Origin of the sequence: Priestia megaterium (genome assembly GCF_041941685.1) — a bacterium.
GTDB lineage: Bacteria > Bacillota > Bacilli > Bacillales > Bacillaceae_H > Priestia > Priestia megaterium_C.
In genome coordinates this window covers 1,214,731-1,272,401 of the sequence record NZ_CP130958.1, presented here as the reverse complement: position 1 = coordinate 1,272,401, position 57,671 = coordinate 1,214,731, and the positions used below count along the sequence as shown (strand labels likewise).

Here is a 57,671-nt window from a genome sequence, read left to right as displayed (position 1 = left end):
ATTTGAACCCCCAAAATCTCTTTTGTTTCAGGATGATAAACAAGTTTTATCACAATCTTTTCAGCTCCTGGATAGTAAGAAGCATGACTCGGAGCCTCTGCTGTAATGGCTTTGTATAAAAGAGAATTTTCTCTTGCTTCTCTTTCTGAAATGCCGGTTTTTCCAATTTCATAGTCCATCACTTTGACAATGCTTGTACCTACAACACCCGGAAATTCTCTATTTTCTCCCCCTAATCGGTAACCTAGAACTCTTCCTTGCTTATTAGCAATGGTTCCAAGAGCAATATGAACATCTTTTTTTAATACGCGGTGATAGCTCGTTGCACAATCTCCTGCTGCGTAGATATGAGGCACGTTGGTTTCCAACTTCTCGTTTACTAAAATAGCTCCATTTTCAAGCATCCTTAGTCCGTTTCTTTCTAAAAATTGCGTATTCGGACGAACTCCTACATTTACAATCACTAAATCTGTTTGATATGTTTGACGGTTTGTTTGAACGTGAGTGACGGAACCATCTGAATGCAGCAATGCTTCGACTTCTTCTTCGAAATGAAATAAAATGTCGTCATCTAGCTGTTTTTGCAAATGCTCTGCCATTTCTTGATCTAAAATAGATAGAATCTGCTTTCCCTGTTCAATGATGCGTACTTCTTTTCCCAAAGCCTTCATTGCTTCAGCTACTTCCATTCCGACATATCCTCCGCCGATAATGGTGACTTTCTCTACGGAGTGAGCCTGCAGATATGTATAGATTCTTTCGCTGTCTTCTAATGACTTTAATGTGCATACATTCGGCATGTTGTTGCTCATAAAATTAGGTTTAACAGCCGATGTTCCAGTTGCAATGATGAGTTCATCGTATGTTACCTCTTTTTCAGCGTGCGTTTTTAGATCCTGTGCTACTATGTATTTTTTTGTATGATTTACTTCTTTTACTTCGTGAAAAAGATGGACGGAGATGTTTCGCTCCTCAAACTCTTGTTTCGTCCGAGCAATCAAATCGTCTTTTTCTTTTACAACACCTGACAGATAGTAAGGCATACCACATGCGCTGTAAGAGATATCTCCACCTTTTTCAAACACAAAGATTTCCACTTCTTCTTTTTCTTTCATCCGGCGAAGCTGTGAAGCTGCGCTCATTCCGGCGGCTACTCCTCCTATAATGACGACACGTTTCATCTATACTCCCTCTTTCTACATAAATAATAGGCTATACTATTGTTTTTCCTTATTCTTCCCGATTTCAAACGAAAAAAAACGGCTGTTTACACAGCCGTGGATGTTTGTTTTGAGCGGTAATACGTTAAAGCCAAGGCTCCTGCTAATACAGCCCCTTTAATAATGTCTTGCATATAATACGGAACATTTAGCATCGTTAATCCGTTTAACAGCACACCAATTAAAATAGAGCCAATCAGCGTCCCGAATACATTCGGTTTCCCTGCTCCAAATACGGAAAAGCCAATGTATGTAGCAGCTACGGCATCCATTAAAAATGGTGAGCCGGCGTTCACTTCTCCTACTCCAATACGGGCAGCTAAAACGACTCCTCCAATTCCAGCAAGCAAACCTGAAAACATATAGGCATACATGCGATAACGGTTAACCGGTACACCCGAAAGTCTTGCTGCTTCTATGTTCCCTCCTGTTACGTAGAAAAAACGCCCAAACTTCGTATAGGAAAAAACGATATGAACAAGCAGCACAGTCAGCAGCATAATGATAACAGGGACAGGAATACCTAGTAAATGACCTTGCCCCAGTGCAAGGAAAGATGGAATGAAAATTCCCGGAGCTCTGTCTCCGCTTGATAAAGGCATATTGGTATAAATAGCTGAGCCTTTTGTATACGTTAATAAAATTCCTTGTACGATGAACATCATTGAAAGAGTGGCTAAAATATCAGGAATCTTTACTTTCACTACTAAAAAAGCATTTACTAACCCGATAAGAAGCGATGCAATAATCGGAACAATGATAGCGACTGCAATTTCTTGTCTGTGTAAAACAAGCATAGAAGCTGATAAAATAGTGGCTAACCCAGCCGTAGACCCTACAGATAAATCGAGTCCGTTGACGGTTAACGATATCGTTACACCAAGCGCGATTAAGGTAACAATGGAAATAGAGCGCAGGATATCACTAATGTTTTCTCCTGTTAAAAAGTTAGGTGTGGCAATGAAAAAAATAATCATAATAACAAAAATCATTAAGACTGTCCCATATTTATAAAAAAAGTCGAAAACGCTTATTTTTCTCTTTGGTTTCGCTACAGGTTCTGTTACATACTCCGCACTCATGCTTTTACTCCTCCTGCTGTATAATAAAATAATTTTTCACTAGTTGCTTCTTCTTTGGATAATTCTTTTACGATTTTTCCGTTGTACATAACATAAATTCGATCCGCTACCCCTAGCAGCTCCTCGAATTCACAGGTTGCATAAACAACGCCTTTTTGCTGTGACACAAGATTTGTAATTAAGTCGAATATTTCTCGTTTAGAGCCCACATCGACCCCTTTAGTTGGCTCATCGAACAATAGTACGTCAGAATCCGTAACAAGCCATTTTCCGATTGCTACTTTCTGCTGATTTCCACCGCTTAACGTTCCAACTGACTGCTCGATAGAATGAGACTTTACGCCAACTTGCCCAGTCGTTTTCTGCGCTTTTTCTTTGATCTTTCCTCGCCTTAGAAACGAATAATTTGTAAAGCGGGACAGACTTGGCAAAACTAAGTTATCGGCAATCGATTCATGAACAAAAATTCCTTCTTTTCTTCGTTCTTCAGGAACAAGAGAAAGGCCTTGTGAAATATAATAATACGGCTGCTTATTCAACTTTAATTTCTTGTCTTTTAACCGAACGCTGCCGCTCACATATTGCTCTAAACCAAATAGACTTCGGCAAAGCTCCGTTTTCCCCGCTCCTACAAGCCCTGCAATACCGACTACTTCTCCTTCTTTTACATGAAAAGAGATATTAGAAAGGTGCCCTGGAAGAGATAATGCTTCTACATGTAAAAGTACGTTTCCAATTTCTACTGACTTTTTGACCCACTGCTTTACAGAAGAAGTTCCTAACATGAGCGTAATCACGTCTTCAATTGATGTATGTGAAGTTTCTTTTGTAGCTACATAGCGTCCGTCCTTTAAAACCGTTAAGCGGTCGCAAATATCAACCACTTCTTGAAGGCGATGTGAAATGTAAATAATGCCTACTCCGCTTTTCTTCAGCTCTCTCATCACAGAAAACAATTGTTTCGTCTCTTCCACACTAAGAGGTGCGGTTGGTTCATCCAAAATTAAATAATCAACATTCTGTACAATTGCACGTGCAATAAGCACCTGCTGTTTTTCTGATAGAGTTAAATCAACAACATTTTTTCTGACGGATAGAGAAGAACCAAGTAAAGAAAGAGCTTCTTCCGCCTTCTTATAAATAGATTTCCAGTTTACAAATGTCTTACTTTCATTAGAAGCCTGCACGTCTAACACAATGTTTTCAGCTACTGACAGCGAAGGAATCAGCGCTACATCTACTTCTTGATGTACAATGCCGATGCCGTGGCGCTTAGCTTCTTTAGGAGAAGAAATGGAGATTTCTCCTCCGTTTTTGAAGATTTTTCCTTTGTACTCATCGTAAGCTCCGCACAATATTTTCATCAGCGTACTTTTACCGGCACCATTGGCTCCCAATAAAGCATGGATTTCCCCTTTTTGAACAGTAAAATCAACTTTGTTCAGCGCTTGAAAAGAACCAAAGTTTTTTGTTATGTTCTTCATTGAAAGCTCATTCGTCATATCTGTCCCTCCACTTCTATTCTTTTTTACCCCATTCTTCTACGTACTGACTAAGCTGATCCATATTAATCGTTTGATTAGGCAAGTCTGTTTGTTTGACTAAAACCGGATCAAAGGAATAATAACGAGGGATCTCTTGACCGGAAATCTTTTTAAGAAGCAGATCAACTTGCTTTTCTCCTACTGAAGCTGGATTTACGGCAGCTGACGCTTTCCACGGGCTGTTTTTTTCCTGCATCATTTGCAGATCTTCATCAGATAAGTCTACTCCGTACACTTTAATCTCGTCTCGTCCTGCTTCTTTAATCGCTCTTGTTACTCCTTTTGCAAATTCGTCCCAAGGTGCCCAAACAGCCGCAATGTCTCCTTTATTTGGATACTGCTTCAACACAGCTGCCATTTTATTTTGTGTGTCTAATGAGGTGTTGTCCGTTGCGCTTCCAAACGTAGCAATTTGTTTTACATCTGGATAGCGATTCATCATAATTTTATAAATGCTGTCGCGCTTTTCCATCGGCGCAAAGCCTCCAACAAACGCATATACAATGTTTCCTTTTCCATTAATGTCCTGCATCATTTGTTTCAGTCCCTGGAGCGCAAGCATATAATCGTCTTGATCGATGATTGTAACGCCTTCTACTTTTAATTCTACGTCTGTTGCAATAACGGGAATTCCTTTTGCGATCGCGCGCTTCACGCCAGGTTCAAGGGTTTCAGCTCGGCCGTGGTCAATCATAATACCGTCAACATTTTGGTTAATAGCCGTGTCTAAATAAGCAGCCATTTTAGATTGATCATTGTTTGAATCAGAAACGGATAGCTGTACTCCTGCTTTTTTAGCCGCTTTTGTCACACCTGTTATGTACTGAGCAGCGTGAGTGCCTGACGTAAATTCAGAAATAAGCGCAATTTTTGTATCTTTCGTAACCCTTTTTCCTTCTTGCTGTACAGGCTTAGCAGAAGCCGCTTGCTGCGCTGGAGCTGCCTGTGCTTTCTCGTTTAGACTTGGCTGTTCTTTCGTACAGGCAGCCAGTGCAAAGACTAGAAGCACGAGCATAGTAAGTGGCCACAGCATTTTTTTACCTTTTTTCATGGTGTTCCTCCTATTAAACTTATTATTCACATAAAAATAGTTAGTTTTATATTAATCCAAAGAATACCCCGCTTTTAGATGTAAAAGCGGGGTGATGATGACCTATGCTTTACAAGTAATTGTTATGCGTAAATAGGTACCCATCCTTCAGTTGTCACGAAAATTCGGAGAGCGACTACTTTACGATCTTCCATTAGTGTAAAGTAATGAAGAATGTTTTCTGGTACTGAAATTAAATCGCCCGGCTCTAATTCCACATCAAAAAATTCGCCGTCTTTTCCTTGAATAACAAAGATTCCATGACCGCTTACAATAAAGCGAACTTCGTCATCTGTATGAATATGCTTGCGCTGAAAGTTTTTTAACAATTCATCAATATTTGGTGTAGATTCCGATAACGAGATAACATCTTGAGCTTTATAGCCGCGGCGTTCAGAAATATCTTTAATATCCTCACCAAAAGCGTTTAAAATTTCTGTTTTTTCTTCATCAGTTAAATCATATTTTTCACGAAGATTTTCTGGAAGTTTTGTAATGTCCCAGTTTTCATAAATAACTTCATTGTTTGCCAGAAAAGCTGATACTTCCTCTTGGGTTTCAATCCTTTTATTGTTTGCATGTAAGCGAATTTGCGCCATTGTTGTTTCCTCCTTTTATAAATGCACCTTTGGCTTAATGCCTTTAAGTGACAGTAATTTGACATGGTAGCTAAATAGAAATTCATAGGCTTCTAGCGCTTTTTTTGTTTCAAATGCATTTCTCCCCCATACCGTAATCCCGTGGTTACGAATCAAAATCGCGCCTTGATCGCCTTTTATATGATAAGAAAACTCTTCTGCTAGTGTCGGAATATCTGCGTAATTCGGAATAATCGGAACAGTAATTTCCGCATTTTCTTCCCAAATACCTAGCGCCTTAATAATTTCTTGACCTTTGAATGAAATAACGCCTTCATCTCCGTACAGTTCAGAGATTACGTTGTTGTCGATTGTATGTACATGAAGACTGCACCCAGCATTCGTTAAATCGTAAATCTTAACGTGTAAAAGCGTTTCAGCAGAAGGCTTTAAATGCGTTTCTTCTGCAGGCTTTCCGTATTGATCAACTAATAAAAAATCTTCATTTGTACGTTTTCTTTTGTCTTTTCCACTTGCTGATACAAAGAAAGTTGTCGGATTTTGGTCCACTTTAATTGCTAAGTTTCCGCTTGTACCGAAGAACCAATCGCGCTCTGCCAACTCGTCTTTTATATCCGCAAGCTCATGCAACCTTTGCTGAGCCATGATACTCATGCTTTCACCTCTTCTGTTAATTCTTGTAAATGATGAATTACATCATAAAAAGTAGAAAAAGGACGATACGGTAGAGATAGCTCTTCGCATTTTTTAATTAAAAAGTCACGTGCAATGACCGTATCAGCTAATTTGGCAGCCTGTAAATCCGTAATTGAATCGCCAATAACAACCGTATGATCTCTTTCATCTGCAAGATGGCGAATAATCGTTGGCTTACAGCAGCCGCAGTCATTTGTACACTGTTTATCACATGTATGAGGCCACGTAATGGAAATATGCTCACCGGAAAAGTCAGATCCGTTGCAGTAGAGCATTTCCTCCGCAACTCGATTTCCCAAAAGTGGTTTTACAAAAAAGTCAATTCCTCCGCTTACAATATAAAGCGGAATATGGTGCTCTTTTGTATAGGCAATAAAATCATCAAATCCATCTCGAATAGCAGACGTCTCTAAAATATAAGAAATAATATCTTCCTTTAATTCCACGGGGAGCAAGGCAAACATTTGCCCTACTCCTTCTTGAATGGAGACGCGCTGTGCCAACACGTCGTCTTTAATACTTTCCCACTCCGGAGGAGCAAATTGTTTCATAATAGCAATAATGTTATCGCTATTTGTGATTGTTCCATCAAAGTCACAAAAGATTTTTAACGATGTCATGCTTTCACCTCTACTGTTCCCCATAGTTGCAAAGCTTTTTGCAACTCTTTTGATTCTTCAGCTTTTTCGGCTAGTGTTTGATGAGAGAGTACTGCATCTATCGCCGCACGGAATGCTTTTCCTCCTCCGATAGCTCCGTCTGGATGACCGTGAACTCCGCCTCCTGCATTAATGATACTGTCGATTCCAAAGTCCTTCACAAGCTGTGGTACCATTCCAGGATGAATTCCTGCAGAAGGAACTGGGAAAGACTGCTTATATTTGTATACAGGACGCGTTAATTCGTAGGCAATGCCTGTCGTATCTTCAAGAGAAAGCGCTACGCTTCCGTATGGTGATGGAAACAGTGAGAAATCTGCTCCGGCTAAACGCAATAGCTTTCCAAGCAGTAATGAATTTGAAAAACCGTAAAATTCTGATGGCGTAAGCGCTCCGCTAACAGCTGGGTGTGCCATAATCGGCAAGTTAATTTCATCATCTTCTCGAAGTGCCTGCAGTACGTCTAACCCGTAAGCAAATACGTTGAATAAAAGAGCCTCGGCTCCTAGCTCAGCTGCTTTTCTCGCTTTTTCTTTTAATTCAAACGTTCGTCCCGTTAAATTAATCGCATACAGCGTGCGGTGTCCCGTTTTTTCGTATACTTCATGCAGTACTTTTTTTCCTTCTGTAACACGAGCTTCAAAAGGTGTTCGTTCACTATCAAACAAAATCTCGTCGTCTTTAACCAAATCCACTCCGCCAAGCGCTTGCTCACGCAGCTGAGTTGTTAAGTACGTCATGTCTCTTCCAATCACGCCTTTAAAAATACTCATCACAAGCGGACGGTCATAAACGCCTAGTTTCTCTCGGATACCTTCTATTCCAAAGCGCGGTCCTGGGAATTCAGCTAATAATTCATCAGGAAAATCCAAGTCTAATAATTTCACTTTTCCATCAAGTGATAGTTTTCCGAAAACCGTAACTAAAATAGCCGGTAAATCGCTTGAAAAGTTGGCAGTTGGATAAGCAATTTTGACAATAGCCTGCTTAATTTCTCCGCCTAAATATCCGTTTACACGTTCGCAATCTTGAAGCTCAGTTACGGACACGACACGCCCTTTATGCTTTTGAAGCTGCTGTTGATCTAAAAGCGGCAGATCTGTCCATGAGCCGACGGTTAGTCCTAAAGCGATTCCTTCCGCTTTTTTATGAAAATTCCCTTTATTATCATGTAGTAAGTAGCTTGCAACGATTTCGCTCATTATGCTAAAAACTCCCTTGCTGTTTAATATCGTTAATAAAAAAACCTCTTCTGTAATTAAGAAGAGGCTTTCGTTGCTCTTCTTATCTCTCAGCTGCTGCTGCAAGAATTAGCACCGTGCTTAACATGCGTTAAGTCGGTTGCCGGGCTTCATCGGGCTAGTCCCTCCACCTACTCTTAATAAGAAAGTTGCTATTTATTTAAATTGAATTCGTAGATTATATACTAAATAAAAAATACCGCTAGGATTTATCGGTTATTAATCTCGTTAACTTCTTACATATTAAGCCAACTCAAAAAGGATTGTCAATGCGTTTTTAAAATAAATTTAATTTTTTTATTCGAGATACAGCTTCTCTCATGCGCTCTTCATCTGTCAGCAGTCCTACGCGCACATAGCCTTCACCATATGTTCCAAAGCCTACACCAGGCGCAACTACAACGTGGGCTTTTTCAAGAAGTAAATCTGAAAACTGTTCGGAAGTATATCCTTTAGGAACTTTTAGCCATGCAAAAAAGGAGCCTGCTGGAGATGTAACATCCCAACCAATTTCTCGAAGCCCTTGAATAAAGGTATTGCGTCTAGATTCATAGCGCTTAACTAAATCATTCACACATTGTTGAGATTCCAACAGAGCTGCGGCTGCTGCCTCTTGAACCGCCCCAAAGAGACTGACATACATATGATCTTGAAGAAGATTAATAGCTTCTACTACACTTTCATTTCCTACAGCAAATCCAACTCGCCATCCCGCCATGTTATACGTTTTAGAAAGAGTATAAATTTCAATTCCCGTCTCTTTTGCACCAGGAGTCTGTAAAAAGCTGATTGGCTTTTTACCATCAAATCCAATTGCTCCGTAGGCAAAGTCGTGTACCACACAAATATCGTGTTTGGCAGCAAACGCCACGGTGTCTTCAAAAAATTCTGCCGTTGCCACTGCACCAGTAGGATTATTCGGATAGTTTAAAAACATGAGCTTTGCCTGTTCTTTAGCACGTTCACTTATCTCTTCGTATACGGGTAGAAAATGATTTTCAGCCGTGAGCGGCATCACTTCCATCTTTGCTTTTGCAAGCTCTACTCCAGACCAGTAATCAGGATATCCAGGATCCGGAACCAGCACCGTATCTCCAGGGTTTAATAAGCACTGCGGGATTTCAACAAGTCCACCCTTTCCGCCAAATAAAATAGCTACTTCTTTTTCAGGATCCACATCAACGCCATATTCTCGCTTATAAAAAGTCGCAACAGCCTCTTTTAAAAACTTATGCCCCCGAAATGGAGAATATTTATGATGCATAGGATTAGCACTTGCTTTTTGCAGTGTTTCTACAATATGTGAAGGAGTAGGCTGATCAGGATTTCCCTGCCCTAAGTTAATAACATCGTGCCCTTGGGCCATTACTTTTCCTACCTTGCCTACAAGTGATGCAAAAAATTGTTTTGGTAAACTTTTTAATAGTTCCGATTGCTCAAATTGTTTCATCGTCGCACACCTTCTCAAAAAATTCTTGAAATTCTAGTCACAAATAATATATTGTAATACTCAACTTGTAAAGTCATTTTTTTCAACTACTAAAAAAAGGACGGATGATAAAGTGAGTGTAAAAATTACGTGTTTGCAGCTTGATATTGCGTTTGGAAACCCAACTAAAAACCGAAAATATATCGAACAAAAAATGACGGAAGCCCTGAAAGAAAACCCTGATATCCTTGTGCTTCCTGAGCTATGGGATACAGCTTATGATTTGACGCGGCTAGATGAAATTGCAGATGATGAAGGACAGCAAGCCAAGCAATTAATCTCTCAGTTTGCTAAAACGAACGAAGTAAATATTGTGGCAGGTTCGATCGCGAAAAAAACAGAGCAAGGCGTCACGAATACGATGTATATTTTTGACCGAAAAGGTCGTGAAGTATCACAATACAGTAAACTGCACTTATTTAAATTAATGGATGAACACCTGTATTTAGAAGCAGGAACAGCAAAAAATCTTTTTACACTTGAACACTCACTGTGCGCAGGCGTTATTTGTTACGATATTCGTTTTCCAGAATGGATTCGGGTTCATACTAGCAGCGGAGCAGAAGTCTTGTTTGTTGTCGCTCAGTGGCCGGCTCCAAGACTTGCCCACTGGAAAGCACTGCTCATTAGCCGTGCAATCGAGAATCAATGCTATGTAATCGCATGTAATCGTGTAGGCCAAGATCCTAATAACACATTTGCCGGACATTCCTTAGTCATCGATCCGTGGGGAGAAATAATCGCTGAAGCTGGCGATAGCGAAGAACTTTTAAGTGCTGACGTTAACCTGGAACTTGTAAAAGAAATTCGTAAACAAATTCCTGTCTTTACAGATCGCCGCACAGAATTTTATTAATTATGTATTGACAGCCTTTTTTTTGCATGATACGATTTTCACCAGATATCATAAAATATTCAAACAAATCAAAATTGAATAAGTAATCGTACTCTTATCAAGAGTTGGCTGAGGGATTTGGCCCTGTGAAGCCCAGCAACCGACCGTCATTCCATCCTAAGGTGGATCACACCCGTAAAACATGTTTTACAAAGGCACGGTGCTAATTCCAACAGAAAGTAATTCTTTCTGGCAGATAAGAGGTTTGAACACTACAATCAAGCCTCTTTCCAACGAAAGAGGCTTTTATATTTTCTAAAATTATAAAAGCCTCCATATATTCTTAAACCTATTAACTTAGTAAACAAATCAGTTTAATAAACTATGGAGGGATTCCGATGTCAACAACAAAAACAGAGAAGTATCAGCCTTTAACAGAAATTTCAGCAATCAAACTTGTGAAAAAGCTAGGTCTTTTTGATGCCACAGAAGCACTGACTGCCCGTGAAATCGGTGACGGCAACTTAAATCTCGTCTTTCACATCATAAATGATCAAACGAATAAATCCATTATTGTCAAACAAGCGCTTCCCTATGCAAAAGTTGTAGGCGAAAGCTGGCCTCTATCCTTGAACCGTGCCACAATTGAAAGCAATGCGCTCAAGCAATTCGGTGCATTTACGCCAGAACTTGTACCCGCTGTTTATTACCACGATGAAACGCTTGCTGTTACGGTCATGGAAGATCTGTCTCATTTAACAATTTCTCGCGCCGGACTTATTCAAGGTGAAAGTTATCCTCTGCTCTCACAGCATATCGGTTCTTTTTTAGGACATATTGCGTTCAAAACGTCTGATTTCGCCTTAAAACCTCAGGATAAAAAAGAAGAAGTTGTTAAGTACAGCAACCCGGACTTATGCAATATTACGGAAGATTTAGTTTTTACAGATCCTTTTTTTGATATTGATACAAATGAATTTGAAAAAGCGCTGCGTCCTGATGTAGAAGAATTGTGGAATGATAGTGATGTAAAGCTACAAGCAGCAAAATTAAAATATAAATTTTTAACAAATGCACAAACGTTAATCCACGGTGATTTACATACAGGCAGCATCTTTGCTAGCAGTCAAGAAACGAAAGTGATTGATCCAGAGTTTGCTTTTTACGGTCCGTTTGGATTTGATTTAGGGCAATTTGTTGCGAATTTATTTTTAAATGCTCTTTCTCGAGAAACAAATCGCGAACCGTTATTTGCACACATTACGAACACATGGAACGTATTCAAAGATACCTTTACTGCGCTTTGGCATTCTGAAAACACTGAACCTTTCGCTAAAGATGAGCGCTTATTACATGAAATTTTAACACAAACGTGGCAAGATGCTGTTGGATATGCAGGATGTGAAATCATTCGACGTACGATTGGCTTAGCTCACGTAGCGGACTTAGACGAAATTTCTTCAGAGGAAAGAAAAATTAACGCTAAACGTACTGCGTTAAAAATTGGACGCTATTTGCTTCTGCACCAACAAGACGTTTCACCAAATGAATTTGAACATTTACTTCGATAACGAATAATGTACACAATGAAAGGATCGGTATCAGCATGACAAATACACTATCACTTCCGCGCTCAGTGGAATGGAATGAATCATATATTACTTTATTAGATCAGCAGCAGCTTCCTGGCAAAGTTGAATATATTAAGCTGCAAACCATTAAAGACGTATGGGATGCTATCACTACCTTGAAAGTACGCGGAGCCCCTGCAATTGGCATTACGGCGGCTTTTGGCCTTGCTCTTTCTGCGCTTAGCTATGACACAGATTCAGTCAAGGAATTTAACAAAAAGCTAGCTCTTGATCAACAGTATTTAGCTAGTTCACGCCCTACTGCCGTCAATTTATTTTGGGCATTGGAGCGCGTAGCGAAAAGCGCTGAATCCGCTTCGTCCGTTAATGAAGCTAAAACAAAAGTTGTTCATGAAGCTATTCAAATTCAAGTAGAAGATGAAGAAACGTGCTACCGAATTGGAGATCATGCTCTTTCTTTATTTAAAAAGAAAGATAAAATCATGACAATATGTAATGCTGGTTCAATTGCTACAGCTTATTATGGAACAGCCTTAGCACCTTTTCACTTGTCTAAGCAGCGTGATATTCCGCTTGAAGTATTTGCCTGTGAAACAAGACCCGTTCTTCAAGGTTCTCGCTTAACAGCCTGGGAACTTCAGCAGTCGGGAGTGGACGTTACGCTGATTACGGATAATATGGCCGCCCATACCATTAAAACAAAAGGAATTAATGGGATTATTGTAGGTGCTGACCGCATTGCAGCAAATGGCGATACGGCTAACAAAATTGGAACATATGGACTTGCTCTTTTAGCCAAAGCATTCAGTATTCCATTTTACGTAGCAGCGCCACAGTCCACATTTGATTTATCTATTCAAGACGGAAGCAGCATCCCTATTGAAGAACGTTCACCTAAAGAAGTAACGCACATTGGAGATACACAAATTGCTCCAGACGGAATCTCTGTGTACAATCCAGCTTTTGATGTGACGCCAAGCGAACTGATTACGGCCATTATTACAGAGCATGGAATTATCCATTCCCCGTCTTTTGAATCCATTCAAAAAGTTTTGCTGCAATCCGCCCAATAAAAAAAGCCGCTGCTATGCGGCTTTTTTTGTTGAGCACTGGTTTTCAACTGCATTTGTAACATAATTGTAACAGTACTCTCTTCTTTTTCTACATATATTATAGGGATTCTTTTTAAATAAGGGGGAGTAAATATGAGTTCAGAGCAAAAAACGGATAAAAACAAAGCGCTGAATCGTAAGCAGCACTATCAGCTATTCGATTTATCCAAAGATGAAGAACTAAATTCCCTCCCTTCTCCTCAGCAAATTGACGGTGTTTTTGTGCAGGGAGAAGGCTGGAAATTAGACGGTGAATAGTTATTTTAACTACAGAGCGCCTTTTGCTACATTTCTTTCAAGCATTAATAGTTTCTCTTTTATATGAGTTTGGGAGCCTGCATAACCTGTTAAAGCTCCATTTTTTCCAATCACACGGTGACAAGGTAAAATAATAGGCAGTGGATTTCGACGATTCGCTTGTCCCACAGCCCTTACGGCTTTAGAGCGGTTAACAGACTCCGCTACATCACTATAAGACCACGTTTGTCCATAAGGTATACCTTTAAGCGTTAACCACACTTCTTTTTGGAAGTCTGTTCCTTTTATATCCAAAGGCAAATCAAATGTTAGCGTGCGCCCTTCAGCATAATCCTGCAGCTGTCGCTTCGCTTCTTTCACATGGTGATAATTCTCGTCATGAACAAGTTTTTTAAGCTGCTCATTATGATCATCGCTATCAAACCAAATATGTTGAACCCCTTTTTCCGAGGCTACAATATAAATTTTCAAATCAGAAAATAAATTCATTTCTCCGTAGTACATATTTTTTATCCTTTCTAATTAAGCTGGAAGAATAACATGAAAAGCTGTTCCTTCTCCTATTTTGCTTTCCACTTCGATTCTCCCTTTATGTTCTTCTATAATTTTATATGATACCATCAAACCGAGTCCTGTTCCTTTTTCTTTTGTCGTATAAAATGGTTCGCCTAAGCGCTTGATGCGCTCTTCTGGCATACCGTCTCCTTGATCTCGAATGGAAACCGTTACGTAGCGCGGCTCTGTAAAGTAGACTTCAACAAAAATTCTTCCCCCGTTTGACGTGACTTCAATTGCATTTTTAATTACATTTATTAGTACTTGTTTAATTTGGTTCGGCTCGCAGTACACCATTGGCAGCTGAGGGGAAACAGTCAGTTCAAACTGAATATTTTCCAAAAGCGCTTGAGCATTTAATAAATCAATCGTTTCTTTAACAACCTCAGCTAGGTTTTTCTTTTCAAACTTTACGGCCTGTGGCTTAGCAAGTACTAGAAACTCTGTAATAATGGTTTCAATTCTCTTTAATTCGGATTTAATAATATCAAAATAAAGAGAATGGTCTTCTTGAATGCTGCTTTCTAACAGCTGAACAAACCCTTTTAAAGCCGTCATCGGGTTGCGGATTTCATGCGCAATCCCAGCTGCTAACTGTCCGACTACTTGAAGCGTATCCGATTTCCGAATCTGCTCCTGCATTTGATTTCGTTCCGTTACGTCTCTTAAAAGCGTCATATATAGACCTGGCAAGATATCTTTTTTCGTAGAGAATTCGATATTTTTAACTTTTTCGTTCTCCGTAACGTACGTAATCTCTCCTTCTGCTTCCCCTTTTTGCTCAATCGTTTCTTTATGCTCAATGACCGCATCTAAATTCGCTGAAGAAATAAAATCCTCCATGGAGTGCGCACAAATCTCCTCTTTGCTGAGTTCTAGAATATCACAAAGAGAAGAATTCACATCAATAATATTTCGCTTGCCGTCCCATAAAACTAACCCATCGATCGAACCATTAAAAATCTGTCTGAATTTCTCTTCGTTATTCCGAAGCTCCTGTTCGATTTTTGTACGTTCACTGATGTTTCGAAAAATCGTTAAATGGTCTCCTTCTATAATGCCTTTTTTCCCTGTGAATTCCAACTGTTTGATTTCTCCATTTGGCATGTAAAAAGGAAGCTGATTGCGAATTTCTCCTTTTGTTTGAAACGTTTGGAGCATCTTTAACGCACTAAAGCTTTTTGTATCGATAAACGTATACAAATTGCTTCCAATTAGTTTGTTTAACGGCAGCTCAAATGTACGCGAAGAAGCAAGATTAGCGTTCAAGATTTCACCATCGTCTCTCCAAATCAAGATCGCTTCAATCGCATTTTCAAAAATAGCCCTGAAATTTTTTTCGCTTCTCAACAGTTGCTGCTCCATCAGCCGTTTTTCCGTCACGTCTCTCATAATGGACATATAGTATTGACTGTATATATTAGCCGTTGTGGTAAATTCAAAGAAAGTCACGTCTCCATTTTCGAGCCTGATAGGCAGCTCTCCGCTTGTCTTTCCTTCTTGATGCAGAGTTCTCCATAATTTTTTCACCTTATAATGATAAGTAGGTTCTACAAGCTCTTCTAATGTTTTGGTTAGAAGCTGTGCTCTTGTATAATTTAATCGTTCGCAAAATGAAGGGTTCGCGTCGATAAGCTGACCAGTTCGATCAAAAATGACAATTCCATCTACCGCTTCGTTAAATACATCCATAAACATATGATGACTAATAAACCGTTCATTTTCCATCATCTTGTGCTGCGTAATATCTCGAAATGTACACACAATAATGCCCGACATGTGACTATATTTGTGTGAAGTAAATTCAACATGTTTCATCATGCCGCTTCGAAGCGTCATCGCGCCTTCATATTTGAAATAGCTTTCTTCTAAAAGTGCTGGATAATACGCTTCAATCATGTCATACGGAAAATACATCAGAAAATCTTTCATTTGATACGTTAATAGCTCATCCTTTGTTTTTTCAAACAGCCCGCAGGCTGATTCGTTTGCATTTATAACTTGAAAATACTCATCGAATACGACAATGGCATCTAATACGTCATTAAAAATAGCTCGTAGCTGCTGTAATTCACCTCGCTGATTTTGCTCAGCTTCAGATGTTAATTCTCTTTGTGGTGACATGCTCATTGCTCCTTTCTTTTGCACTTCCCATTTCCCCACCTTTTATCTATAGACTTAATATTCTACAAGATTTGCTTTTTACCTTTTTAAAATTAGTCACGTTTATTCAAAATGCGACATTTCTTCACATTATCCCGCTATTTAGAAAGAATGCATGAATAAAAAGAGATTGAGACATAACTACATCAATCCAATTTAAAGACGAACAAATTGGATAAGCGCCCTAGTATGGATCAATTTTTACACCGCCGTTGATTTCCGTGCAAGGCTTTGCTTTCCGCAGGAGTCTTCGCCTTGCCCTCCAATCAACTGCTAGAAGGAACGAAACAGATAAAACCTACGCTCACCCTAACAAAGAAAACGAACCATTAATCCAACACGTTGATTAATGGTTCGTTTTTCACTTGAGCTAATATACTTTTGTCCCAGCCTCATCGATCATTCACTACAATATAAGTTGCTTGAATAGGTCCATGCACACCAACTACTAAATTCATTTCAATATCAGCTGAATTGCTCGGTCCCGTAATAAAGTTAATGCAAGAAGCAATCGTTTCTCCTCGCTCTACTTTTTCATGAATCATTTCAGCGGCTTGTGTCATGCGAGGGACAATTGAGCTTTGAGGTATGATTGCAATATAAGTGGCGGGCAGCAAGCTTACCGCTCGTCCCTTTGCAGCACTGCTGAACAAAACAACTGTTCCAGATTCCGCTAGCGTCAAATCACTGAACGTGATGCCGACGTTTGCTTGTTCAGCTAGTTTAACATTCTCATCGCCTTTTACTGAATTCCATACGTGAAGGTTACGGTTTGTTTCCCATTTCTCCATCAGCGGATTCAATCCATATTCGGAAAACCTAGGATCATTCCACGTGCAGACAAGACCATTTCCATAGTTCGCTACGGCTTCCTCAAGGGCAGCTGGTAAGTGTTGTGATGAGGTTTCTACATAGCGAGTATGAATACGTTCGCAATGGTTTTCAAGCTCTTTCTTTAATTGATCCGGCGAATAGTTGCGGTAGACCTCATGCTGAGGAGCATGCTTCCATTGTGGCTTTACTACACCGCCTGTTCGCCTGCTTCGCTTAAGATTAGCAGCAATATTGTCTAAAAAACTGTCTCTATTTTGAATGCTTCCGTTCATCACCATCACTCCTTTTATCAAACCAATCTCGTAAGCGCTCTTTTGTAGGCGCTGGAAACTCTCTGCTTTCCGTCCACGCTTTTAACGGACCGGGCCCTTTAGAAATACTGCTTCCTGACATAAAAGGAGTAAGCGCTGACGGTGCTACTTTAGCGCCCACTGTATATAGAGAAGAAGAAGCTGCTCCCAAGCCAAATGCTTTCATCGCGAGCTTTTCCGAAATAGGTGCTTTTCCTTCTTTTTCGACAATTCGCTGACGGTGCTTGTGTAATAACTCATGCAGCGGAATTTTGACTGGACAGGCATCTGTACAGGCTGCGCATAGCGTTGAGGCATATGGAAGCTCTTTGTAGTCTTCATAACCTCCAAGCAAAGGAGATAATACAGCTCCAATCGGACCTGAATAAATAGATCCATATGAATGTCCTCCAATATGGCGATACACGGGACATACATTCACACATGCCGCACAGCGAATACACTGTAAAACAGATTGAAACTCAGTTCCTAAAATCGCAGATCGTCCGTTATCTACAATCACTAGGTGAAATTCTTCCGGTCCGTCTACTTCTCCTGGAAGTCTAGGTCCCGTAAGTGCCGTTACGTAGCTTGTAAGCCGCTGACCTACTGCACTTCTAGTTAACAGACTTACCAACACTTCAAACTCTTCAAATGTTGGCACAATTCGTTCCATTCCCATAACCGTAATTTGCGTTTTAGGCAGGGCGGTCGTTAGCCTTGCATTTCCTTCATTGGTAACAAGTGAAATAGATCCAGATTCTGCAATCGCAAAATTACATCCTGTGATGCCAATATCTGCTGATAAAAATTCTTTTCTCAGCATTTCCCGGGCATGAAGAGCTAGTTCTTCAGGTTTTTCTGTTTTTTTATAAGAAAGCTTTTCCTGAAATACATCTCTAATTTGTTCTTTATTTTTATGAAGCGCAGGAGCTACGATATGAGAAGGCGGATCGTGATCATCTACTTGCAGGATATATTCTCCTAAGTCGGTTTCAATAACTTCACAGCCTAGTTCTTCTAAAGCAGCATTCATATGAATTTCTTCTGTAACCATTGACTTGGATTTAACCACTTTCTTTGCCTGTTTTTTCCTCGCTACATCTTTTATGTACTCATTCGCTTCTTCAGCTGTTTGAGCGAAAAAAACGTGGCCTCCGCGTTTAGCTACATTATCGGTGAGCTGCTCTAAATAGTAATCTAGATTTTCAAGCGTATGCTGACGAATTTCTTCGCCAAGCGCTCTCCATTCTTCCCAGTTTCCTAACTCTTCTGCTGCATCTAATCTACGGCTTCTTAAGCGCTCTTGAGCACTTGAAACCGCAAAGCGCATAAACGCATTATTGACTCCATCATCGACGCGTTTTTTAAAATGATCTTTTCCTATTTTCATAGACATTCGGCATTCTCCTTTCTTTACATCCTGCTATTTAATACTTCAGCAATATGCATCACTTTTACAGGCTGTCCTTTTCGTTCAATTCTTCCTCCAATATTCATAAGACAGCCACAATCAGCTCCAATTAAATACTCCGCGTTTGTCTTAGCTATACAGCCTACTTTTTCATCTACCATTTGTTCAGAAATCTGTCCCATCTTAACCGAAAACGTCCCGCCAAATCCGCAGCAGTTATGACTGTTTTCAAGGTTCTCCATTTCAAGACCCTTTACATTGTTTAATAGTGTAAAAGGTTCTTGCTTTACGTTTAGCAAACGCGTCATATGACAGGAAGAGTGATAAGTGGCTTTTCCGTTTAAGCTGGCTCCCACGTCCTCAACTTTTAAAACGTTTACAATAAAGTCCGTTAGCTCATACGTTTTATTAGCAAGCTTCGCGGCAGGTTCATACCATGCAGCATCATCTTTAAAAAGATGGGGATACTCTTTGAACATTGTTACACATGAGCCAGACGGAGATACAACGTACTCTGCATGCTCAAACGCTTTTATCATGTTTTTCATCGCTTCTTTTGATTCTTTTACGTAACCGCTGTTATACGCAGGCTGCCCGCAGCAAACTTGACTCTTTGGAAAATCCACTTCGCATCCTAATCGTTCTAACAATTCTACCGTCGCTTTTCCTACATTTGTTTGAAACATATCAATCAAACATGTGGCAAATAAAGATACTTTCATCATTTGCTCCCTCCAAGCTGATCATTTACTTCTTTTAGTTAACAGGTCATCAGATGACTTAATGCTATTATACTCCTATGTTTTTCTAATTTCACTAGTTTTTCAAAAATACCTTTCTTTGTTTGCTATCTTTTTTTCATAAAAAATAGGAAATTGAGACATAACTAAATCATTTCAATCTAAAAACGAACAAATTGGATAAATGACTTAATGTGGATTACTTGTTACACCGGGGTTGATTTCCATGCAAGACTTCGCTTTCCGCGGGCGGCCGATGAGCCTCCTCGTCGCTTCTGCTTCTGCGGGGTCTCATCTATTCCGCTTTTCCCGCAGGAGTCTTCGCCTTGCCCTCCAATCAACTGCTAGAAGAAACGAAACACGTGAAACCTACGTTTGCCATAACATTAAAAAGATCCGAACGGTGAAGATTCTCTATCAAGAATCTTCACCGTTCGGATCTTCCTTTAACTAAACTACTTTTGTCTTAGCTTCTTACTTATTTATTTCCAAAAATCATCAAATACTGTGATTGGCAATTGGCGTTTATGCTGCGTTTTTAAGAAGTGACCTTCAATGACGTTACTTGCATATTCACCTACATCTTTGCCTTCTAAATAATCGTCGATTTGCTCATACGTTACGCCGAGCGCTTCTTCATCCGGAAGCTGTGGACGATCTTCTTCCAAATCAGCCGTTGGTTTTTTCATATATAAATGCTCGGGACAGCCTAATTCTTTTAGCATTTGTTTTCCTTGTCGCTTGTTCAGACGGAAGATAGGTACTAAGTCAGCTCCTCCGTCACCGAATTTTGTATAAAATCCTGTAACAGCTTCAGCAGAGTGATCCGTTCCGAGTACGACTCCACTGTACATGCCCGCTACCGTATATTGCGCAATCATTCGTTCACGTGCTTTTACATTTCCTTTGTTGAAGTCGGAAACTTTATCATCTGCCGCTTCTTCAACAGCAGAAAGCATCGCGTCTACTGCTGGTTTTACGTTAATAGAAATAGATTTTGTTGGTTGAATAAAAGCAAGTGCATCTTGACAGTCTGCTTCATCTGCCTGTACACCGTAAGGAAGACGAACAGCAATAAATTGATAGCGTTCTTCTCCAGCCTCTTCATTTAACTCATTAACCGCTAGCTGTGCCAGCTTTCCAGTTAAAGTTGAATCTTGTCCGCCGGAAATACCTAGTACAAACGAACGTAAAAAAGGATATTTGTTCATGTAGGATTTCAGAAAATCAACGCTGCGGCGAATTTCTTCCACGGGATTAATTTCTTTTTGTACGTTCATTTCTTCAATAATTTGCTTTTGTAGCTCTTTCATAAAAAAATCTCCTCTCATTGCTAGCTGATGGGATCTACACAAGCACCGTATCAGATAGTAGCTTGCTTCTAGTCTCTTCGATATTTTGCATTTTGTTATCCCAGCAGTTTGTGCTCAAGTCTACAGGATACTCTGTAGGACGGAATACATCTTCATTCGATTTTGTAATGACTTTGTAGTCATCCCATAGATGCTTCAAGTTTTGTAAGCAGTAGGCTCTCATTTCTTCAATTGTAGGCTGCTCATACACAAGCTTTCCCTGTGCAAAGATTGGCTGGTGAATTTTACGTGCGTTAAAGTTCGTTACAAACTTGCTGACGTGCGTATGAATAGGATGAAACATTTTTAAATGCTGCTCTTCGTTCGGCACTTCGTCTTGCATCGTAATATAATCGCCTTCCCATTTGTGGTTCACTTGATTTACAATTCGATATACTTCTTTTAGACCAGGAGTTGAAATTTTCTCTGGATTTTCTGACAGCTTAATCGTATCCACCATGTTTCCATGATCATCTTCAATAGAAACCAGCTTGTACACAGCTCCTAGCGCAGGCTGATCAAAAGAGGTCATGAGCTTTGTTCCAACTCCCCATCCATCAATTTTGGCACCTTGCGCTTTCAAATCTAGAATGCTGTACTCATCAAGGTCATTCGAAGCGAAAATTTTCACATCATGATAGCCAGCTTCATCAAGCATCTTTCTTGCTTCTTGAGAAAGATATGGAAGTCTTCCGCTGTCTAATCGAATACCGATAAAATTAATGCGTTCTCCCATTTCTTTTGCTACTTTAATAGCATTTGGAATACCTGATTTTAACGTATTATATGTGTCTACTAAAAAGATACAGTTACGGTGTGATTCCGCATACTTTTTAAACGCACTATATTCGTCACGATAGACTTGAACAAGCGCATGAGCGTGAGTACCAGACACGGGAATTCCAAATACTTTTCCCGCTCTTACATTACTGGTCGCGTCAAAGCCTCCGATATAAGCAGCTCTTGCCCCGTAGAAAGCAGCGTCCAGCTCATGTGCTCTTCTTGAGCCAAATTCCATAAGCTGATTTGTACCCGTATGCTCGTATAAATTATCTTCTCCCGCCGCCAAGCGAATACGCGAGGCTTTTGTCGCAATCAGCGGATGGAAATTTAAAATATTTAAAAGCGGCGTTTCAATAAGCTGCGCTTCTGCTAAAGGAGCGTCAATTTGCAGAATTGGTTCGTTAGCAAAAATCATTTCGCCTTCTACGACCGAACGAATATTACCGCTAAATCGAACTTGTTTTAAATAGTCGATAAACTCCGCTTCATAATGCAATTCTTCATATAAATAATCTAAATCTGTTTCGCTAAACCTAAAATTAGCAATAAAATCAATTACTCTTTCCAGCCCAGCAAACACCGCATAACCGCTTTCAAACGGCATCCGACGAAAGTAAGCTTCAAATACAGAACGACGGTTATGAATGTGGTCTTTAAAATACGTATGCGCCATATTCAGTTCGTATAGATCTGTATGCAAAGCTAAACTATCATCTCTATATTGCTTTTTCATACTTTGTAACCCTCCATTTGACAATCCTAGTTTCTATTATGTAAATCTTTTCACAATAGAGCAAGCATAAATTATCAGAAGGCGCTTGAATTTTAGTTTTTCTGTTGTTTAGGGCGCACTTTTCTACCTGAAATGGCGTTATTTTTCTTCCGGTATGTATTTCATTAATACGTGTTCAACATTGTCAAGATGACTCATCATAAAATGCTGAGCATCTTCTGCATGCTGAGAGAGAATAGCCTCATAAATTTGCTGATGCTCTTTATAAATCCGTTCAGCCGTTTTTTCTTCTGCATAAAGCCAGATGCGTCTTGTCTCTTTCATCGTTTCAATCATCATTTCTGATACGTTATTCATCAGCTTCACTAAAAGAGGGTTTTGCGAGGCTTTGGCAATGGTTAAATGAAAAGCAAAATCTGCTTTCTCTCCCAGTTCCTCATTGCCAAACGCTCCTTTCATTTGTTCCAAACTATCGGACAGCTGTTCAAGATCCGCATCTGTTCTCTTTTGAGCTGCCGCTCGAACAGCTCCAATTTCTAATACTTTTCTCACTTCAAGCAAATGTTCAATATCATTTTTATTCATTAATACAGCGCTAGTTACAGGCAAAGACAGCATATCTGAGTTGAATTCCCGTACAAATGTGCCTTCTCCTTGCTTCATCTCCAGCAGCCCCATCGCTCGCAAAGCACTAAGAGCTTCACGAATAGCTGAGCGCCCTACCTGAAAGTTTTCCGCCAGCTGCTGCACTGAATCCAAACGGTCTCCAGGCTTCAAGCTGCCTTCTTTTATATTGTCAAGAAGCGTTTCGGCTACTTCTTCGTATATTTTTTTTGGCTTAATTCGCTTATATTCCACGTTTTCCACCTCATTTTTTTCGTTCACCAAGGTTCACATTAACAGAGACTCTTTCTTCTTTTACGTTTCTGTTACATTTTACCGAAATCTTTTCCCCTCCACAACAAAAGTGCAAAGGTATTTATACTTTATTTCTCAAATGTGCTAAAATAGTAAATTGATTTCATATTACGAGTTAAAAGGAGCTTTTTGAATGAACATTGTTGTCAGTACATTGAATGCGAAGTATATTCACACTTCTTTAGCCCTTCGATGTTTAAAAGCCTATGCCGAGCCTGACTATAAAGTGGATATGGCCGAATATACGATTAAAGATCCTGCTATGAACATTGTCACTGATTTATATAAACGCAACCCAGATATTATTGGTTTCAGCTGTTACATTTGGAATATTGAAGAAACGATTAAAGTCGCACAAATGCTTAAAAAGATCAATCCCGAGCTCATCATTATATTCGGTGGACCAGAAGTAACCTATGATGTAACTCACTGGCTAGAGCGTATTCCTGAAGCTGACTTTATCGCTATTGGTGAAGGAGAAGAAACATTTAAGCAGCTGTTGGACGAACTTCACGGAGAGCGTCAGTTTGAAAACGTAAGCGGCGTGGCTTTCCGAAAAGAAGGAAAGCCAGTTGTTAATCCACAGCGCAATAAAATTGATCTGCGCGAAATGCCTTCTCCTTTCCGTTTTGAAGAAGACCGCCAAGAACTTTCAAAACGCGTTGTGTATATTGAAACAAGCCGCGGCTGTCCGTTTAGCTGTCAGTTCTGTCTCTCTTCTATTGAAGTAGGCGTTCGTTATTTCGATAGAGAAAAGGTAAAAGAAGATATTCGCTATTTGATGGATAACGGAGCGCGCACGATTAAGTTCGTAGACCGCACGTTCAACATCAGCCGCAGCTACGCCATGGAAATGTTCCAATTTTTAATTGATGAACATCGTGAAGGTACCGTATTTCAATTTGAAATTACTGCCGATATTATGCGTCCAGAAGTTATTCAGTTCTTAAATGAAAATGCTCCAAAAGGATTATTCCGCTTTGAAATTGGTGTTCAATCTACAAATGATGCTGTCAATGAACTAGTCAAACGCAAACAAAACTTTAAAAAATTAACGCGTACCGTAACAATGGTAAAAGAAGGCGGAAAGATAGACCAGCATTTAGATTTAATCGCGGGACTGCCAGACGAAGATTATAACTCATTTAAAAATACGTTTAATGATGTATTTGCACTTCGCCCTGAAGAGCTTCAGCTAGGCTTTTTAAAAATGCTTCGCGGCACCGGCTTACGCTTAAGTGCGCCTCGCTATAATTATCAATACATGGATCAATCGCCTTATGAAATTTTAAGCAATAACGTCTTGCCGTTTTCAGATGTCGTGCGTATCAAACATGTAGAAGATATTTTAGAAAAGTTTTGGAATGACCATCGAATGGATGAAACAATAGAATTTTTAGTAGAGCACTGCTATGATACACCTTTTGATTTCTTCCAAAACTTCGGTACGTATTGGGATGAAATGGGCTGGGTTCGAATCGGCCATCAGCTTGAAGATTTATTCAGACGCCTTAAACAGTATATTGAAACAGAGAGTTTTTCAAATGAAGAAATGATTGAAGGGTTTATGAAAATTGATTATTTACAAAACCAAAAGCATAAGCCTCGTAAACCTTGGTGGGACGATAAAGTAGAAAAACAAGTCCGCTCTCATTACTATCAGCAAATGCTTGCTAATCCTTCTATCATGGGACAGGCTTTTGAAGCTGAACAGCTTGCTGAAAAAGAATTATACAAGCACACTGTTTTAGAGATTCTTCCATTTGACTATATGTATTATAAACAAACGGGAAAAATAAATGAACAACCATCTGTTCTTGTTGCTTATTATGATCAAAAAGCAAATGATACAAAACTTTATTCAGCACCTGTAGAAGCATTTGGCCTTCCAGTTGTAAGCTAAAACCTCGGATATCCGAGGTTTTTTTCTTTAACATTCTTTTTTCTTTTCATGTTCTTTATCAGACTTTGTCTTTCCTAGGGATTCATATATTTTAGCTGCGTTGGGATCGCCCATTTCCGCTCCGAACTCTTCTTGCAGTAATTGCTTTTGCTTTGCTTCGGTGCTTGCGATGTGCTTATTTTGTTGTTTATGTTTGCTCATCGTTACTTACCTTGCTTTCCTTTTTTTGAATTGCGATTCGCGCCTTTAGCCGGCTCTTCGCCGCCAGCATATTCAGCAGCAAATTCTGCATCTGAAAGGCTCTCTTTTGGTGTATTATTGTTAGTCAGTGCTGATTTATACCCTACTTTACGCTTTGCCATCATATATCCCTCCTATGCTTGGAAGTCCATTGAACTTCCTTTTCTTAGAATGCACTTTTTGCTAAGCAATATAAGCAGAAAAAGCTGTAAAAAAGCGGTTGAAACATAACGAAATCACTTTACCCTAAATACGAACAAATGAGATAAATAAGTTGAACCGCTTGTGACACCGCGGTTGATTTCCGTGCAAAGCTTCGCTTTCCGCGGGCGGTCGATGAGCCTCCTCGCCGCTTACGCCCGGGTCTCATCTGTTCTGCTTTCCCCGCAGGAGTCTTCGCCTTGCCCTCCAATCAACAGCTGGAAGCAGCTGCATGAAACCTGTGTTCACTATAATAATAAAAAATCCGAACGAGTTTGATTCTTAATCAAGAAACAAACTCTTTCAGATCTTCCTTCAACTAACATATTTTTGTCCAGTTTCTTTTATCCAATAATAATACGTTCTTTCGGATAGTGATAATCTGGTCCAGACGTTGGACGGCGAAGCATTAAAATAAATGAAAACATGCCGATTCGGCCAATGAACATTAAAATCATAATAACGCATTTACCGATATCAGAAAGCCCTCCTGTAATTCCCATTGATAAACCTGTTGTTCCAAAAGCTGAACACACTTCAAAAATAAGCTCAATGAGAGAAAAATGTTCTGTAACACTTAAAATAAGAAGCGAAATCGAGCAAATGATTACAGCTAACATCGATACAGCTACTGACTTAATAATGTCATCTTCATGAATTTCGCGGCGAAAGATTTTAATTGTCTTATTTCCTCTTACGTAATAGAACAGGAAAAGAATATTTAATGCAAACGTCGTCGTACGAATTCCTCCCCCTACTGAACTCGGTGAAGCACCGATAAACATCATCGCGCTCATCATAATTAACGTAGGAAGTGAAAACTCATTAATATTCATGGTCGCCACTCCTCCGCTCCTTGTGGCAGCGGATTGGAAAAACGCATAAAAAAACGATTCATCCCAAGACTTATCTGCTAGAAATCCTGAATGCTCTAGCACAAGAATCAAGATTGTTCCCCCTGCTAACAGCAGAAAAAACATAATGGTCGTTAGCTTTGTAAATAGCGAAAATTGAAATTTACGCTTATCTTTAAATGTTAAAAAATAGTGCTTGATTTCAATTAATACAGGGAATCCAATCGCTCCAAGCGTAATTAAAATAACGGTTACCACTTGTACGAAATAATCATGGGCATACGGAATAAATGAAGATCCTGTAATATCGAAGCCAGCATTTGTTGTAGCGCTGACAGAAGCAAAGAAACCATGCAGAAACGCATCTGTCCAGCTCGAATAATAACGGAGAAAATGTAATCCTAAAATAATGGCACCAACTAGTTCAATGGCAAAAATAATAAATAAAATATTTCTCATCAAGTCAACTAATCCTGATAAGCGGGATTGGTTATGGTCTGTCATAATGAGCTGACGTTCCTTTAAACCTATTTTTTTACCCAAAATCATCCAAATAAATGTACTGAGTGTCATTACACCAATACCACCGATTTGAAAGATAAAAGCGAGCAAAAAATAGCCCGTCGTACTAAATGTATCCGGAGTAGAGACAGGTGTCAGCCCTGTTACACTTACCGCACTAACGGCAATAAATAAGCGATCAATAAATGCTAACTTTACTCCTGGCCTTAAAGCTTCTGGAATACTAAGTAATAGAAAACCAAGCGTAACAGCCACTATGTAAAATGTAACAATAATTTGAGCTGAAGACATCTGCCTCACTCGTCGTTTCCATGGTTGTGGCATAATCTGACATTCCTTTTTCATTATAATACTAATAGTTTTCTTCTTTCTTCTCAAAGCATACTCATTGTTACGTGAATAGCTATATCCATGTAAAAAATCCCATGTTTAAGAAGGTGACTACATTAGTATAAAAGAAGTCACCTCACTTGTCATTAGATATCATAAATCCCATCAGTCCAGATAAAGAATCATCACTCGCTATTGTCTGTTTATACAAAAAAACAAGGTTGAGACATAATTAAATGAATCCAATCTAAAGACAAACAAATGGGATACATGAGCTGAACCGCTTGTGACACCGCTGTTGATTTCCGTGCAAGCCTTTGCTTTCCGCGGGCGGCCGGTGAGCCTCCTCATCGCTTACGTGCCTGCGGGTCTCACCTGTTCCGCTTTTCCCCCAGGAGTCTTCGCCTTGCCCTCCAATCAACAGCTAGAAGCAACTACATACTTGAAACCTACGTTCACCATAACAAAAAAACGAACCACTGATATTAGTGGTTCGTTTTTCACTTCGGCTAAAATACTTTTGTCTCAGCCTCGTCTTTATTTTATTTAGAGCGTTTTTCTAGCCAATCGCCGATTGAAGGATATGTTTCCTTCACTGCTTTTGGACCAAATACAACAGATACGTGACCTGTTTGCAACAATTTATACTCTTTATCTTCACTTGAAACAGCGTCCATTAAAGCTGCCACTTGATGCGGCATCGCAATATGATCACGGCTAGCAGCAATGTTTAAAATATTAGCTTTAATATTTTTTAAATCTACTTTGCGTCCGCGAACTTCAAGTTCACCATTGATTAGTTTGTTTTGTTGATAGAAGTCACGAATCCACTGACGATAAGCTTCGCCAGCAAATGGGATTCCGTCAGCAACCCACTTTTGCATTAGCTTCCAGCTTTCAACAAACCGCTGATTTTCCGAACGGTCCACCAACGTTACATACGGGCCGTAGAAATTCGTGATTGGCTTTAACATCTTGTTTCCAAAGTCAATCATCTCTGGAGGGATGTTTCCGAATGTATCTACTGCTTTATCTAAATTAAAGTAGCGATCATCTAGGAATGCTCCGTATAAACCTGTATCCGAAAAATCAAATGGACTTGTCATAAAAATTAAGTTTTTAATCGGCAAGTCTTCATTTAATGCAGCAAAAATAGATGTCATAGTTCCGCCCATGCAGTAACCAAGAACAGACAAATCAGGAGATTTAGAAGTGCGCAGCACCTTTTTCGCCGCTTTTGGAATATAATCTACAATATAATCATCTAGCTTCATATTGCTGTCTTCAAGCCCAGGAGTTCCCCAGTCAAGCAAATACACGTCAAAACCGCGGTTTAATAAGTATTCAACAAGGCTGTTTCCAGGTGTTAAATCCAAAATATACGGTTTATTGATCAATGCATATACGAGTAAGATTGGTGTTTTATGCAGGTTATCTTTTACTGGCGTATAGCGATATAATTTCGCTTTGTTCTTTTTCCAAATAACCTCTTTTGGTGTTAATCCAACTTCCGGTTCCGCTTCTGTTGTCATAATTTCATATGCACGCTTAAAACGTCTTGCAGAACTTTTATATTCACTTGGCATTGATTTGATTAATTTTTCCCACTCTTGCACGTAAGGAATTGCCACGAATATACACACCCTTTCATTCCATTAGTAGTTAGTTAACAAGCACAGCCCCGACAAAAGTCAGGGCCAGCATTTATTACATGTATAAGCCGCCGTTAATGTTTAACTGTTGTCCTGTAATGTACGCGCCGTCTTTTGCTAAGTAAACAACTCCACGTGCAATTTCTTCAGCGTGGCCTAAGCGACGAGTTGGAATTTTCGCAACAATTTTTGCACGAACATCTTCAGGAATTGCCATCACCATTTCCGTTTCAATAAATCCTGGGCAAATTGCATTAACCGTTACGCCTGTCTTAGCTAGTTCAAGAGCTAATGATTTAGTGAATCCTAGCATACCTGCTTTAGCAGCTGAGTAGTTTGTTTGACCAAATCCGCCCGCTTGACCAATAATTGATGAAATATTGATAACACGACCACCTTCAGATTCTAAAAGGTGCGTTAGCGCAGCTGATGTTGTGTTGTATACGCTATGTAAGTTTACATCAATTACTTTTTTCCAATCTTCTTCACCTAACTTCTTGAATGAACGGTCGCGCGTAATTCCAGCATTGTTTACTAGAATGTCTAATTGACCAAACGCAGCTTTTGTTTCTTCGATTAGGTGTTTTGCTTGATCTACATAAGACACGTCAGCTTGAACCGCAATAGCTTCTCCGCCGTTGTCTTTAATTTCTTTTACAATTGCTTCTGCAGATTCTTTACTGCTGTTATAGTTTACTGCTACTTTTACTCCATTAGAAGCAAGCTCACGTGTAATTGCTGCCCCGATACCTTTAGATCCGCCTGTTACGATTGCTACTTTACCTTGTAATGTTGTCATGAAAAATTTCCCCCTTGCTTCTTCAGCTATGATTTTTACTGTAAATACAGCAGTTTATGTTGTTATAAAATCCCCGATACCTTACTTGCGAGCCGGCTGCTCAGTTTTTTGAGCGTTTGATGGTTTTGCTTCAGATTTAGCTTCTGCCTTTGGCTTTTCAGCTAATTTTTCTTGTTTTTCTAACAGCTGAGCCTGAAGCTGCTCACCTTGAGTTTTAATTTGTTGTTGAATCGTTTCTTTTAACTCGTCTTGTGTTTTTTGCTGCCCTTCAAGAAGAGACAAAACTTTGTCGAGTTTTTTGTCTAACGATTTGACATCAGATTTCAGCTTAGTTACATCTTTTTTCAAAGCAGATGCACTTTCTTGCTGTGCTTCTAATTCATCAAAACGAGCGTCAAATTGTTCTTCTAATAATTCTACTTTTTCTTCCACATTGATGACTAATGACGCAACGTTTGCTACATCTTCTTTTGTTGGTACATTTACTTGGTGCAGATAGCGCCCCGTTACTTCATTTACTGCTTGTTGATATTGAAGGTTCATATTTAGCACATTTCCCATGAGCTGGGAAAATTCTTCACGATTCATATTGTCCCCAATAACTTTACCCCAGTAAGATTCGGTTTTGTCATATACGTCTTTCCATGCTTGAAACGGATCAAATACTTTTTGCTGTTCCAAAACTCCATCTCCTTTCTTGTGTACGTTAAAAGTGATGGCTTTCAATATGGACACTTAATGTGACAAGCGACATATTAGAAGCTCTAAGTAAACGCAACCAATTTTGCGTTTATTTATTGGATAATGTAAATCTTTTCACAATTCACTTACCAACAAATTATAAATGTTATAAAAATTACCTACATGTACTATTATAAATTCGTTTTCCAAAATAAACAATTCTAAATCTTTGTTTATTTTGGAATTTTTTTGACGCTTTTTGTCGAAATCCAAAAAATCGTTCTTTTTTCCTGTATTTGAAAGACCTGTTTTAAAGTGTTGACAATTTTTTCATCTAGGTGTAAATTACACATATAGAAAACAAATTCTCTTTTTTCGAAGGGGTGATTACCTTGGGATCAAGTGAAAAAGATAACACCTCTAATTCAAACAACTTAGAAAAATCGATTAGCGGTGCACCAAAAAACTTGATGGTTCCTTTTCTTCTTTTAAGTTTAAGAGGTTGGAATCTACATGGTTACAAGCTCATTCAGCAACTAATGAGCTTTGGATTCACATCAGTTGATCAAGGAAACGTCTACCGCACGCTGAGACAGCTTGAAAAAGACAACTTGATTACATCGCAATGGGATACGTCAGCTGAAGGACCTGCACGCCGGATTTATTCATTAACAGATGCCGGTGAACAATATTTAAGCATGTGGGCTAATTCACTTGAACAGTATCAAAACATGTTAGATTCATTTTTTCACATGTATACCGACATGTTGTTCCCTTTTAGCTCTTCTTCTTCTAAAAAGTCAAAAGAATCAAAAGAGGAAGAAAACGATTAAAGGGATTCACGCAGTACATCTGCGTTTCCTAATATAATGTTAAATTTCACGGTCAGCCAGCGAGCGCGGAATGTTAGGTTTATTACACAACTACGAATTTCTTCTTTAACGTTTTGTTCATTACGATAACTGTTCGCCAGACCAAATTATTCAAGGAGGAATTTGATTATGTCAACAGTAAAGTATGATACAGTAATTGATGCAATGTGGGAACAATGGACAAAGGGGTTACAAAACATTGCAGACGGAAACAAACAAATTGAGCAATGGACGTTAAAAGCACTTGAGCAACAGCAAGAATTTGTAACAAAAGCAGTTGAACAACTTCAAGCAACAGACAAACAATGGAAAGCTGAATTAGAAGATCTTCAACAAAAAACAGTTGAAAACTTACGTAAAACAGCTGGAAACGCTGTTGCCGATTCTTATGAAGAATGGACAAACCGCACGCATGAAGCATTAAATAAATTACAAGAGCTTTCTCTTAACCAAAGCAAATCAAGCTATTCTTTAGTAAAGCAAGCTCAAGAACAATATCATCAAGTAGTAACACAATTAGTAGAAGAGCAAAAGAAAACGCGCCAAGAATTCCAACACGTATCTGATGCATACGTAGAACAAGTAAAATCTCTTCAAAAGTCATTTGCTCAGTCTCTTGAGCAATATGCAGTTGTAAAATAATATATAAAAAAGCCCAGCTTCTTTGAAAGCTGGGCTTTTTTATACTTTCTTGCAAACCATTACCAGTATGCAAAATAGGAAACAACAAATAATACAGGTACAGCAGTGAACTGCTGTACCACTAAAAAAGGAGATGACTAATCATGGCTAGAACAAATAAACTATTAACACCAGGAGTAGAACAATTTTTAGATCAATATAAATATGAAATCGCTCAAGAATTTGGGGTAACTCTAGGTTCTGACACTGCTGCACGCAGCAACGGTTCAGTAGGCGGAGAAATCACAAAACGCTTGGTGCAACAAGCTCAAGCTCACTTAAGCGGCAGCACACAAAAATAAAACATAACTTCATAACATGGCTAAAAAAAGGCACCTGCGTGTGCCTTTTTCTTACATAATATAGTCTTTTAAATACACGTAGTCCCCCGCTAATATAATAACCATCGCGATAATATATTTACGGTTTCTTTCAATTGTTTTCCGGCTCACTTTGACATGTTTTTCAATCAAGCGAATAGGAAGCTGCCGCTTTAAAAACAGCTTATCTTTTAGTTCTTTTTCATTGACGATAAAAGATGCAACTTCCACTGCATTTCCCCTTGCATCCTTATGTTTAGGAGACGTGTTAATAATGTCTTCAAGAGTTAATTTAAACAATTTTAACGTCTGACAAAAATAAGTCATTTCCTCTTGAATATATGAAGTTTCACTTTGCCTTTTATAGTTAGAAAGCGATATATCCCTTTCTACCTTACCTTGAATAAAACCTTCATTTTCAATTCGGTTATAGAGCAGCGTTTGATTTCTCTTTTCTTTTCGAATATAGTCGATTACTCTTCTTTTAATAATAAGTTCCGCAAATGCAAGAAGAGATCGTCCTTTTTGGATTGTGTAATTTTCAATGGCTTCATTAAATGCAATCAGACCAATGCTAAATTCATCGTCAGCTTCACTTATATAACGTTTACATACAGCTGAAACAACTTTAGCAATAAACGGTTTATATTGTTGAATCATTTCATTATGTAATTGTTTATCCCCTTGCTGAATCGTCAGTACAAGCGTTTCAAGCGATGGAGGCGTTTGAACTTTTGTGAGCATTGGCTTCACCTCTTTTACTATACTCAGTTGCTTTATACCATGTTAATATCCATTCTTTTGATGACGAACAGGGTTGAGAAGCGCTCTGCTCCTTTTAATTTCCCTTTATTATAACCCATAATAGCTCAATTTTACCAATTAACATACATTTGAAATATATGTTTATAAACTGAAATAAACTTCATTGAACTGAATTACTCACGGCTCTGTTCTCTACAGAATATGAACAAAAAAGCAAAACATTCGGATATACAGTAATTAAACAGCAATTAGTTCTTTCACCCTTTATTTAAACAATCTAAACTAGGTATTTTATCCCTATATAAAAAACGCGCCTTCAATTAACATTGAAGAAGCGTTTTTTTGTATTATTGATTTTCAATTTTTTTTAACGATTCTTTTTCTTTCTCTGAGCCTTCAAAATCAGTTTGTTCTTTATTTTTAGATAGAAACCAGCCTGAAGCAGCTATGCCAAGTAACACAATCCAAAACGTAATTTTCCACACTTTTGATTCAGGGAAATGTTCATTAATAATACCTAACTCCGGATGAGCAAGGGTATAGACCGCTAACTTAACCCCTACCCAGCCTACAATAGCAAAAGCCGCCGTTTCTAGGCCTGGACGCGTATTTAATAGCTTGACGAACCAAGTTGCAGCAAAACGCATAATAATTAGTCCCATAATTCCTCCGGCGAAGATCACCAAGAATTGTCCGCCGTCGAGTCCGCCAATTTGAGGAAGATTTGTTGTTGGCAACGTAACGGCGAGAGCCACAGCGGCCAAAATTGAATCAACGGCAAAAGCAATGTCTGCTATTTCTACTTTTAAAACCGTCATCCAGAAACTTGAGCCCTTTTTCTCGTCTGCTTCTTTCACTTTTTCATGATCGTCTTTTTTCACATATCGCTTCACAATATGATTAATGGAAATGAATAATAAGTAAATGGCTCCTATAGCTTGAAGCTGCCATACGTCGACTAAAAATGAAATCAAGAACAACGAACCAAATCTAAAAATAAAGGCACCGGCTAATCCGTAAAATAATGCCTTCTTGCGCTTTTCTTCCGGTAAATGTTTGACCATAATAGCCATCACAAGAGCATTATCCGCCGCCAAAATTCCTTCTAATGCAACCAGCACTAGCAGTACCCATCCATACTCTAACAAAAGTGATGCATCCATAAAAATCCCCTCTCGTTTCTTTGTATAAGTTTATTTATCCTCATTACCGGAATAAAACACAAAAAGACCTTTGCCAAATATGGCAAAGGTCTTGCTAAGCATAATCATTATGCCAACAAAGCCGATGGAATACTCCATGTAATGACGACTTTGTTTCAGGTTTCCCTGACGCTACTCCCCTTTACTCCGTAAGAAGTAAATGTATTAAGTTGTTTTTATTTTATAAAAGGTTCATTAATAAGTCAATTAAAAGCCCTCTAACCTTTTGTTAAGCTTTTGTTAAGCGTTTTAATACGTTCAAAAACGTTACAATATGAATAGGCTTTGTTACGTATTCACTAAAGCCAACTAAAAAAGCTTGATCAATATCGCTTTGCATCGCGCTTGCACTCAGGGCGACTCGCGGAATATGCTTCAACTCTTTTTCCAGCTGAAGCTGTGTGCATACCTCAAAACCATTCATATCAGGCAGATCAATATCAATTAAGATCATATCCGGTGAAATGGACCTGATTAGCCCGATGCCGTTTTCTCCTGTTTTGGCAACTAAAAGCTTAACGTTTTTATATGGAGAAAGAATCGATTGCATAAGCTCAATATTTGTATCGTTATCCTCAATATATACAAGTGATGTCGGCATGGAAAACCCTAAAAACGGCTCGGCTTCTCCTTCATCGCATAATTGTTTAGGAACAGGTGGATGTACTAAGGGAAAACGAACCCAAAATGTACTGCCCTTTCCTTCTTCACTTTGCACTCCGCACGTTCCATTCATTAATACAACAAGCTGTTTTACAAGCGCCAACCCAATTCCTGTTCCGTCTTTTTCTAGTCTATTCACACGGTAGAAAGGCTCAAAAATCCGATTTGATTCTGAAGCTGGAATTCCAAAGCCCTTATCTTCAATCGATATAGTTACGTGATGCTGAGTGATGTCAGTATAGATAGTGATATCGCGATAAGCGGGCGAATATTTAATGGCATTGGTAAGCAGATTTAATAAGATCTGCTGAAACCGAAGTTCATCTACTTCAACAAAGACTTCTTGGTATGCATGAAAGTGAGTATAAAGTATACTATGCTTATCTTTTGCTAATGGTTTCATAATTTTAAGCGCGTCTTCAATCGCCTCTTTTACCGACACCGGTTCAAGATTAATGGCTAAGTGACCTGATTCAATTTTCGATAAATCAAGCGTTTCATTTATCAAATAAAGAAGATGATTACCTGCTTTTAAAATTTTTCGTATACGATTCAATTGTTTTTCTGTTAAATCTTTTTCCCCTTGCTCTTCCAATATCTGTGCATAACCTAAAATACTGTTTAAAGGCGTACGAAGCTCATGGCTTACTTTTGATAAAAATTCAGACTTGGCTTGATTTGCCTTTTCGGCTTCTTCTTTTGCTATAATCATTTGCTGATTGGAATGAAGCAAATCTTGTTCTTGTTCCTGCTGTTTTGTAATATCATAAAATGTGACAACTACGCCTTTATAATATTTGCTTTCTTGAAGAGGTTCAGCATTCACTGAAAGCCAAGTCAACTTTTTCTCATTTAAATAAATGCCCATAACCGTGTTTCGTACGGGCTCTTTTGTATGAAGACAGCGGACAGATGGAATGTCTTCCAGTGCAAAAGCTGTGCCATCAGGATGAATAATTTCCCAGTCTAAACCAAACGGGTTAACCGATAACATTTGGTCGTAAGGCACGTTTAGAATTTTAGCAGCGTAGGCATTGGCAGCAATTAGATTTCCTTCAAGGTCATGAAACACCACACCTTCTGACATTGTAGAAAGAACGGAGCGATACATGCTTTCACTTTTAGCGAGCTTTTCTCTTGCTTCGTGAAGATCGGTAATATCTACTATAGAACCAATAACTTCTTTTACTTCTCCTTTGTAAATATGAGGTATTAACTTCGTATAGTAAGCAAAATCGTTCAAAAGTACTTCATAAGACACCTTCTCTCCCGCCCATGCTTTCTCATAGTACCTTTTATTTTCTTCGGCGTAGGATTCAGGCAAAAATTCTTCAAGTGTTTTACCGACAACATCTATTTCCTCATATCCCATTTCACGAACCATTTTGCCTTCGCACATGGTATGAATATACCCTTTATCGTTTTTCACAAATTTAAAAAGAGCCCCATCCTGCTGTGAAAGCGTGCGTTTTAAATCTTCTTGTAAATCCAGAAGCTGCTGTTGAGCCTTTTTTCGGTCTGTCACATCTTTGGCAATAACGTAACTGCCTTTAATTTGACCATGAACAATAATAGGCATTTGCGTTACTTCAACATATACAGGCTGATCATCTTTGCGAATGAGCGTTGCCTCATAATAAACAGAGTCTCCGCTCAGGGATTTCCACATATATTCTTCAGCTTTCTCAGCTTCTCTAAACATATAAGGAAACGGAATTTTCTCCATTTGATGCAACGTGTATCCTGTTAGTTCTGTTCCTTTTGGATTAATCGTTTGAATATTGCCGTACAAATCAACCGCACACACAATATTGGGATTGTAGTTAAAAAGAGATTGATAATACTCTTCTTTTAATTGACTTTCTCTCACTTCTTCCTGACGCTTAAAAGCTGCAACGAGCAGGAAGACAATGAGCAGCGTAATTGTGATACTTGCAATAATATTGGAAAATGGCGCTTGATATGGCAGCCACTGGCCCCATTTTCTAGCAACGGAGTGTGCAATATGCAGCTTCATTCCATACATACTGATGAAATGCATAACTGAAATTCCAATGCCTAATAAAATAGAGCTAACAAGTTTAAGAAACGGATTAGCTTTCACACTTTTCGAACGAAAAAACAAGTGCATCGCATAAAATGCAACGATCAGGGCGATGATGATGGAAAGCAAAACAGATAGCACGGCATAATGAATGCGTGCTTCTGTTTCGATTGCTGCCATTGCAGTATAATGCGTACCCAGAATACTGCTTCCTAAAATAAGCCCTGACCATACCGACGTGCGCCATTTCCAGAATGTCCAAAACGCACCTAGTGACCCGCTAATCGCTATTATTAAAGCAAGGACAGAAAGTATAACTTCAAAATGAAAGCTAACAGGAACGTAATAAGCAAGCATAGCAATATAATGCATCGCCCCCACTCCAAGCCCCATTGAAGCCGCTGACAGTGTAAGCCACAAATAATTGTTCCGGTGTTTTTTCATCATTTTGCTCATAATATCAAGTGCTGTATAAGAGGCAAGAATCCCTACAATGACAGCAAGAAATACGGTAAATTCATTATAGTGACCAGTAATTGAAATCATTTTCTTTCCTTTCAATTCAACGTTACTTCTTCTATCTAACTCTCCTCATAAGAACTATATTACTATCATTTGTTCCGAAAGCAGACACATGAAATAGACGAAACTTACATAAGCTTCGTCCTTTCATCAACATAACTATTTTAGAAGCAGCAGCATTTCTTAATTCGTCATTAACTGATGCAGCTGTTTTTGAACGTCTTGGATTTTTAATTTTGAGATATGAGCATATTCATCAATTTCTAAGAAATAAACAAGATATGTTTCGTTTTTTGGTGTGATGTGCGAAACTTTCTGTAAATTTACGATATAAGACCGGTGTGTTTGACTAAATACAGAAGGATTCAAATACATATAGATATCACTAATATTTTCATATGTCTCATAGACACGTGATTGAGTGTAGATTAAGCATTTTTTCCCCGATTTTTCGATAAAAATAATTTGATCAATTGGAATGTAATAAGTAGACCCATTAAATTTTACAGGCAGTCTCTTTAATTGATTACTTGGCTTTTTTGACTGATCTTTATCCATTCCGATGGAGTTTTTTGCCCGCTCTAACGCCATATAAAGTCTGGTTTTCTCAATCGGTTTTACAATGTAATCCAGTGCTGACAACTCAAATGCCTTCACAGCAAATTCATCATAACCGGTGATAAAAATGAAGTTTAAATTCGGCTTAATGCGCAGGCACTTTTTTATTGCATCTACACCGTTAATCGTAGGCATATTAATGTCTACGAGCAAAAGGTCTGGACTCTTAGCCATCACTTCCTGTACAAGCTGCTCTCCGTCTTTGCAGATGCTAATCACTTCAAATTCCGGAAGCTGCTCTATAAAATAATCTAAAATTTCAACCGAATCTTCGTTATCATCGGCAATAATTAAGTTAATTTTGTTCATCCTGACTCCCCTAGGATACAATGTTAAAGTATAATACGAACTATTGCCCATTCTGTTTTATGCATGTCTACACATCGTTATAGTGTTTTTATGTTGAGATGAATGATCTACACGGACGCTAATCGTTAATGGAACGCACAACGATTGTTCATGGGGAATATTGCAATAATTGTAGGTTTTCTAGAAGAAGACTTAAAAACCGTTTATCTATTATCATTTATTTTCCTAACAATGATTTAATACCCTTTTTATAATCTGTAAATCAGCATGCCAAAATCTTTATTTAACATTTTCAATAAAGGTGGCACGCTCCTTTCAATCATATTATTTTCTCTTACTATTAAAACATGTTCTATGCTCTTTCACCCATACTTTTATTAATTTTTTTACTTTTTATTCAAGGTAATTACTTACATATTATCCTTAATAATCATGACTTTGTGATTTCATCCAAAAGAATTTATGTATTTTTTATTCATTTTATTATAAAAATTCTAGCATACAAAGTTATGAACTTACATATGTATTCCGAACTAGTTCCTTTTAAAACTATGATTATTATACCATTTCATAGTATAAATCACATATAGTTAAACGTGAAGACTTTCCATTCCTTTAAGTGTTCAAAACTATTTATTTGTAAAATAAATCAATTCATCCCTCTATAAAGGCTACATACACCTAATTAACCAGCTATTATTTGTAAAAAAACAGGCCTTAAGTTATAACCAGGCCTGTTTTGCATTCATTTCTTATTTTTCATTTGTTACAATTTGCTGTGCTTGTTTCGGTACAAAGAAGCGATTCTTTTTATCCTGTACCACCACGCTGTCCATTTGAATTTCTCTTCCATTTACAATAGCAATATTTTTATTTACTGGGAAACGTACCGTTCGCTTATTGTTTGTAACAACCAGCACAGGGTTGTTTTTGTCTTTTGAGTCAACCGCTACCTTTGAGCCTTTAAAAGCTTTATTTGCTTCAATAAATAATTCGTTTGTTAACTTATTTAAGTTAATATTCATTGATTTAGCCATATGTTTGGCAATCTCCGTATTATCAAAGTGCCCCGTTGGTCGATTTAAGCCGTACGAATACAGAAATACATCCTCACCCGTATGACCGCCCGTTGTGAATCCAAGGTTTGCTCGGTTGGCTAATAACTTCGATAGTGTAGCACTGATTTCTTTTTTATCTCTTGCTTTAGTCAGCTGCGCTTTTTCCTCTGAAGTTAGATTTGACAAACCATACAACGCAGCTACTTCTTCTTTATTTGATAAATTCTTCTTTTAATTTAGACGTAGCACCTTCTAACGTCATTTTTGCTTTTTTTAATGGATCAATATAAGCAGAAACAGGTGTGGTATCGTATCCTTTTGTTGTATTTGCATTACCGATTGAAAGACCGCTGTTTCCGTGATCGGCAATCGCAATAACCATCGTATTTCCATCTTTTTTAGCGAACTCTACTGCTTTGCCCACTGCCTCATCAAACGCTAATACATCGCTAATCATTCCTACTGGATCATTCGCATGAGCTGCCCAATCCGTTTTGCTTCCTTCAACAAATAAGAAAAAACCGTCCTTATCTTTGGATAGTGTTGTTATTGCTTTATTTGTCATCTGGGACAACTTTGGCTGTTCTGCTTTTGTCTGCGGTCGGTCCATATCATACGCTAAGTCTCGGTCGGCGAAGCTCCCCCAGATTTTTTTGGCGCGTGACTGCTCTAATTCCTTTTTATTTTCTACAAAGTCATATCCTCTTTTATTCAATACATTGACTAAGTTTTCACCGTCTTTCCGGCTTTTTTCTTCTTTTCCCGGAAGAAGAGATTGCTTACCTCCTCCAAGCACTACATCAATGTTTTGATACACTTGCTGCTCCGCTAGCGTTTGAAAATCATCACGGCTATAGTTGTGGGCTGAAAAACCAGCTGGTGTGGCGTGCTGGATTTCAGAAGTAGCCACAATTCCTGTCGCGCGCCCTGAAAGCTTTGCTCCTTCTAGAACGTTTGCTACGGGACGAAATTGATCTTCTTTTTTTACGGATTTAACCCCAGGTGTATTCACTACTGAAGGGAGCACACCTACATAACCTGAATTTGATTTATTTCCTGTTGCTAAAGCAGTAGCTGCCGGAGCGGAATCTGTAATAGCAGATTCTGCCGAATACGCACGTACTCCCCCGGCCATCAGCTGATCCATATGTAACGGTTTTCCCTTGTACCATCTTGCGAGTGTAGTAGCATTTGAACTCGTCCCGTCCATTACCATCATAATGACATTTTGAGGTTTCTTAGCTGACTTATGCTCCACTTTTGCTTCCGTTTGAATAAGTGAGTTTCCTACACCAAACGAGGCCAATGCTACTGCTCCTGCCAGTGTAATACCTGCTAATTTTTTCTTCATATAAATGTACCCGCTCCTTTATGTAATTTTCTTTGACCTATCTAAAGTTATCATTCAAACGTAAATCCACTGTTTACCCACTGTAAAAGAGTGTAAAGTTTGTCTTTATATTCTTCCTTTCTTCTTAAGAAAAAATAGTCGAATAAAAAGGGAGTACATGAACAAACTACCAGTAATAGAAAGTCATGCGAGGGGCACGGTTATGTTTAAAAATTTATTTAAAAGAAAAAATGCAGATGATCAGCCCAAAAAATCATTGGATGAACTGATTAACCAATTTAAAAAATCAAGTGATTTTACAACATTAGCCATTGGCTCGCAGCATCGAAAATACATCATTACTTATTTTAAGCAGCTGGTCAACATGCAAAGTGTTGAAGATAAAATACTTGAACCTTTTCAAAAATTAGACTTCACGTTAAGCAGTATATATGAAGTTGAAAATGTTCTGCCGATTGAAGATATTTCCGTTACAAAAGATACAAAAGAAATTTTAGAAAAGATGCTGCGCGGCTATGTGATGTTTCAATTGCATAAAGACGATAAGCTAGTAGCTCTTATTAAAGTTCAAAGCTTTGATACAGGGTTTCGAAAAGAAAATGAAACAGAAAATGAGTTCAGCGTCGTCGGTCCTAAAATTGGTTTTGTGGAGGATTTAGATGTCAATCTCTATTTAATGAGAAAAACGGTCATTTCCGAAAATCTTATTTTTAAAGAGCTCACCGTAGGAAACAAATCAAAAACACGCGTCGTTCTTGTTTATTTAGAAGGCGTAACGAACCCTCAGCACGTAGACACCATGACGCAGCGCCTTGAAGATATAGATTTTGACGTCATTTTTGATAGTACAATGCTTGATCAATTAATTTCCGATAATTCTTCTACGGCGTTTCCGCTCTTTTTAACAACAGAGCGCATTGATCGTGTCCTGTTTAGTCTGTTGAATGGGCAAGCTGCCTTCTTTTCGAGCGGTTCCCCATACGCAGTTACGGGACCGTCAACGTTGCTTGACTTCTTCATTTCACCTGAAGATTATTATTTACCGTGGGTTCTAGGTTCATTTTTCCGAGTTATTCGTATTTTAGGCGTCTTTTTCTCTATTTTTGCTACGCCTCTTTATGTAGCCATTGTTACATATCATTATGAGATGCTTCCAAAAGATCTTCTGGGGCCTATTATCTTTTCAAGGACAAACGTTCCTTTTCCACCGGTCATCGAAGTACTTTTTTTAGAAATCACTATTGAACTGCTTCGAGAAGCCGGAGCCAGGCTTCCCACAAAAGTAGGGCAAACGCTGGGAATCGTAGGCGGGATTGTTATTGGGCAAGCAACAGTCGAAGCTGCGCTAACAAGCAATATTTTGCTTATTATTGTTTCACTGACAGCTTTAGCTTCTTTTACAACGCCTATTTTTAAAATGTCTAACACGATCCGACTGCTACGTTTTCCGTTTATTTTGTTTGCCACTGCGTTCGGTTTAGTCGGCATCACATTTGGCTTTTGTTTCTTGCTGGTTCATTTGCTTCGCTTAAAATCTTTGGGCATGCCTTATCTTGTTCCGCTTTTTCCGTTTCGTCCAACAGAGTATAGAGATACCTTTCTGCGCTTGCCCTATAGTCATACGTCCAAGCGCCCAAGCTACTTGCGCCCTTTAGAGCGCTTCCGCTATAACCCAAATAAAGCAAATAAGATGAAACGAAAAAGTAATTTAGACAATGAGTAAAGCGGGGAAACATCATGAAAAGAATACTTATTTTATGCACTTGCCTTACTTTCTTAACGAGCTGTGCAGACCGTGAAACGATTGACGAAATTCAAGTAGTCAACTCCATAGGATATGATTATATCCCTCAAAGCAATAAAGTCAGAGGAACTATTTTATATCCTATCTATAAATACGGGCCAACGGAAGAACCAAGTATTATTGCGGCTACTGCTAATTCATCATTTGATATTCCACTTCGTTTAAACAATAAATCCTCTCTTCCGGTCGCTTTTGGGCAGCTGAGGAGCATCGTCATGGGAAAAGAATTCGCAACACATGGAGTAGATGAATTAGTAAATACGATTGCTAGAAACCCAGACCTTGGACGTAATATTAAATTAAGCATTGTAGACGGAAACGCACATGAATTATTGAGCTCCGTTACAAAAAAGAAGATTAAGGACTATCAGTTTATTTCTAATTTGGTTGAACAAAATATCAAAACAGAAAATCTTCCTAACACCAATTTACAAATCTTTTTATTCAGCTTTTTTAGCGACGATCGCGACCCGTATCTTCCTGTTTTAGCTCAAGAAAAAGATGCTATTAAATTAAAGGGGCTGGCACTTTTCAAAGATCAAAAAGTTGTTACCACCATCGGAATGAAAGAAACGTTTTTATTTAAGCTGCTAACAAGCGGAACAAAGCACGGCCGCTACTCAGTAAAAATTAAAGATAACGACCGTAAAGGCGAAATTATACTGCAGAACTTGCGTGCCAAAACAAAGTATGAAATTAAAGGAAATCATCAACATCCAAATATCGTTGCCCACTTAACGATCGATGGCCTTGTAAAAGAGTTTCCCGGATGGATAGACTTGACAGACCCCGCTAGTATTAAAATGGTTGAAAAAACGCTTCAAAAAGATATTGAAAAAGATGGGAATGCCTTTATTAAGAAACTTCAGCAGCATAAAATCGACCCCATTTGTTTTACAGATTATGTTCGAAGTAAAACACGCGGGTTTAACAGCGAAAAATTCAAAGCGCAATATCCGGATATGAATATTGAAGTAAAAGCTCGCGTTCACCTTATTCAAACCGGGATTAGCAACTAGGAGGAAGAAAAGATGCATAATACAATTAAAGAAGAAAATCAAGTATCCCCTTCTTTTCTTTTTTTCTTAGTGCATTCTACGCAAATCGGCGTTGGTATACTAGGGTTTCAGCGTTATATTATTAAAGGAGCTGGATACGAGGCTTGGATATCCATCTTTCTTGCTGCAATTAGCGTCTGTATTTTACTAGCCATGATTTTTAATATTTTGACCCGTGAAAACAGCGATATTGTTGATATTCACCGGTTATATTTCGGGAAATACCTCGGAGGAGCTTTCACTCTTGCCGCTTCCATCTATTATTTTATCTTTGCACTAACGATTTACCGAACATACGTAGAGATTTTACAAATATGGATGTTTCCACAGTTAGAAACATGGATCGTATCACTTGTATACTTGCCTATTATTTACTATACAGTTTCTGGTGGGTTTCGCGTGATCACTGGAATTGCTTTTTTGGGGGTTATGCTTCCCTTGCCTCTCGTATTTGCATTGATTTATCCATTAAAATATGGGCACCTTAATAATTTATTTCCTTTGTTTGATCACACAATATGGGAATTTTTAATTTCAACTAAGATGATGACCTTTGATAATTTAGGATTTGAATCCGTGCTTTTTTTCTATCCTTTTATAAAAAATGGCGCTACTAGCCAAAAGTGGGGGCAATATGGCGTCTTGTTCAGCACTTTTTTATACTTGTGCACAGCATTAGTGTCATTTGCTTACTTTAGTCAAGGACAGTTAGCTCATACCATCTGGCCAACTTTAACGATGGCTAAAATTATTGAAATCCCATTTTTACAGCGTTTTGAATATATTTTAATTTCTCTGTGGCTTTTAGTCGTTCTTCCTACTATTGCTGTCAGCGTATGGTGTACAATTCGTGGATTTAGTAAAACATTTAATAAGCCGCCTACGATTTTTCTCATATTAGTTCTTATTGCCCTTCTTGGTTTTTCTATTTTCTTTGATGATCGGGAAACCATCGATCAGCTTAATACACGATTATCCATGACCGGCTTTTACTTTATTTATGGCTACATTCCTTTCCTTTTTCTCTATAGCCTCATTCGAGCCAAAATAAAACAAAAGAAAGCACAAAAAGAAGAGCGTGAGCCAACTTTAAGTTGAATCACGCTCTTTTTTTCATATTATTTTATTTGTTAAATAAAACAGCGTATTCCCCGTATCCTTCTTTTTCTAAATCTTCCTTCGGAACAAAGCGAAGAGCTGCTGAGTTGATGCAGTAACGCAAGCCGCCTGCATCTTGCGGACCATCATCAAATAAATGACCTAAATGAGAGTTAGCCGTTTTGCTTCGTACTTCTGTACGAACCATATTATGACTAACGTCCATGTTTTCTTTTACTTCATCTTTATTAATCGCTTTTGTGAAAGACGGCCATCCGCATCCGGCATCATATTTATCAGTTGAACTAAACAACGGCTCTCCTGATACGATATCTACATAAATACCATCTTCTGTATGATCCCAAAATTCATTGCGAAACGGAGGTTCCGTTGCGTCATTTTGAGTAACTTCATATTGAATAGGCGTTAATGTCGTTTTCAGCTGCTCGTCGCGTCCAAAGTCTTTCCAGTTTTCTTTAATAAAACGATCACGTCCAGACCCGCGTCGATACATAGCATAGCGGAATTTATTTTTCTTATAGTAACCTTGATGATATTCTTCCGCTTCATAAAACGGTTTTGCCGGTAGAATTTGTGTAGCAATCGGCTCAGAAAAACGGCCGCTTGCTTCTAATTGTTGCTTAGATTCTTCAGCTAGTGTCTTTTGGTATTCATTGTGATAAAAGATAGCTGTTCGATACGAGTCGCCTCGATCGGCAAATTGTCCGCCTGCATCCGTTGGATCAATTTGAGGCCAGTATAGTTCCAAAAGCTTCTCATATGGAAAAACTTCTGGGTCAAATGTAATTTGGACCGCTTCATAATGGCCCGTTGTTTCTGAGCATACTTCTTTGTACGTCGGGTTCTCTTTGTGACCGCCTGTATAGCCAGATACAACTTTTATAATGCCTGGCTGTTCGTCAAATGGCTTCACCATACACCAAAAACAGCCTCCGGCAAAAGTTGCTACTTCATATTGTTCTGTCAAAAAGATGACCTCCTTCATGTGTTCTTTCTATTATTATACGCTGATTTTATGTTCTCACCAACTAACTTGCCTTTTATACTCTTTGCGTTTTAAAACAAAAAAAATAATCAGTGAAGCTCATACTCACTGATTATTCTTCCGTATTTAAAGCGCTTTATTTTTGATCGCCTTTAATTTTGTGAAACAGTTTATTCACCGTTTCAATTTCTTTATCTGTAAAGTGCTCAAAACGCTCAAGGAAATAGGCTCGTTTCTTCTCTTGAATAGCATTAAAAATATCCTGTCCTTCCTTGGTCAGTTCAATATCAATAATACGCCGGTCGTTTTCAGACCGTTTGCGTGCAATGTAGCCTTTTGATAAAAGCAAGTCGGTTACCGCCGTAATGTGGCTTGCTGACACTTGAAGATACTTTGATAAATCAGTTGATCGCTGCCTGCCGGAGTCAACCAGCATACGAAGCACCATAAATTCATTTGTTGATAGCTCTGAATTGTATACTTCATTAATTTCTTGGCGAAGCTGTCTGAACACAAAGCGAAACAGCGTCTCCATTTCTTGAACGAGCTCTTCTCTTTTTTTCACTTGTCACTCTCCTTATCGCTATCACATGATAACGAATATGTATTTACGAAAGTATTTCACTTTCTTAACTTAATTAGTTTTATCAAATTACTAAGCGTTTCGTCAACTATTATTGAGATTTTTTTCCACAAATCTGTACGAATTGATGTATTTTTCATAAAATTCCATAAAAAAAGCAATTTACCGTTATGGTAAATCGCCGCTAGTAGCTAAAAATACCGGTTAAAAAGCTTCTCCATCTCGGAACAGGCTTTTTGGCTTTTAAGCTATCTTCACTTTTTAACTGACTTTCAAGTTCCACTACTCGATTTTCTAATTTCGTAATAACTTTATTTAATCGATCGATTTCTGAACGATGCTCTAAAATTTGAAAGGTCACTACTTCTCCCGCTTTTTCTTCTGTACGCTTTTCATTTTCAATCAGCCTTAAAAAAAGCTGATCAAGCTGCTTTTGCATGTCTTGCGCACGTTCATCAGATATAACGACTTCCTCTTTTTCTACTACTTTTTCTACCACTTTGACGACGGCTTGACGATTGCGGTTTTTTTGAAAGTTTCTAAGTGCTTCAATATTTTCTTCTGTAAACTCACAGTGTCCCGATTCATTTCTCTCTAGCTCGATATCCGCCATTTTGACCCACTTTAATACCGTACTTGGATGTATTCCCAGCGCCTTTGCCACATCTACCGTTTTCATCGTCATATTCCATCCCTCCATTTTTTTCATTTACTAGCCATTTCGAGAGAAATTTTTAAATCCCTTCATACGTGACAAAACTAGTATGAATTCGTCAAAGAAAGCGGACGTTCAACAAATGAAGAAAATGATGTCACTATTCCTTAAAAAAACTCGTATAAACCTTCTGCAAAATAACAAAATTCGTTCTGTGAAATCTGCTTGCCATATCCCTTAAAAAAAGATGCGCGCTCTTTACCTGTAAAGATTCCGTCTTCAAAGCGCACAGCAAGAGCCATATCATAACGAGCATCTCCGCAGGCTCCTCCGCTCCAGTCAATAACAGCTGCTATCTGACCGTCATGTACAAGCACATTATCAATCGAGTAATCTCCATGAATCAGCACCTCTTTCCTGCATATCATGTGTTGGTCCTGTAATTGTTTTAACAGCTGTTGGTTTCCGTCTACCTTATAATGGGTTAAATTGTACTGTGCCTCTTGCAGCATTCGATGGATCCATGGCTGCTTACTCACTAGCGGTTCTGGACACTCAGCATCGTGAATACGAGCAAGCAGACGCCCCATTTCGCAGACAACGTACTCGCGCTTTTTTTCATTACCTTCTTTCTCTAAATACTCTCTTACAGTCTTTCCTTCAAAAAACTCTAGCAGCAGCCAGCTCTGCTCTGCTGTTTGAACGAATTTATAAGCTCTCGGACTTTGAAAGCCTTCCAGTTCCTGTATATGATCCAATACATAATATTCCTTATATAACCATTTTCTGTACTTTTCCCTTTTTGCCCGCTTTAAAACATATCTCCCTTTAGCGGTATGAAGAATACCAACATCCGATGTACACCCTTGCTTTGGAAACGTCAATTTTTCGATTTTCCCGCAGGAGTCTCCGTCTTTCCCTCCAATCAACAGCTAGAAGCAGCTAACTACATACGTAAAACCTACGCTCACCATACCATTGAAAAAATCCGAACGATTACTCGTTCGGATCTTCCTTCAACTAAAATACTTTTGTCCCAACCTCTTACCCTTTACCAAGTACCCAACGGCTTTTGCTAAACATCGTATAACCAATCGTAAATAAAACAACTGTACAAACCGACAAGCTTCCTATTGTATAGGCAAGACTCTGCATGTCATAGACACCGTAGAGAAGCTGTTTCATAAGTGCAAATACGTTATAAATAGGAATTAAAAATCCGCTTGGCTGCAGTTCGTGTACGGATTTTCCCATCAGTAAAAAGTATGGAAGTATCGCTACCATCATAATTTGGGATGTGTAGCTTTGCGCTTCTTTAACCGAACTTGCTAAAAGGCTAAGAATACATAATACCATAGCTCCTAGAAGCGCTAGCAGGGTAAGGGTGACTAAAAACGAGAAGATAAAGGTTGTAAAATGACCGTTGAGCTGCAGTGCATCATTTAATACGGTTGTTAAATAACGTACAGACAAAACAAATGTAAATGTGGACAAAAGACCGCTCAATATACCAAATGTAGAGATAGTAAGCCATTTCCCAATCAATAATTGCGTTCGTTTTACAGGAGACATCAATAAAGCTTCCATTGTTTTCCGTTCTTTTTCACCTGCAAAAATATCATTGGCAGAAGGAAGAATGCCACCTAAAACGCCCATAATGATAATCATTGGCGCAAACATCGCAACCATTGTTAAAGAGCCGTCATCTTCCTTAGATACTCCTTTTTCAATCACATTAAACGGAGCCATCGTTTGACTATTTACATTTAGTTGGTCTAAGCGTTCACTAACTATAGCTTCTCGATGTTTATTCAGTATATTTTGTATATACTCTGCGGTAGCGCCTGAGTTCATACTGGATGAATCCGTATAAACAGTAACTTCTGGCGATTTCATCTCACGCACTTCTGAAGAAAAATCGTCTGGTACCTTTAACGCCGCTAATGCTTTCCCTTGTTCTACAGCACTGAGTGGATTTCTGCTTTCAATTACTTTAATATTGTCATCGTTTTTTAACCAGTCGATCACACTGGCATCAGAATTCTTTGTAACAGCTACAGACATGGAGTCTGTTTGATCACTAGCCATCATTTTGTCTGCAAAAAAGATAATCCCTACATTTAACAAAATCGGAATCAATACGCTAAAGATAATCGTTTTGCGATCTCGCAAACAATCAATTAACTCTTTTTTATAAATGTGCCAAATCATATTAAGCCCCCTCACGATACGCGACATAAAGATGTAATTTAAGTCTGTACTTTCCTCTTCTTTATACAATTGTTCATTTGTTCCTTGATAAATCATTTGTCCTTTATGGATCATGATGATAGACTGACACAGCATCTCCACTTCTTCCATAATGTGACTGGAAAAAATAATCGTTTTTCCTTCTCTTTGCAGACTTTTAATAAGTTCGCGAAACATGTTTGCGGATGTAATGTCTAATCCTGTAGTCGGCTCATCAAATAGGATAACGTCCGGGTTATGAAGAATAGTGCGTGCAATGGCTACTTTTTGACGCATTCCTTTTGAAAAGCCTCCGACGTGGCGATCCAAGTAGTCTTTCATTCCAAAACGTTTGGCCAGTTCCTCAATCCTTATCTTTGTTTCATGTTTGCTCATGCCATAAAACTTTGCAAAATAAGCTAAGTTTTCACGAGCTGTCAAACGGTCGTATAAACCTGTTTCACCGCCAAAAAGCACGCCAATTCTTTGTTTTATTTTATCGGGCTGTTTATGAATGTTAATTCCGTTCACAAATATATCTCCTTCTGACGGTTCTAGCACAGTCGACAACATACGTAAAAGGGTTGTTTTCCCCGCTCCATTTTCACCCAATAGCCCTACAATTTCTCCTTGTGCGATGGTTACATGAATATCTTGAACAGCTGCAATTGTTTGCTTTTTCTCTTTAAAATATTTCGTCACACCTTTGATTTCAATCATATCCGCTCTCCCCTTTTACTGTGATTGACTATATCTTAGCTTATTTTTCATACAGCATCTTCCATCTTGTCATAAAGAGGGTTTTTTATGTCGCGAAACGTCCTTTCCATCTTGTAAATCATGGTAAAATAGTGTGGTAATATCCAATAGAATGAAACAAAGAGGGTTTTTATTTATGAAGGTAGGATTAGTGGACGATCATTCATATGATTTAGAGAAATTGAGGATTTCTTTAGAAAGAGAAGATGATATAGACATACTTTTTTCGACTAGCAGCGCGGAGGAAGCTTATAACGAAATTAAAAAAAATGAAATTGATTTATTAATTACAGATATTGAAATGCCAAAGCTATCAGGTTATGAGCTTGCAGACTTTATCAATGCTTACGCACTTGATATTCAAGTCATCTTTGTCACTGGGCACAGCGGCTTTGCCGTTCATGCATTTGAACTCAATGTTTTAGACTACATTATGAAGCCTTATTCTAAAGAGCGTCTGTTAAAAGGCATTCAGCGTTTTCATCAAAAAAAACAATCAACTGACACAAGAGATAAGCTTATTTTAAAACAAAAAACCGAAATGCAAGTGCTGAACAAACAAGATATTATATTTGCAGAACGAACAGGTCGCTCTACCACAATCATAACGACACATGGAGAATTTAGTACCTATCAATCATTAAACGAAATTGAAAAAGAATTAACAGCGAGTCATTTTCTAAGGTCTCATCGAGCTTTTATTATCAACATTTCCTATATTCAAAATTTCTCCCTGTATACTAAGCACTCCTACTCAGTGATGTTTCAAAGCACCGAAAAAACAGCTTTAATCACGAAAACAAATTTAGACATCTTGCAAAAAGAATACTTTTAAAGGAGGGACTATCTCAAATGAAACTATTTTACACACTAGTTTTACTAACTGTTTTCGTGCTCCTCTTTTTTAAAGACCTGCCTGTTAGTTTACATCTCCTACTTAGTTCTTTTATAATTAGTTCATTTTTTATATGGAGAAAGAAATATCAAACAGCTCCTTTAATAAATATAAAAAAAGCAATCGTAATGACGTCTTTTTTCCTGCTTTTATTTAGCCTATCTTCACCTTTTAGTATTGGCCTAACCGTTATCGCAATGATTGGTTACATGACCGACATGTTTTCGTCTTATCAACAATACATATTTGTAACCAACCGGGAAAGCAGTGCTTCACGTGAAATTCAAAAAAACAATGAGCTTTTTCAAGCGTTAAGGGCTGAAAGACATGATTTTATTAAGCATGTCAGTGCCGTATCCTATCTTCTAGAAACAAATCAAAGACAGCAGGCACAAGAGTATATTCAAGATTACGTTGAAGCTTTGAATGATACCCATTCATATATTCAAGGTGAACATTCTCACGTTGCTTCTGTTGTACATCAAAGCAAGAATCAAGCACATACGTGGGGAATACATATGAATGTTCAATTAGATTCACCGTTATCACAGCTGCCTTTAAAGCACCTTGACCAAATGAATCTCATCATGAATTTACTGCATAATGCTTTAGAAGCCGCCCATTCTTCTGAGAAAAAAGAGATAACCGTTTCGAGTATGATTCGAAGTGGCATTTACATTTTAGAAGTCAGCAATTCTACCGCTCCTTTATCACGAGAGCGTCAAGATCACTTGTTTACTTCTTTTCATGTTACAGAAAAGAAAGAACGCCACGAAGGCCTTGGCACGTGGATCATTTCTGAACTTGTTTCCAACTACCACGGACGCTTGGAATATACGTATCACGATTTAACTCTTTCCATTAAAATAAAATTTCCAATAGTCGTTGCCTCAAAACAAGCAACATAGCCGCTGCAGCCCAAGCGGCTTTTTCTCGTATGAGCCTCTTCTATACGCACACACTATAAAAAGCACCGAAAAAAAGAAATATTTCACACTTGTTTTAGCTCTTTTATCGTCACTTTTTTAGTTTTTGTTTTTTTATATGCAAATCTATTGCATTTCAAGTAAAAAACGAATATTATATATCATGTTGCTTTTAATGTTCGTTATTTTTGGAGGTTACTCATGTTTAAGTTAAAAGAATATAACACGGATGCTAAAACGGAGATTTCAGCTGGTATTACAACGTTTTTAACCATGATTTATATCGTCATTGTGAACCCAGTTATTTTGTCCAGCGCCGGCGTTCCTTTTGATCAAGTATTTACAGCTACTATTATTTCAGCAGTCGTAGCTACGCTATGGATGGCTCTTGCAGCTAACTATCCAATCGCTATTGCTCCCGGTATGGGAATGAATGCATACTTTGCTGCTTTAGTTGTTGGTTCAAATGGAAGTATCGACTATGCTACTGCTTTTTCAGCTGTATTCGTAGCGGGTATTATCTTTATCATCCTATCGTTAACATCGTTTCGTGAAAAATTAATTGAAGCTATTCCAAACAATTTAAAGCACGCGATTAGTGCTGGTATCGGTTTATTTATTGCTTTTATCGGGCTTCGTTCAGCCGGTATTATTGTTGCAAATAAATCAAATTTAATTGGACTTGGTGATTTGCAGTCTGAAAAAGTAGTTTTAACACTGATTGGACTTGCGATTACAATCATTTTATATACGCTAAATGTAAACGGCGCTTTATTCTTCGGTATGATTATTACGGGATTAATTGCTTTCTTTAGAGGACAGCTTTCATTTGATAAAGGTTTGTTTGCTTCTCCTCACCTTCCAGACGGCTTAATGATTTCAAATCCTTTTGCTGCTTTTGGAGATGTTATTCATCATGATTTGTACACAGTTGTTTTTTCTTTCTTACTTGTTACAATTTTTGATACAACAGGTACAATGGTAGGAGTAGCTCAACAGGCCGGTCTTATGAAAGGTAATAAGATGCCTCGCGTACGTCAAGCATTGCTTGCTGACTCATTTGGTACAACGATTGGAGCTTTATTTGGTACAAGCCCAACAACGGCTTACGTTGAATCTTCATCTGGCGTAGCAGCAGGCGGACGTACAGGTCTAACAGGTGTGACGGTAGCCATTTTATTTATTGTTGCAGCGTTCTTTAGTCCGGTTGTAAGCTCGGTTTCTGGCGTAGCAGCTATTACTTCACCTGCATTAATTATTGTCGGAAGCTTGATGATGGGTGCTGTAGCTAAAATTAATTGGAATGACTTTAATGAAGCGTTCCCTGCCTTTTTAGTTGTTCTAGCGATGCCTCTTACATCAAGTATTGCAACAGGAATTGCGCTTGGCTTCATTTCTTATCCGTTAATGAAGCTGGTAAAAGGAAAAGGCAAACAAGTCCATCCGCTTGTGTATGTCTTTGCTGTTTTATTTCTCTATCAGCTCATCTTTTTACCGCATTAAAAAAGCTTGGAGATTCGTCTCCAAGCTTTTTTATTGAAAGTGATTGTTATTTTCTTTTGTTTGATAAAGATAATTTTCCACATAGATTTGTTCTGCATCAGAAGCATTCTTTATTCCTTCTTCTGGATCTAACTCGATACTTCTCTTTTTAGCTATATAATCCACTAGCGCCCCAAACCCTAAAAGACCGCCTATGATCCCAGCAAATACAATCCATATTGGCAATCGCTTCACGTCCCTTTTCTTTTAATTGTATCACCCTCAGCAAAACAGGTAAATATTAACATAGTTATCCATTTGTAAATAAAACGCTTTTTACCCAATATACGTAAAAAACTTCTTTGTATTTGGTATACTAAACTCACGGCATGTTCTACAGAGAAAGGGGCTTAATTGCATATGAACAAACAGCTTGGAACGTTAATGTTTGTTATTTTTATGGTATTTGTCGGCTTTGGAGTGATCATCCCCATCGTACCTGAAGTTATTCGTGCCACGGGTGCAAGCACGGTCAATTTAGGAGTACTAATGGCTAGCTATTCGATCGCATCTTTTATTACTGCACCTTTTTGGGGAAGGCTTTCAGATGTAAAAGGCCGGCGTCCCATCTTGCTTTGGGGCTTACTTGGATTTAGCGCAAGCTTTTTTCTTTTTTCGGTGGCAGAAAACTCTCTGACTTTAATGTATACGTCGCGCATCATCGGAGGTTTGTTCGCAGGAGCTGTTATTCCTTGTGCTTTTGCATATGCTTCTGATAGTACAGATGAAGAAAACCGCACGAAAGCAATGGGACTGTTAGGAATGTCGATTGGCTTAGGCTTTATTTTTGGGCCGGCATTAGGCGGGGTCCTTTCATCTTTCGGCTTGTTTGTTCCCTTCGTTATCTCTGGTATCTTGTCACTGATTATGACAGCGTTCTCATTCTTTACGTTAAAAGAATCTTTACGAAAAGACTCTGCTGATAAAGTACAGACATCGAGATGGCATGACTTTACGTCAGATTTTCAAGGAGCTATGAAGTATTTATATGTTCTTTCATTTTTAGCGACTTTTACGCTCGCTGGTTTAGAAGCTACTTTTCAATTTTTTCAAATAGCAAAAATTAATGCTACTCCTACGACAATCGGATGGATGTTTATGGCGAGCGGTTTAACTCAAGCGCTGATTCAAGGCGGTGTGCTGCAGCGATTTAAAAAAGGAAACGAAAAAAAGCTGATGGCCATTGGTTTATTGGTTTCAGCAATAGGATTTACGTCTATTTTGTTATCTTCTAGTGCGGCTAATGCTACTTTATTTTTGTGCATATTTACAGCAGGAAATGCCCTTATCCGTCCTTGTGTCCTCTCATTAATTACGATGAGAACCAAAGTAGGATATGGCTCTGCTTCGGGGCTAACTGCTTCAATGGATAGCTTAGGGCGTATTTTTGGCCCTCTGCTTGGTGCATTTGCTTTTAAACTAAATATGACGCTGCCTTTTATTATTGGAGCGGTTGTCACTTTAGCTGCTTTACTGCTGATTCAGCGTCATACAGCTCTAGATTATTCTGAGCAAACACTATCCTCATAGAGGCTGAGACAGAAGTAGTGTAGTTGAAAGAAGATCCGAACGATGAATCGTTCGGATCTTTTTCATGGTGATAGTGAACGTAGGTTTCATGTATATAGGTACTTCTAGTGGTTGATTGGAGAGCAAGGCGGAGACTCCTGCGGGATAAGCGGAATCGACGAGGAGGCTCAGCGCCCGCGGAAAGCGAAGTCTTGCACAGAAATCACCAGCCAATTCCTCCTAGCTTATGTCATTAATTTGTTGGTCTTTGGATTAATTTAGCTATGTCTCAATCTCTTTTCATCGTTACTAACACAAGATTATCAGCAGCTGCAGTGTGTTTTATAATTGAAAACTGATGCGCTTTGTACAGCTTAATCGCAGGTGTATTTTTTTCGGCTGTAGACACCATACATTCACATTCAGAATATCTTTGAAGTACATGTGTTAAAAGACGGCTTCCGATTCCCTTTCGAAAGTACCGAGGACGCACAACAAGGCGGCAAATCGTTAATCGCTCATTTTCTTTTTCAAACGACAGCACTCCTGCTAGCTTACCTTCAATCATTTCTCCGATAAACACTTCCTTGCTTTTCATAATATCTTCTTTGCTTTCTGTAAGCTGAGGAATATCTGAAAAACCAATGAGCCTTGCTTCTTCTTGATAAGCTTCTACTTGCACAGCTACTATTTGAAAAGCAATGTCCACTCTTTGATGTTCTAGGGTTTGAAGCATTAAACCCACTCCATTTCATTCATAAATTTAGACAAATTCCATGTTTTCACTATATCCAAACATCTCCCTTGTACATATTGTATTATGTACTACTGAATTAGCCAGGAGGTGTTTATATGCATATCACTGCTCAAAAAATTAGAGAAGCAGCAGAATCTCTCTCTTGTACGGAGCTTGAAACATTTATGTATCAAGAGCCAACTTCTCGACGTAAAAGTTCTAGAAGACGCTCTACCCGACGTTCTACTTATCGCTCTACTCGCCGTTCTAACCGTCGTTCTACTTATCGCTCTACTCGCCGTTCTAGCCGTCGTTCTACTTACCGCTCTACTCGCCGTTCTAACCGTCGTTCTACTTACCGCTCTACTCGCCGTTCTACTCGTCGCTCTAGCCGTCATCACCACTGTCAATGCGGTTCGCCTTGCTGCTCATATCCATGGTTTAATAAATCATTGGGCTGCTGCTTTAAAGGACATGGTTGCCGCCGCTAAATAACTCAAAAGCAAGTCGAGTCTCAAACGTACACGGCTTGCTTTTTTTAAACTCTCTATTTTACATCTTACATAATCATTCGTTTTGCTCTTCTTGAAAGAGAAAATCAAGTATAATAATGGAAAGCATTTCTCTTAAAAGGAGGCCTATTCATGCACTTATCTTTTGATCACCTTGTTCATTTTTCACCTGATCCTATTAGCGCTCAGAAAGAACTAAACGAATACGGAATAAATGTCATTAAAGGCGGTATCCATGAAAAATGGGGGACTTTTAATACATTGGCTTATTTTAACCTGAGCTATATCGAGTGGCTCGGGCTCCGAGATCTCGCATTAGCTCAAACCATTACAGATAATGATCTTATTCAACAGCTTGTTAACGAACATACACCGTTTGGTCATTTTGGTCGATTTGCACTTCGTACAGATGATATGGACTTGCTAATAAACGAGCTGCAGCGCAAGAACTATACTATAAAAGGTCCTGTAGAAGGCTCTCGCCAAACCAATGATGGAGAACAGCTTCAATGGAAAATGTGTTTTATTGAAGATGACCTCGATTCCCTGCCTCTTCCTTTCTTTATTGAGTGGGGTGAACCGGTAGAAAAGCGCAAGCCAAATCTAGCGGCTCTTTCTTCCCACCAAGCCGGTCAGCTGCAGCTAAAAAACATTTACTGTGCTGTACATAACCTTGAAGAATCCATCAACAGGTGGACGAAACTACTAGACGCTCAGCCTGGAGAAAGCTATAGAGACTCTTCCCTTAATGCATGTTGTCAAAAGCTACATATCAATGGGGGAAACCTTATCTTTTGCAGCGGAACTCAAGGAATTGTCCATGATACATTAAAAAAAGTTGGAGAGCGTCCATTTTTAGTTGAATTGGATCACGCTCTAACACCGCAACAATTTACCATACAAGGAGCCTTTTTTAAATTTAACGAATAAACATCCGCGGGCGGATGTTTATTTCTGTGCTTCTTTTACGGCTTGATAAATGAAATGAGGCAAAATTTCAAAGGAATACTGAACGTCTAATCTTTCGGTCCATTGATGCGCATCTCTTCCCAGCGGTCCAATGTTCAGTACCGGCATCTTCAGCTCCTCTAGCTCTTCTAGCGGGATATGATACCCTTTATTCCATAGCGGCATATTTGCTACTAACGTGTTAAATGTATGAAGCGGATGCTGCAGGCTGGCATAGCTTAAATCCGAAATTCCGCCAAAATAACTTTGTTCAACTAGCTCCACTTGGAATTGCTTTTTGGCAATTGCCTGTACGTTTGACAAAATCTCTTGTACAAACGGATCATCATGTGAACAAACGGCCGGATAAAAAGGCGGCGTAAAAAATAAGACCATCATCGGAGCTGCTTCTTTACATAAACCAGCTAAAGAGTTTACTAATTTAATGGTTTTATTTCTGTCATCATCCTCTTGTGCCAAAAGTGCTGCTTCCATTTCTTTCACATATTTTTCACCGTGCTGTTTGACTGCATGAGTATAAAGTTCTTCATACGTCCATACGTTCACGTCAAGAGATGAACCCTCCATTCCCGCAGCGTACTGCCTAGCGGCTTTATTATAGTGT

At 38.6% G+C, this 57,671-nt stretch carries 54 protein-coding genes, 3 pseudogenes and 3 riboswitches (2 of these 60 only partly in view); of the genes and pseudogenes, 18 read left to right on the top strand and 39 right to left on the bottom strand.

The features are described 5' to 3' along the window. The 9 genes from Q5794_RS06650 to Q5794_RS06610 all read right to left on the bottom strand — a co-directional run. A protein-coding gene (locus Q5794_RS06650; protein WP_374988911.1) for a CoA-disulfide reductase crosses the window boundary here: on the bottom strand, window positions 1–1,181 show its 5' portion. 160 nt of this gene lie to the left of the window's left edge; 1,181 of the gene's 1,341 nt are visible here — the first part of the coding sequence; its start codon is at window positions 1,179–1,181; its stop codon lies off the left edge, out of view. Window positions 1,182–1,267: 86 nt separating this feature from the next. Continuing rightward, window positions 1,268–2,302: an ABC transporter permease gene (locus Q5794_RS06645; RefSeq protein ID WP_374988910.1), complete on the bottom strand. Its 1,035-nt coding sequence runs from the start codon at window positions 2,300–2,302 to the stop codon at window positions 1,268–1,270. Next, complete coding sequence (locus Q5794_RS06640; RefSeq protein WP_374988909.1) at window positions 2,299–3,804, bottom strand: sugar ABC transporter ATP-binding protein; 1,506 nt, start codon at window positions 3,802–3,804, stop codon at window positions 2,299–2,301. Before Q5794_RS06640 ends, Q5794_RS06645 begins: the two co-directional genes overlap by 4 nt. A gap of 16 nt (window positions 3,805–3,820) precedes the next feature. Further along, entirely contained in the window at window positions 3,821–4,897 is a 1,077-nt protein-coding gene (locus tag Q5794_RS06635) for a sugar ABC transporter substrate-binding protein (RefSeq protein WP_214985544.1), read from the bottom strand. 122 nt (window positions 4,898–5,019) lie between these two features. After that, on the bottom strand, window positions 5,020–5,535 hold the full coding sequence (locus Q5794_RS06630) for an acireductone dioxygenase (protein WP_214985542.1): 516 nt from the start codon (window positions 5,533–5,535) through the stop codon (window positions 5,020–5,022). A gap of 15 nt (window positions 5,536–5,550) precedes the next feature. Further along, a complete protein-coding gene (locus Q5794_RS06625) occupies window positions 5,551–6,189 on the bottom strand; it encodes a methylthioribulose 1-phosphate dehydratase (protein ID WP_374988908.1) in 639 nt (212 codons plus the stop codon). Further along, window positions 6,186–6,851 (bottom strand): 2-hydroxy-3-keto-5-methylthiopentenyl-1-phosphate phosphatase, encoded by a 666-nt coding sequence (locus Q5794_RS06620; RefSeq protein ID WP_048020344.1) that lies wholly within the window; start codon window positions 6,849–6,851, stop codon window positions 6,186–6,188. Before Q5794_RS06620 ends, Q5794_RS06625 begins: the two co-directional genes overlap by 4 nt. After that, on the bottom strand, window positions 6,848–8,092 hold the full coding sequence (gene mtnW / locus Q5794_RS06615; RefSeq protein ID WP_374988907.1) for a 2,3-diketo-5-methylthiopentyl-1-phosphate enolase: 1,245 nt from the start codon (window positions 8,090–8,092) through the stop codon (window positions 6,848–6,850). The genes Q5794_RS06620 and mtnW overlap by 4 nt, the downstream gene beginning before the upstream one ends. 79 nt (window positions 8,093–8,171) lie before the next feature. Then, window positions 8,172–8,278: riboswitch (SAM riboswitch) on the bottom strand. A gap of 130 nt (window positions 8,279–8,408) precedes the next feature. Then, window positions 8,409–9,581, bottom strand: coding sequence for a pyridoxal phosphate-dependent aminotransferase (locus Q5794_RS06610; RefSeq protein WP_192997007.1), 1,173 nt, complete (start codon window positions 9,579–9,581; stop codon window positions 8,409–8,411). Window positions 9,582–9,693: 112 nt separating this feature from the next. Here Q5794_RS06610 and Q5794_RS06605 point away from each other — a divergent pair, with 112 nt between their 5' ends. The 4 genes from Q5794_RS06605 (at window position 9,694) to Q5794_RS06590 (ending at window position 13,417) form a co-directional block, all read left to right on the top strand. Continuing rightward, the gene (locus Q5794_RS06605; RefSeq protein WP_164797388.1) at window positions 9,694–10,476 is read left to right on the top strand and encodes a carbon-nitrogen family hydrolase; all 783 of its coding nucleotides are present in this window, start codon (window positions 9,694–9,696) and stop codon (window positions 10,474–10,476) included. Between the two features lie 91 nt (window positions 10,477–10,567). Beyond that, a riboswitch (SAM riboswitch) is annotated at window positions 10,568–10,718 on the top strand. A gap of 135 nt (window positions 10,719–10,853) precedes the next feature. After that, a complete protein-coding gene (mtnK, locus tag Q5794_RS06600) occupies window positions 10,854–12,026 on the top strand; it encodes an S-methyl-5-thioribose kinase (RefSeq protein ID WP_268576432.1) in 1,173 nt (390 codons plus the stop codon). Window positions 12,027–12,061: 35 nt separating this feature from the next. Beyond that, window positions 12,062–13,120: an S-methyl-5-thioribose-1-phosphate isomerase gene (mtnA, locus tag Q5794_RS06595; protein WP_192996921.1), complete on the top strand. Its 1,059-nt coding sequence runs from the start codon at window positions 12,062–12,064 to the stop codon at window positions 13,118–13,120. Between the two features lie 132 nt (window positions 13,121–13,252). After that, window positions 13,253–13,417, top strand: a complete 165-nt coding sequence (locus Q5794_RS06590) for a hypothetical protein (protein ID WP_013082215.1) — start codon at window positions 13,253–13,255, stop codon at window positions 13,415–13,417. 9 nt (window positions 13,418–13,426) lie between these two features. Here Q5794_RS06590 and Q5794_RS06585 read toward each other — a convergent pair whose 3' ends face one another. From Q5794_RS06585 to Q5794_RS06545, 9 genes are all read right to left on the bottom strand, one after another. Further along, window positions 13,427–13,921 (bottom strand): methylated-DNA--[protein]-cysteine S-methyltransferase, encoded by a 495-nt coding sequence (locus Q5794_RS06585; RefSeq protein ID WP_214985534.1) that lies wholly within the window; start codon window positions 13,919–13,921, stop codon window positions 13,427–13,429. A gap of 18 nt (window positions 13,922–13,939) precedes the next feature. After that, entirely contained in the window at window positions 13,940–16,096 is a 2,157-nt protein-coding gene (locus Q5794_RS06580; protein ID WP_374988906.1) for a PAS domain S-box protein, read from the bottom strand. A 431-nt stretch (window positions 16,097–16,527) separates the two neighbouring features. Next, window positions 16,528–17,241: a lactate utilization protein C gene (locus Q5794_RS06575; protein WP_251033944.1), complete on the bottom strand. Its 714-nt coding sequence runs from the start codon at window positions 17,239–17,241 to the stop codon at window positions 16,528–16,530. Beyond that, window positions 17,219–18,658, bottom strand: a complete 1,440-nt coding sequence (locus tag Q5794_RS06570) for a LutB/LldF family L-lactate oxidation iron-sulfur protein (protein ID WP_374988905.1) — start codon at window positions 18,656–18,658, stop codon at window positions 17,219–17,221. Before Q5794_RS06570 ends, Q5794_RS06575 begins: the two co-directional genes overlap by 23 nt. Before the next feature lie 17 nt (window positions 18,659–18,675). Beyond that, a complete protein-coding gene (locus Q5794_RS06565; protein WP_214985633.1) occupies window positions 18,676–19,395 on the bottom strand; it encodes a (Fe-S)-binding protein in 720 nt (239 codons plus the stop codon). A 224-nt stretch (window positions 19,396–19,619) separates the two neighbouring features. Continuing rightward, on the bottom strand, window positions 19,620–19,754 hold the full coding sequence (locus tag Q5794_RS06560; RefSeq protein WP_374988904.1) for a hypothetical protein: 135 nt from the start codon (window positions 19,752–19,754) through the stop codon (window positions 19,620–19,622). Between the two features lie 141 nt (window positions 19,755–19,895). Then, the gene (gene nadE / locus Q5794_RS06555; protein ID WP_214985529.1) at window positions 19,896–20,726 is read right to left on the bottom strand and encodes an ammonia-dependent NAD(+) synthetase; all 831 of its coding nucleotides are present in this window, start codon (window positions 20,724–20,726) and stop codon (window positions 19,896–19,898) included. A 34-nt stretch (window positions 20,727–20,760) separates the two neighbouring features. Beyond that, a complete protein-coding gene (locus tag Q5794_RS06550; protein WP_214985527.1) occupies window positions 20,761–22,281 on the bottom strand; it encodes a nicotinate phosphoribosyltransferase in 1,521 nt (506 codons plus the stop codon). Between the two features lie 138 nt (window positions 22,282–22,419). Continuing rightward, a complete protein-coding gene (locus Q5794_RS06545) occupies window positions 22,420–23,139 on the bottom strand; it encodes a FadR/GntR family transcriptional regulator (RefSeq protein WP_311591758.1) in 720 nt (239 codons plus the stop codon). Window positions 23,140–23,332: 193 nt separating this feature from the next. Between Q5794_RS06545 and Q5794_RS06540 the strand changes: the two genes are divergently transcribed. After that, window positions 23,333–25,102 carry a B12-binding domain-containing radical SAM protein gene (locus tag Q5794_RS06540; RefSeq protein ID WP_374988903.1) on the top strand — a complete coding sequence of 590 codons (1,770 nt, stop codon included), beginning with the start codon at window positions 23,333–23,335 and terminating at the stop codon, window positions 25,100–25,102. A 27-nt stretch (window positions 25,103–25,129) separates the two neighbouring features. On the opposite strand, the gene Q5794_RS06535 is transcribed toward Q5794_RS06540, so the two are convergent. The 7 genes from Q5794_RS06535 to phaR all read right to left on the bottom strand — a co-directional run bounded on the left by Q5794_RS06535 (window position 25,130) and on the right by phaR (window position 30,381). Further along, window positions 25,130–25,303, bottom strand: coding sequence for a hypothetical protein (locus Q5794_RS06535; protein WP_164797379.1), 174 nt, complete (start codon window positions 25,301–25,303; stop codon window positions 25,130–25,132). 2 nt (window positions 25,304–25,305) lie between these two features. Next, window positions 25,306–25,467, bottom strand: a complete 162-nt coding sequence (locus Q5794_RS06530) for a hypothetical protein (RefSeq protein ID WP_013055942.1) — start codon at window positions 25,465–25,467, stop codon at window positions 25,306–25,308. A gap of 116 nt (window positions 25,468–25,583) precedes the next feature. Then, complete coding sequence (locus tag Q5794_RS06525) at window positions 25,584–25,712, bottom strand: hypothetical protein (RefSeq protein ID WP_285229672.1); 129 nt, start codon at window positions 25,710–25,712, stop codon at window positions 25,584–25,586. Between the two features lie 175 nt (window positions 25,713–25,887). Beyond that, window positions 25,888–27,276 (bottom strand): TrkH family potassium uptake protein, encoded by a 1,389-nt coding sequence (locus Q5794_RS06520; protein ID WP_374989201.1) that lies wholly within the window; start codon window positions 27,274–27,276, stop codon window positions 25,888–25,890. 515 nt (window positions 27,277–27,791) lie between these two features. Next, on the bottom strand, window positions 27,792–28,880 hold the full coding sequence (locus Q5794_RS06515) for a class III poly(R)-hydroxyalkanoic acid synthase subunit PhaC (RefSeq protein ID WP_013055939.1): 1,089 nt from the start codon (window positions 28,878–28,880) through the stop codon (window positions 27,792–27,794). 76 nt (window positions 28,881–28,956) lie between these two features. Beyond that, window positions 28,957–29,700: an acetoacetyl-CoA reductase gene (locus Q5794_RS06510; RefSeq protein WP_013055938.1), complete on the bottom strand. Its 744-nt coding sequence runs from the start codon at window positions 29,698–29,700 to the stop codon at window positions 28,957–28,959. 81 nt (window positions 29,701–29,781) lie between these two features. Beyond that, window positions 29,782–30,381 (bottom strand): polyhydroxyalkanoic acid synthase subunit PhaR, encoded by a 600-nt coding sequence (gene phaR / locus Q5794_RS06505; RefSeq protein WP_214985518.1) that lies wholly within the window; start codon window positions 30,379–30,381, stop codon window positions 29,782–29,784. 392 nt (window positions 30,382–30,773) lie between these two features. Between phaR and phaQ the strand changes: the two genes are divergently transcribed. The 3 genes from phaQ (at window position 30,774) to Q5794_RS06490 (ending at window position 32,236) form a co-directional block, all read left to right on the top strand. Continuing rightward, complete coding sequence (gene phaQ, locus Q5794_RS06500; protein ID WP_013055935.1) at window positions 30,774–31,214, top strand: poly-beta-hydroxybutyrate-responsive repressor; 441 nt, start codon at window positions 30,774–30,776, stop codon at window positions 31,212–31,214. 168 nt (window positions 31,215–31,382) lie between these two features. Continuing rightward, window positions 31,383–31,895: a polyhydroxyalkanoic acid inclusion protein PhaP gene (gene phaP / locus Q5794_RS06495; RefSeq protein WP_014461097.1), complete on the top strand. Its 513-nt coding sequence runs from the start codon at window positions 31,383–31,385 to the stop codon at window positions 31,893–31,895. Between the two features lie 143 nt (window positions 31,896–32,038). Next, entirely contained in the window at window positions 32,039–32,236 is a 198-nt protein-coding gene (locus tag Q5794_RS06490) for an alpha/beta-type small acid-soluble spore protein (RefSeq protein WP_013055933.1), read from the top strand. A gap of 51 nt (window positions 32,237–32,287) precedes the next feature. Here Q5794_RS06490 and sigI read toward each other — a convergent pair whose 3' ends face one another. From sigI to Q5794_RS06465, 5 genes and pseudogenes are all read right to left on the bottom strand, one after another. Then, complete coding sequence (gene sigI, locus Q5794_RS06485) at window positions 32,288–32,998, bottom strand: RNA polymerase sigma factor SigI (protein WP_057238761.1); 711 nt, start codon at window positions 32,996–32,998, stop codon at window positions 32,288–32,290. Window positions 32,999–33,366: 368 nt separating this feature from the next. Further along, complete coding sequence (locus Q5794_RS06480) at window positions 33,367–34,182, bottom strand: TerC family protein (protein WP_214985515.1); 816 nt, start codon at window positions 34,180–34,182, stop codon at window positions 33,367–33,369. A 97-nt stretch (window positions 34,183–34,279) separates the two neighbouring features. After that, a riboswitch (yybP-ykoY riboswitch) is annotated at window positions 34,280–34,374 on the bottom strand. A gap of 76 nt (window positions 34,375–34,450) precedes the next feature. Further along, complete coding sequence (locus Q5794_RS06475; protein WP_374988902.1) at window positions 34,451–37,489, bottom strand: PAS domain S-box protein; 3,039 nt, start codon at window positions 37,487–37,489, stop codon at window positions 34,451–34,453. A gap of 144 nt (window positions 37,490–37,633) precedes the next feature. Beyond that, entirely contained in the window at window positions 37,634–38,377 is a 744-nt protein-coding gene (locus Q5794_RS06470) for a LytTR family DNA-binding domain-containing protein (protein ID WP_075420694.1), read from the bottom strand. Window positions 38,378–39,129: 752 nt separating this feature from the next. Continuing rightward, window positions 39,130–40,786: pseudogene (locus tag Q5794_RS06465) on the bottom strand (alkaline phosphatase). Between the two features lie 202 nt (window positions 40,787–40,988). On the opposite strand from Q5794_RS06465, the gene Q5794_RS06460 reads away from it, so the two are divergent. Genes Q5794_RS06460 through Q5794_RS06450 form a run of 3 tightly spaced genes read left to right on the top strand, consistent with a single transcriptional unit; the run spans window position 40,989 to window position 44,746 of the window. Beyond that, window positions 40,989–42,509 carry a spore germination protein gene (locus tag Q5794_RS06460; RefSeq protein WP_374988901.1) on the top strand — a complete coding sequence of 507 codons (1,521 nt, stop codon included), beginning with the start codon at window positions 40,989–40,991 and terminating at the stop codon, window positions 42,507–42,509. 14 nt (window positions 42,510–42,523) lie between these two features. Further along, entirely contained in the window at window positions 42,524–43,609 is a 1,086-nt protein-coding gene (locus Q5794_RS06455; protein WP_098366634.1) for a Ger(x)C family spore germination protein, read from the top strand. 12 nt (window positions 43,610–43,621) lie between these two features. Beyond that, on the top strand, window positions 43,622–44,746 hold the full coding sequence (locus Q5794_RS06450) for a GerAB/ArcD/ProY family transporter (RefSeq protein ID WP_374988900.1): 1,125 nt from the start codon (window positions 43,622–43,624) through the stop codon (window positions 44,744–44,746). 25 nt (window positions 44,747–44,771) lie between these two features. Here Q5794_RS06450 and msrA read toward each other — a convergent pair whose 3' ends face one another. The 6 genes and pseudogenes from msrA to Q5794_RS06420 all read right to left on the bottom strand — a co-directional run. Further along, window positions 44,772–45,734 carry a peptide-methionine (S)-S-oxide reductase MsrA gene (gene msrA / locus Q5794_RS06445; protein WP_082603755.1) on the bottom strand — a complete coding sequence of 321 codons (963 nt, stop codon included), beginning with the start codon at window positions 45,732–45,734 and terminating at the stop codon, window positions 44,772–44,774. 154 nt (window positions 45,735–45,888) lie between these two features. Beyond that, window positions 45,889–46,317 carry a MarR family winged helix-turn-helix transcriptional regulator gene (locus Q5794_RS06440; RefSeq protein ID WP_013082191.1) on the bottom strand — a complete coding sequence of 143 codons (429 nt, stop codon included), beginning with the start codon at window positions 46,315–46,317 and terminating at the stop codon, window positions 45,889–45,891. A 202-nt stretch (window positions 46,318–46,519) separates the two neighbouring features. After that, on the bottom strand, window positions 46,520–47,020 hold the full coding sequence (locus Q5794_RS06435; RefSeq protein ID WP_057238776.1) for a MerR family transcriptional regulator: 501 nt from the start codon (window positions 47,018–47,020) through the stop codon (window positions 46,520–46,522). A gap of 137 nt (window positions 47,021–47,157) precedes the next feature. After that, window positions 47,158–47,919: a phosphotransferase family protein gene (locus Q5794_RS06430; RefSeq protein WP_251033940.1), complete on the bottom strand. Its 762-nt coding sequence runs from the start codon at window positions 47,917–47,919 to the stop codon at window positions 47,158–47,160. A gap of 115 nt (window positions 47,920–48,034) precedes the next feature. Continuing rightward, window positions 48,035–49,183, bottom strand: a pseudogene (locus tag Q5794_RS06425) (ABC transporter permease); the annotation flags it as partial. Between the two features lie 18 nt (window positions 49,184–49,201). Continuing rightward, window positions 49,202–49,939 (bottom strand): annotated as a pseudogene (locus Q5794_RS06420) (ATP-binding cassette domain-containing protein); the annotation flags it as partial. Between the two features lie 175 nt (window positions 49,940–50,114). On the opposite strand from Q5794_RS06420, the gene Q5794_RS06415 reads away from it, so the two are divergent. The 3 genes from Q5794_RS06415 to Q5794_RS06405 all read left to right on the top strand — a co-directional run bounded on the left by Q5794_RS06415 (window position 50,115) and on the right by Q5794_RS06405 (window position 53,302). Beyond that, entirely contained in the window at window positions 50,115–50,813 is a 699-nt protein-coding gene (locus tag Q5794_RS06415; protein ID WP_374988899.1) for a LytR/AlgR family response regulator transcription factor, read from the top strand. Window positions 50,814–50,830: 17 nt separating this feature from the next. Then, window positions 50,831–51,781, top strand: coding sequence for a sensor histidine kinase (locus Q5794_RS06410; protein ID WP_374988898.1), 951 nt, complete (start codon window positions 50,831–50,833; stop codon window positions 51,779–51,781). Between the two features lie 219 nt (window positions 51,782–52,000). Beyond that, the gene (locus Q5794_RS06405; RefSeq protein ID WP_374988897.1) at window positions 52,001–53,302 is read left to right on the top strand and encodes an NCS2 family permease; all 1,302 of its coding nucleotides are present in this window, start codon (window positions 52,001–52,003) and stop codon (window positions 53,300–53,302) included. Between the two features lie 30 nt (window positions 53,303–53,332). Here the strand turns inward: Q5794_RS06405 and Q5794_RS06400 are convergent, their stop codons facing one another. Beyond that, a complete protein-coding gene (locus Q5794_RS06400; protein ID WP_013082184.1) occupies window positions 53,333–53,527 on the bottom strand; it encodes a hypothetical protein in 195 nt (64 codons plus the stop codon). A 174-nt stretch (window positions 53,528–53,701) separates the two neighbouring features. On the opposite strand from Q5794_RS06400, the gene Q5794_RS06395 reads away from it, so the two are divergent. Both Q5794_RS06395 and Q5794_RS06390 read left to right on the top strand, forming a co-directional pair. Next, window positions 53,702–54,871, top strand: coding sequence for an MFS transporter (locus Q5794_RS06395; RefSeq protein WP_374988896.1), 1,170 nt, complete (start codon window positions 53,702–53,704; stop codon window positions 54,869–54,871). A gap of 111 nt (window positions 54,872–54,982) precedes the next feature. Continuing rightward, a complete protein-coding gene (locus Q5794_RS06390) occupies window positions 54,983–55,132 on the top strand; it encodes a hypothetical protein (RefSeq protein ID WP_374988895.1) in 150 nt (49 codons plus the stop codon). Between the two features lie 7 nt (window positions 55,133–55,139). Here the strand turns inward: Q5794_RS06390 and Q5794_RS06385 are convergent, their stop codons facing one another. Further along, complete coding sequence (locus Q5794_RS06385) at window positions 55,140–55,586, bottom strand: N-acetyltransferase (RefSeq protein ID WP_214985485.1); 447 nt, start codon at window positions 55,584–55,586, stop codon at window positions 55,140–55,142. Between the two features lie 116 nt (window positions 55,587–55,702). Here Q5794_RS06385 and Q5794_RS06380 point away from each other — a divergent pair, with 116 nt between their 5' ends. Beyond that, window positions 55,703–56,077: a CotG/ExsB N-terminal domain-containing protein gene (locus tag Q5794_RS06380; RefSeq protein WP_374988894.1), complete on the top strand. Its 375-nt coding sequence runs from the start codon at window positions 55,703–55,705 to the stop codon at window positions 56,075–56,077. Between the two features lie 153 nt (window positions 56,078–56,230). Beyond that, entirely contained in the window at window positions 56,231–57,028 is a 798-nt protein-coding gene (locus tag Q5794_RS06375) for a VOC family protein (RefSeq protein ID WP_214985479.1), read from the top strand. Between the two features lie 18 nt (window positions 57,029–57,046). On the opposite strand, the gene Q5794_RS06370 is transcribed toward Q5794_RS06375, so the two are convergent. Continuing rightward, on the bottom strand, window positions 57,047–57,671 hold the 3' portion of the coding sequence (locus Q5794_RS06370; RefSeq protein ID WP_192996895.1) for a M20/M25/M40 family metallo-hydrolase. 989 nt of this gene lie beyond the right edge of the window; only the last 625 of its 1,614 coding nucleotides appear in the window; its start codon lies off the right edge, out of view; its stop codon occupies window positions 57,047–57,049.

Bases quoted from the DNA above. Each gene is read 5' to 3' on its own strand.
- Q5794_RS06645 (WP_374988910.1), bottom strand. From the start codon at position 2,302: ATGAGTGCGGAGTATGTAACAGAACCTGTAGCGAAACCAAAGAGAAAA.
- Q5794_RS06640 (WP_374988909.1), bottom strand. From the start codon at position 3,804: ATGACGAATGAGCTTTCAATGAAGAACATAACAAAAAACTTTGGTTCT.
- Q5794_RS06635 (WP_214985544.1), bottom strand. From the start codon at position 4,897: ATGAAAAAAGGTAAAAAAATGCTGTGGCCACTTACTATGCTCGTGCTT.
- Q5794_RS06630 (WP_214985542.1), bottom strand. From the start codon at position 5,535: ATGGCGCAAATTCGCTTACATGCAAACAATAAAAGGATTGAAACCCAA.
- Q5794_RS06625 (WP_374988908.1), bottom strand. From the start codon at position 6,189: ATGAGTATCATGGCTCAGCAAAGGTTGCATGAGCTTGCGGATATAAAA.
- Q5794_RS06620 (WP_048020344.1), bottom strand. From the start codon at position 6,851: ATGACATCGTTAAAAATCTTTTGTGACTTTGATGGAACAATCACAAAT.
- mtnW (WP_374988907.1), bottom strand. From the start codon at position 8,092: ATGAGCGAAATCGTTGCAAGCTACTTACTACATGATAATAAAGGGAAT.
- Q5794_RS06610 (WP_192997007.1), bottom strand. From the start codon at position 9,581: ATGAAACAATTTGAGCAATCGGAACTATTAAAAAGTTTACCAAAACAA.
- mtnK (WP_268576432.1), top strand. From the start codon at position 10,854: ATGTCAACAACAAAAACAGAGAAGTATCAGCCTTTAACAGAAATTTCA.
- mtnA (WP_192996921.1), top strand. From the start codon at position 12,062: ATGACAAATACACTATCACTTCCGCGCTCAGTGGAATGGAATGAATCA.
- Q5794_RS06590 (WP_013082215.1), top strand. From the start codon at position 13,253: ATGAGTTCAGAGCAAAAAACGGATAAAAACAAAGCGCTGAATCGTAAG.
- Q5794_RS06585 (WP_214985534.1), bottom strand. From the start codon at position 13,921: ATGTACTACGGAGAAATGAATTTATTTTCTGATTTGAAAATTTATATT.
- Q5794_RS06580 (WP_374988906.1), bottom strand. From the start codon at position 16,096: ATGTCACCACAAAGAGAATTAACATCTGAAGCTGAGCAAAATCAGCGA.
- Q5794_RS06575 (WP_251033944.1), bottom strand. From the start codon at position 17,241: ATGAACGGAAGCATTCAAAATAGAGACAGTTTTTTAGACAATATTGCT.
- Q5794_RS06570 (WP_374988905.1), bottom strand. From the start codon at position 18,658: ATGTCTATGAAAATAGGAAAAGATCATTTTAAAAAACGCGTCGATGAT.
- Q5794_RS06565 (WP_214985633.1), bottom strand. From the start codon at position 19,395: ATGAAAGTATCTTTATTTGCCACATGTTTGATTGATATGTTTCAAACA.
- nadE (WP_214985529.1), bottom strand. From the start codon at position 20,726: ATGAAAGAGCTACAAAAGCAAATTATTGAAGAAATGAACGTACAAAAA.
- Q5794_RS06550 (WP_214985527.1), bottom strand. From the start codon at position 22,281: ATGAAAAAGCAATATAGAGATGATAGTTTAGCTTTGCATACAGATCTA.
- Q5794_RS06540 (WP_374988903.1), top strand. From the start codon at position 23,333: ATGAACATTGTTGTCAGTACATTGAATGCGAAGTATATTCACACTTCT.
- Q5794_RS06535 (WP_164797379.1), bottom strand. From the start codon at position 25,303: ATGAGCAAACATAAACAACAAAATAAGCACATCGCAAGCACCGAAGCA.
- Q5794_RS06530 (WP_013055942.1), bottom strand. From the start codon at position 25,467: ATGATGGCAAAGCGTAAAGTAGGGTATAAATCAGCACTGACTAACAAT.
- Q5794_RS06525 (WP_285229672.1), bottom strand. From the start codon at position 25,712: ATGAGACCCGGGCGTAAGCGGCGAGGAGGCTCATCGACCGCCCGCGGA.
- Q5794_RS06510 (WP_013055938.1), bottom strand. From the start codon at position 29,700: ATGACAACATTACAAGGTAAAGTAGCAATCGTAACAGGCGGATCTAAA.
- phaP (WP_014461097.1), top strand. From the start codon at position 31,383: ATGTCAACAGTAAAGTATGATACAGTAATTGATGCAATGTGGGAACAA.
- Q5794_RS06490 (WP_013055933.1), top strand. From the start codon at position 32,039: ATGGCTAGAACAAATAAACTATTAACACCAGGAGTAGAACAATTTTTA.
- sigI (WP_057238761.1), bottom strand. From the start codon at position 32,998: ATGCTCACAAAAGTTCAAACGCCTCCATCGCTTGAAACGCTTGTACTG.
- Q5794_RS06480 (WP_214985515.1), bottom strand. From the start codon at position 34,182: ATGGATGCATCACTTTTGTTAGAGTATGGATGGGTACTGCTAGTGCTG.
- Q5794_RS06470 (WP_075420694.1), bottom strand. From the start codon at position 38,377: ATGAACAAAATTAACTTAATTATTGCCGATGATAACGAAGATTCGGTT.
- Q5794_RS06460 (WP_374988901.1), top strand. From the start codon at position 40,989: ATGTTTAAAAATTTATTTAAAAGAAAAAATGCAGATGATCAGCCCAAA.
- Q5794_RS06455 (WP_098366634.1), top strand. From the start codon at position 42,524: ATGAAAAGAATACTTATTTTATGCACTTGCCTTACTTTCTTAACGAGC.
- Q5794_RS06450 (WP_374988900.1), top strand. From the start codon at position 43,622: ATGCATAATACAATTAAAGAAGAAAATCAAGTATCCCCTTCTTTTCTT.
- Q5794_RS06435 (WP_057238776.1), bottom strand. From the start codon at position 47,020: ATGACGATGAAAACGGTAGATGTGGCAAAGGCGCTGGGAATACATCCA.
- Q5794_RS06415 (WP_374988899.1), top strand. From the start codon at position 50,115: ATGAAGGTAGGATTAGTGGACGATCATTCATATGATTTAGAGAAATTG.
- Q5794_RS06410 (WP_374988898.1), top strand. From the start codon at position 50,831: ATGAAACTATTTTACACACTAGTTTTACTAACTGTTTTCGTGCTCCTC.
- Q5794_RS06405 (WP_374988897.1), top strand. From the start codon at position 52,001: ATGTTTAAGTTAAAAGAATATAACACGGATGCTAAAACGGAGATTTCA.
- Q5794_RS06395 (WP_374988896.1), top strand. From the start codon at position 53,702: ATGAACAAACAGCTTGGAACGTTAATGTTTGTTATTTTTATGGTATTT.
- Q5794_RS06385 (WP_214985485.1), bottom strand. From the start codon at position 55,586: ATGCTTCAAACCCTAGAACATCAAAGAGTGGACATTGCTTTTCAAATA.
- Q5794_RS06380 (WP_374988894.1), top strand. From the start codon at position 55,703: ATGCATATCACTGCTCAAAAAATTAGAGAAGCAGCAGAATCTCTCTCT.
- Q5794_RS06375 (WP_214985479.1), top strand. From the start codon at position 56,231: ATGCACTTATCTTTTGATCACCTTGTTCATTTTTCACCTGATCCTATT.